The organism is Streptomyces cyaneofuscatus, from assembly GCF_000718135.1.
GTDB classification, from domain to species: Bacteria; Actinomycetota; Actinomycetes; order Streptomycetales; family Streptomycetaceae; genus Streptomyces; species Streptomyces cyaneofuscatus.
The window spans coordinates 1-55374 of the sequence record NZ_JOEM01000005.1; the positions used below are offsets into that span (position 1 = coordinate 1).

Genomic DNA, 55374 nt, shown 5'->3' on the forward strand with positions numbered 1-55374 from the left:
AGGTGCGGCGGCGCGAGGTGCGGCGGCGCGAGGTGCGGCGGCGCGAGGTGCGGCGGCGCGAGGTGCGGCGGCGCGAGGTGCGGCGGCGCGAGGGGGCGCGGGCGCCTCTGACCGAGGGGCTGACGGGCCGGAGCCGCCGACGGCTGGTCCGGGGGGGCTGTTCCCTCGGCGGTCAGCCGAGGGGCCATCGGTGCAGGACCGGTGGAAAAGCCGACGGGCGCGCGAAGGGTGTCTTCGCGCGCCCGCCGGTCCTCCCCCGGGTCTGCCGGTTCAGTGCTCCGTGGTCCGTACGGCCAGGGCGCGGCGCAGGTCGTCGAGCTGGTCGACCAGCTTGCGGTGCAGCGCCGGGGTGAGGGCCGGGTCCTTGAGGGCCCGGGTGCCGGTGGCGAGGCTCTCGGGGTCGACGGCGTACGCGGGGAAGGCGTACCGTCCGGCGGCTTCCGCGATGGCCGGGCCTCGGCGGGCGGCGAGTGCGGTGGCGTCGGGGTAGAAGCGGTCCACGTACGGGGCCAGCAACTCGTCCTGGCCGGGCTGCCAGAAGCCCTGGGCGGTGGCGGTGAACAGGTAGTTGGAGAGGGTGTCGTCGCCGAACATGGCGTGCCAGGCGGCGGCCTTGGCCTCAGCGGTGGGCAGGGCGGCCCGGCAGCGGGCGGCGCCTTCGCGGCCGGTGGCGCTGGGGTCGGCGGCGAGTTCGGCGGCGATGGCCGCCTCGTCGGTGGCGCCGAGGGCGGCGAGGCGGGTGAGGATGCGCCAGCGCAGCTCCGGGTCGAGTTCGGGTCCGCCGTGGACGGTGCCTTCGGTGAGCCAGTTCTGGAGGGTGTCGGGCTGGGTGGCGGCGTCGATGAAGTGGCGTACGGCGGTGAGGCGCAGCCCCGGGTGGGAGCCGTCCTCGGTCCGGCGGATGAGGTCGCGGCACAGGCTGGTGAGGGTGGCGAGCGCTGCGGGGCGGGCCTCGGGGGTGACGTAGCGGGCGGCGATCTGGCCGTCGGCGAAGGACAGGACGCCCTGGACGAGTGCGAGGTCGCTCTCGTACGGGAGGTGGGTGCGGGCGGCGGTGAGGTAGCGCGTCGGGTCCAGCTCGCCGTCGCGGACCATGTCGCGGGCCGCGTTCCAGATGACGGCCCGGGTCAGGGCGTCGGGGATGGCGGAGAGGTGGCCCAGGGCGGTCTCCCAGGAGGCGGCGTCGAGGCGGATCTTGGCGTAGGTGAGGTCGCCGTCGTTGAGGACGACGAGGGCGGGGCGGCGGCCGGGGCGGACGAGGGGGGCGCCGTCGCCGGGGATGTCGAGTGCGAAGCGGTCGCGGGGGGCGAGGTGGCCGGGGCCCGCCTGGGTGTTGAGGGCGTGGTCGAAGGTGGAGACGGTGATGCGGTGGGGGCGGCTGCCGTCGCGCTCCACGGCGAGCGCCCAGGACTGTCCGGCCTCGGTGGGCGCGGTGGGCTCGTGGACGTCGGCGGTGAGGGTGTCGACGCCGGTGGTGCGAAGCCACTGCTCGGCCCAGGCGTGGACGTCGCGGTCGGTGGCGGAGGCGAGGTTGTCGATGAAGTCGGCGAGGGTCGCGTTGGCGAACTTGTGCCGGGCGAAGTGGGTGTTGATCCCGGCGAGGAAGTCCTTCTCGCCGAGCCAGGCGACGAGTTGGCGGAGCGCGGAGGCGCCCTTGGCGTAGCTGATGCCGTCGAAGTTGAGGAGGGCGGAGGCGGTGTCGGGTACGGCCTCGGGGTCGGGGGCGACGGGGTGGGTGGAGGGGCGCTGGTCGGCGTCGTAGCCCCAGCCCTTGCGGGCGACGCCGAAGTCGACCCAGGTGTCGGGGAACGGGGTCTCCCCTGCTCGAACGGAGTTGAGAGCTTGGGGAATGGTGGCTTCGGTGAGGGTCTGGTAGCCCATGTACTCGGCGAAGGACTCGTTCAGCCAGATGTCGTCCCACCAGCTGAGGGTGACGAGGTCGCCGAACCACATGTGGGCCATCTCGTGGGCGATGGTCACGGCGCGGGACTGGCGTTCGGTGTCGGTGACGGCGGAGCGGAAGACGTATTCGTCGCGGAAGGTGACGAGTCCGGGGTTCTCCATGGCGCCCGCGTTGAACTCGGGGACGAAGGCCTGGTCGTAGGAGTCGAACGGGTAGGGCTCGTCGAACTTCTCGTGGTAGCGGTCGAAGCAGGCGCGGGTGATACCGAGGATCTCGTCCGCGTCGGCGTCCAGGTAGGGCGCGAGGGAGCGCCGGCAGTGGAGGCCGAAGGGCAGGCCGGCGTGCTCGGTGGTGACCGAGTGCCAGGGGCCCGCGGCGACGGCGACGAGGTAGGTGGAGATGAGCGGGGTGGGCGCGATGGTCCAGCGCCCGTCGCCGGTGCGTTCGGCGACGCCGTTGCCGAGGACGGTCCAGCCCGCGGGGGCGGTGACGTCGATGGCGAAGACGGACTTCAGGTCGGGCTGGTCGAAGGCGGCGAAGACGCGCTGGACGTCCTCCAGGAACAGCTGGGTGTAGAGGTACGTCTCGCCGTCGGCCGGGTCGGTGAAGCGGTGCATGCCCTCGCCGGTACGCGAGTAGCTCATCGCGGCGTCGACGTGGAGTTCGTGGGGGCCGGGGGTGAGGCCGGTGAGGGGGTAGCGGTTCCCGTCGAGGAGGGCGGGGTCCAGCGGCTGTCCGTCCAGGGCGATGGAGCGCAGGGTGGCGGGCTTGATCTCGACGAAGGTGTCTCCGGCCGCGTGGGCGGTGAACCGGATGGCGGCCCGGGAGTCGAAGGTCTCCTCGCCGGTGGTGAGGTCGAGGGCGATCGTGTACCGCTCCACGTCGATGATCTGGGCTCGGGTCTGCGCTTCGTCGCGCGTCAGTACGGACATGGGCCCATGCTGCCGTACGGGGTGGGGCGGGCGCAGGGGGGTTCTCGCTGGGCGTACGAGGGCCTGGGGCGAGCGGATACCCCCTGGGGGCTGTGGCCGCTTACCATCTCCTCGGCGCGGCACACCGAGTACCGAGGACGTCCTCATGACGCTCACGCCTGCGCGCGATGCCGCCGCCCACGTTCCTGACCCTGTTCCCGCCCCCTCCCCCGGTCTGTTGCGCCGTGCCGCCTGCGAGTTCGGGCTGACGGCGCTGCTGCTCCTGGCGGTCGTGAGCGGGGTGCGGTGGCTGTTCGCGCCGGACGGGTACGGAGGCGGCGGGGTGGCGTTCGCCCTGCTCGGGGCGGGGGTCGGCGTGCTGCTCGGCGCGCTCATGCTCTCCGCGCCGGGGCGGTGGTCGGGCGGGCATCTGAATCCGGCGGTCACCGTCGCCCTGTGGCGGCTCGGGGTGTTCCCGGGGCGGGACGTGGTGCCGTACGTCGTGGCGCAGCTCGGCGGTTCGGTGGCCGGGACGTGGGCGGCGGGGCTGGTGTGGGGGCCGGTGGTCGCCCGGCCGCCGGTCTCCCACGCGGTGGTGCGGCCCGGTCCGGGCTGGGGCGAGGGGGCCGTGGTGGCGGCCGAGGCGGGGGTGCTGGCCGGGTCGGCGCTGCTGCTCGCCGGGCTCCTGGCGCATCCGGTGGGCCGAAGACTCCTCCCGTACGCCGTCGGCCTGGTCACCGCCCTCGTGATCGCGGTGCTCGGCCCGCTGAGCGGCGGGTCGGCCAACCCGGCCCGGCAGTTCGGCCCGGCGCTGCTGTCGGGCGAGGCCGGGCGGCTGTGGGTGTACGCGGCCGGGCCGGTGCTGGGGGCGGTGGCCGGGGCGGGGCTGTGCAGGAGGGCCGGGGTGCTCGGGGTCCGGATCACCCCGCCGCCGGTCAGGCCTCGGCAGCCGTAGCGCTCCCGTTCCCGTTCCCGTCGGCGTTTCCGTTCCCCGCCTCCTCCGCGATGCGCTCGTGGTGGCGGATGACCTCGGCGATGATGAAGTTCAGGAGCTTCTCGGCGAACGCCGGGTCCAGGTTGGCGCTCTGCGCGAGCTGCCGCAGCCGGGTGATCTGGCGGGTCTCGCGGGCCGGGTCGGCGGGCGGCAGCTGGTGGTCGGCCTTGAGGCGGCCGACCTGCTGGGTGGCCTTGAAGCGCTCGGCGAGCATATGGACGACGGCGGCGTCGATGTTGTCGATGCTCTCGCGCAGCCGGTTCAGCTCGGCCTGGACGGACGCGTCGATTTCGCTCGTACTCATGGTCAGCGAGCTTAGACGCCCCTCCTCACGGCCCGATCATCGGCGGGTGGTCCGGGTCGGGTACCTGGTCGCTCCAGCCACCGGGAACGCTGCGGCCCTGCTGTTCGCGGAAGCGGACGGGGGCGGTGCCGACGCGGCGGGCGAAGAGGCGGGAGAAGTAGGCGGGGTCGTCGTAGCCGACGCGGCGGGCGACGGCGGCGACCGGGAGGTCGGTGGCGGCGAGGAGTTCCTTGGCCCGGCCGAGGCGGATGGTGAGCAGGTAGTCCTTGGGGCTGCATCCGGCGCCGCGCCGGACGGCGGTGCGGAGTTCGGCGGGGGTCATGCCGTGCTTCGCGGCGTGCTCGGCGACGGTGAGCGGCTGGTAGGCGTCCCGGGCGAGCGCCTGGAGGACCGGGTCGCCGTCGGGGCCGAGGTCGGCGCGGGCGCGGCGCAGGGCGACGAGGAGCTCGTGGACGGCGGCCGCGGTCTCGACCTCCAGCAGGGGGTTGCCGCGGCGGGCGGCGCGCACGATGCGGCCGACGGCGGCGCGGGGGGCGGCGGTGTCGGAGAGCGGGACGAGGGGGCGGTCGGGCTCGATGCAGCCGAGCTCGGTGTACGTGGTGGTGGCGGGGCCGGTGAAGTCGACGAAGCTCTCGTCCCAGCCGGTGCCGGGGTCGGCGCCGTAGTGGTGCGGGGTGCCGGGGGTGAGCCAGATGAGGGTGGGCCCGGTGACGGGGGTGCGGCGTCCGTCGGGGCCGGCGAACCAGCCGGTGCCGGAGTTGACGATCACGGCGACGTGGTGGTCCAGGGTGCGGGGGCCGACGGTGGGCAGCGCGCCGTGCTGGAGGCCGACGCCGAGGCAGACGAGGCCGAGGCGGTGGTGGAGCGGGCTGGGGGTGAAGAAACGCATCCAGGTGTGGTACATCGCGGCCTTCCCCTCCCAGGGTCCTGGAATCCGTTGCGTCCGTGGGGTCTGTTGCGTTCGTGGGGTCTGTTGCGTTCGTTGCGTCCGTCGGGTCCGCTGCGTCCGTCGGGTCCGTTGCGTCCAATCAGCAGCGATCTTTGTCCATGGACCCGCCGTAACGCCAGAGGTCACAGTGGTCGGACCATTGCGCGCCCGGGCCGCCGGGTGGGCCGAGCACAGGAGCGTACGAGCACGATGACGGACTTCACCGTGGGGGACGACGACTTCCGGCTCGACGGGAAGCCCGTACGGCTGCTGTCGGGTGCCCTGCACTACTTCCGGGTGCACGAGGAGCAGTGGGACCACCGGCTGGCGATGCTGGCGGCGATGGGGCTGAACTGCGTCGAGACGTACGTCCCGTGGAATCTGCACGAAGAGCGCGAGGGGGCGTACCGGGATGTGGGGGCGCTCGGCCGGTTCCTGGACGCGGTGGAGCGGGCGGGGCTGTGGGCGATCGTGCGCCCGGGGCCGTACATCTGTGCCGAGTGGGAGAACGGCGGGCTGCCGGTCTGGGTGACGGGCCGGTTCGGGCGCCGGGTGCGGACGCGGGACGACGGCTACCGGGCCGTGGTGGAGCGGTGGTTCCGGGAGCTGCTGCCGCAGGTGGTGGAGCGGGAGATCGGCCGGGGCGGTCCGGTGATCCTGGTGCAGGCGGAGAACGAGTACGGGAGTTACGGCTCGGACGCGGTGTATCTGGAGTGGCTGGCGGGGCTGTTGCGGCGGTGCGGGGTGAGCGTGCCGCTGTTCACGTCGGACGGTCCGGAGGACCACATGCTGACGGGCGGTTCCGTGCCCGGGCTGCTGGCGACGGCGAACTTCGGCTCGGGCGCGCGGGAGGGGTTCGAGGTGCTGCGCCGCCATCAGCCGAAGGGGCCGCTGATGTGCATGGAGTTCTGGTGCGGCTGGTTCGACCACTGGGGGGCCGAACCCGTCGTACGGGACGCCGGGCAGGCGGCGGAGGCGCTGCGGGAGATCCTGGAGTGCGGGGCGTCGGTGAACGTCTACATGGCGCACGGCGGGACGAACTTCGCGGGGTGGGCGGGGGCGAACCGGGGCGGTCCGGTGCAGGACGGGGAGTTCCAGCCGACGGTGACGTCGTACGACTATGACGCGCCGGTCGACGAGTACGGGCGGGCCACGGAGAAGTTCCACCTGTTCCGGAAGGTGCTGGCGGAGTACGCGCAGGGTCCGCTGCCCGCGCTGCCGCCGGAGCCGAGGGGCCTGGCCGGGCCGCCGGTGCGGGTGGAGCTGGACGGGTGGGCCGGGCTCGACGACGTACTGGAGGCGCTGGGTGATCCGGAGGGGCCGGAGTCGGGGGTGGCGCCGACGTTCGAGGAGCTGGGGGTCGGGCGGGGGCTGGTGCGCTACCGGGTGGCGGTGCCGGGGCCGCGTATGCCGTATCCGCTGACGGCCGCCGGGCTGCGGGACCGGGCGGTGGTGTACGTGGACGGGGTGCGGGCGGGGGTGCTGACCGAGGAGAGCGCCACGCTGCCGGAGCCGGTGGCGGGTGGGGCGGTGGTGGAGCTGTGGGTGGAGTCGCTGGGCCGGGTCAACTACGGGCCGCGGCTGGGTGAGCCGAAGGGGATCACGGGCGGGGTGCTGCACGAGCGGCAGTACCTGCACGGTGTACGGGCCCGGGGGCTGCGGCTGGACGCCTTCGAGGAGGCGGGCGCGGTGGCGGGGGTTCCGTTCGGTCCGGTGCCGGGGGTCCCCGGGGGGACCGGGTTGTTCCGGGGGACGTTCACCGTCGGGGGGACGGAGGGCGTCGATCACGCGGGGCTGCGGCTGCCCGGCTGGACGCGTGGCTTCGTCTGGGTGAACGGTTCCTGCCTGGGCCGGTACTGGTCGGCGGGCCCGCAGGAGACGCTGTACGTGCCGGGTCCGGTGCTCAGCGAGGGCGTCAACGAGGTGTGGGTGCTGGAGCTGGAGGGCGCGGGCGAGGCGTGGGTGGAGCTGGGTCCGGGGGTGGCTGTACGGTCGGGCACGCCGTAGCCGGGTCCGGGGGTGCCCGTGGCGTCGGGCACCCCCGGGGTGGTTCAGCCGTGATCAGTCAGCGGCGTCAGAGCGTGCGGGCCGCGGAGGCGATGGCGGAGGCGAAGGTCGAGACCTCGGCGTAGACGCCGGGGTAGCCGGGCCGGGCGCAGCCGTAACCCCAGCTGACGATGCCGACCTGGACCCACTCGTTGGCGTTGTCCTTGCGGAACATCGGGCCGCCGGAGTCACCCTGGCAGGTGTCGACGCCACCGGTGTCGGGGTATCCGGCGCAGATCTCCTCGGCCGCGACGAGCTCGTTGCCGTAGGCGGAGCGGCAGGCGGCGTCGGAGACGAACGGGACGTTGGCCTTGAGCAGGTAGCGCTGCTGGCTGCCGCCCTCGCGGTTGGCGCCCCAGCCGGCGACGGTGAACGTGCCCTGGTTGTACGCGGTGGTGGTGGCGATCTTGAGGGTGGGCTGGTTGATGGGCTGGGCCAGCTTGATCAGTGCCCAGTCCTTGCCGGTGCCGTTGTAGCCGGGGGCCTGGAGGACCTTGGTGGAGCGGACCTTGACGGCGTTGGGCGACTGGAGGTCGACGACGCCGCCGGTGGCGGTGATGGAGGTGTTGTTGCCCGATCCGTTCACGCAGTGGGCGGCGGTGAGGACGATGTCCTTGGCGTAGAGGGCGCCGCCGCAGCCCATGGAGAGCCGGACCATGAAGGGGAACTCGCCCTGGGCGGCGCGGGTTCCGCCGACGACGGGGTTGGGGGCGGCGGAGGCGGTGACGGGCTGGAGGCCGACGACCGCTATGGCGACGGTGGCGACGACGACGGAACATCTCTTCAGCGCACGCAGGAGTTGCTTCACGGACTGCCTACTTTCGTGGGGGGCTGCTGTGGGAACCACGACGGGACGACTCCATGACTTGGTCATGAACCCGTCAAGGCCATCCGATTATCGGGAGCCGTTCACCGCTGCCACAAGGCGCACTTTTCGGCCAAGTCCGTGGGTGGGCAGGTGAGGTACGGAAAACGCCGCCGCGACCGGTCGCGGTCGGGGGCGCAGGCCGTAGTCAAGCGCGGACCGCGCTCAAGCGCTCAGCGCGCGCAGCCGCGCCTCGCCGATCATGGTCAGCATGTCGGTGCGCTCGGGGCGCCAGCCCAGCTCCCGCCGGGAGTCGACGGCTCGGATGCGGCTGGACGCGGCCATGACGAGGGCGCCGAACTCGCCCCACACCCCGGCGGCTTCCCCGGGAGTGAGGCTGCGCGCCTCCACCCCGAGGTCGGCGGCGACGCGTTCCGCGATCCAGCGGTTGGGGGTCTCCCCGGCCACCGCGTGGTAGAGCCCGCCGGCCCGTCCGCCGGCCAGGGCGAGGGTGAACAGGCGGGTCACGTCGTCGATGTGGACGTGGCTGTACGTGTTCAGCCCCGGCCCGACACAGGCGGCCGCCCCGGTCGTGGCGACGGACCGGTAGACCATCGGCACGTGGCCGTGGTCGCCGGGGCCCCAGATCAGACCGGGCCGGACGACCATCGCCCGTACGCCGTCCCCGGCGGCGGCCAGAACGGTGTCCTCGGCCGCCTTGCGGAACGCGGCCAGCGGCTCGGGGGTGAAGGGGTCGCATTCGGCGAAGACGTCGGGGCTCCAGGCGCCCCCGGTGCGCTGCATCAGGACACCGCTGCCGGACAGGAGGACGAGCGTCTTTCCGGTACCGGCGAGTGCGCGGGTCAGGTCCCGGACGGTGGCGCTCTCCTGGTCCGGGGCGGCCCGGGCGGCGTAGACGACCGCGTCCGCGCGCAGGGCCGCCGCGACGGCGGCCGGGCGGCGCGCGTCCAGGTCGGCGGCGACCGGAGTGAGCCCTGGGCCCGGAGGGTGGCGGCAGCAGCCCCGGTGCGGGCCAGGCCGGTGACGGTGTGGCCCTCGGCCGCGAGGTGGCGGGCGAGGTGGCCGCCGACGAAGCCGGTGACGCCGATGACGAAGATGTCCATGGCGTGGCTCCTCACATGTGCGGGCAGGCCCTCAGGGCTCTCAGGGAGGCAGGGCGCTCAGGCGGGCAGGGTGCTGCGCTCTCCGCCGTCGGCGTACAGGACGGCGCCGTTGACGTACAAGCTGGCCGGACCGGCCAGGAGGAACGGGGCGCGGGTGTTCACCGCGATGTGCCGGTCGAAACTCGCCGCGTCGGTCGCCGCGGTCGGGGCGAACTCGTACAGGCCCGCGTTGCTCACCAGGATGTCCACGGCGCCCGCCTCGGCGGCCAGGCGCAGCGTGTCCTCGGCGTCGGTGAGGTCGGCGGCGACGAACCGGGCGCTGCCGCCCTCGGCCGCGATCTCCTCCACCAGGGCCTCGCCCCGGGTCCGGTCCCGTCCGTGCAGCACGACCTCGGCGCCCTGACGAGCGAGGTTCAGGATCCGGCTCTCGATACCGACCTGGGCTGGGCGATCCGTATGGTCTCCGCCGCGTTCCGCCGCGTCGCCACCGAATCCGTCGCCGACCTGCCCGGCGGAGCCCGCGGCTACCTCGTCCTGGTCGCCCTCGCCGGCGGCGAGCCTCCGACCCAGCTGGCCCTGGCCAGAGAGGTCAGCCTCGACCGCACCGTGATGACCTATCTGCTGGACGGCCTCGAAGCACACGAGCTGGTCACCCGCAGGCCCGATCCGCGCGACCGGCGCGCACGCCAGGTCCTGATCACCGACACCGGACGCTCCCGCCTCGACCGGGTCAGGCGGAGCCTCGCCGCCGCCGAGGCGCGCCTGCTCACCGACCTCGACGCAGAGGATTCGGCGCAGCTGCGCACCCTGCTCTCCCGCGTCGCGCAGACCGCCCAGCGCGAGGCCGTCACCCCCGACGAAGCCGACGCGGCGAACTGCTGACAGCCCCACCCGCCCGGCCGGGCACCCCCCTTGCCTCCCCCCCCGGCCTACAGTGGAGACCGGCCGTGGGCGGGGGCCCTCGGCCGGAGCGGATGGGGGTACGGACGTGAGCAACGGCAGTCCGGGCGCACCGGTCGTCCACGGCTTTCCGCATCTGGACACGGTCCGGTCCGCGATCACCGCGCTGTACCGGCGGCTCTCCCCCGACGGCGTCCACTCCTACGGCACCAGCCTGGTCCCGGCCGATGCCGCCTTCTCCGACGCGGACGACCTCCACCTCGGCGCCCAGCGGGTGGCTCGGGCCCTGGTCCAGCACCTCCACCTCCCCGACGCCCGCATGATCGTCGGCTTCCGCACGATGGAGCACGCGGCGAGCGTGGAACTGACCGCGGGACCCGAGTACTTCATCGAGCTGAACGACCGGTTCCGCACCCACCGCAGGGACATCGGCGCGGCGCTCGCCCATGAGATCACCCATGTCCTGCTGCACCGGCTGGGCCTGGAGTTCCCCGGCACCCGGGACAACGAGATCCTCACGGACACGGTGACCGCCTATCTCGGCGCGGGCTGGCTGCTGCTGGACGCCTTCCGGGAGGACGCCACCTCCCGGCAGAAGCTGGGCTATCTGACGCCGGAGGAGTTCGGATACGTCCTGGCCAAGCGGGCGCTGGCGTTCGACGAGGACCCTTCGCCGTGGTTCACCAGCCCGCAGGCGTACACGGCGTACACCAAGGGCCGGGCGCAGGCGCTGCACGATCTGCGCAGGCCCCCGCTGACAGCGGCAGGCTGGGCGGGACGGCGGCGCTACGCCAAGGACCGGCGGTACGCCCAGGACCACCCCGGTACGGACCCGGGCACCGGCGCGGACCCGGCTGTTCCGTACACCTTCGAGCCCGGCGGCGAGGGGCTGCGGGTCTCCTTCCCCTGCCCCACCTGCCACCAGCGCATCCGGCTGCCCGTCCGGGGCCGGACCGTCGCGCGGTGCGGACTGTGCCGTACGCGACTCGAGTGCGACACCTGAGCATCATTTCGGCCACCGTAGGGTCGAAGCATGACGAACGAGCCGATCAGGGATGAACCAAGCCTGTTCGATGCGCTGTACGAGGACGAGAACGCTGTCGTACGGGCCCTGCGCGCGGGTGCGCAGGCCGAGTCGAGCGACGAGGAGGGGATGACGGCGCTCTATCTGGCGGCGGTCCAGGACCTGCCGGGGACGGTACGGCTGCTGCTCGCGGCGGGCGCGGATCCCGACCGGGCGAGCGGCCCCGAGGCGGGCGACCTGCCGCTGTGCGGGGCGGCGTGCGGCGGGCACACCGAGGTGGTGGAGGCGCTGCTGGCCGCCGGGGCGCGGCCGGATCTGCGTGAGGAGTTCGGATTCACGGCGCTGCGCTGGGCGGTGGGTCTCGGCCACGCCCCGACGGTGGAGGCGCTGCTAGCCGGGGGCGCGGACCCGTTGCTGCCCGGCCCGCAGGGGGAGCCGATGCTGGTCCTGGCGGCGCAGCGCGGCTCTCTGTGGACGGTGCGGGCGCTGCTGGCGTACGGGGCGGGGGCGCCGGGGCAGGAGGCGGCGGTCGGGGTGGCGCTGGAGGAGGCGCGGCGGCTGGCCGGTCTCGACCTGGAGCAGGAGTTGCTGGGGCAGCTGGAGGAGGCGTACGGGACCGGCCTCGACGCGGTGGTCCGGCGGGAGCCGGCCGACGGCGAGGAGACGGTGGCCGTGGAGCTGCTGCGCGACGGGGAGCCGGCGGCGGGGGTGGACCGGCACACGGGGCACGCGGAGATCGCGGCGCTGCTGGAGGGGGTCACGCGCGGGGGCGTGCCTCTGGGGACTACGCCCGGCGCTTCTCCCATTGCGCCCGGGTGAGCACGTACTCCACCTCCCCGTGTTCCGAGCCCTCGATGGCGTCCGGCCAGTCCTCGGCGTAGGCGCGGAGGAAGGTCAGCCCCACCTTCTCCATCACCCGCCGGGACCCGGAGTTGACGGCCATGGTGTTGGCGGTCACGCGCTCGGCCCCGAGGTCGGTGAACCCTTTGCGCACGAGGGCCCGAGCGCCCTCGGTGGCGTAACCACGCCCCCAGGCGGCCCGGTTGAGCCGGTAGCCGAGTTCGACGACGGTGCGGTCCTGATCGTCGACGGGCCGGAGTTCGAACCAGCCGAGGAAGGTGCCGGTGGCCTTCTCCTCGGCGGCCCAGAACCCTCGGGTGCCGGTGCACGGGTGGTCGTGGAGGAGCCGTGGCAGGGTGCGCTCGCGGATGGACTCGGCGGTGGTGGGCCGGCCGCCGTTGATGTACCGCATGACCTCGGGGTCGTTGTCGAGGGCGAGCAGGTGGGGGGCGTCGGCGTCCGTGAACGGGCGCAGCGCGAGCCGGTCGGTCTCCAGGAAGACCGGGGAAGTCTCCGGCCCCTGTAGGCGGAAGGTCATACCTTCCGGGCTCGACAGCCGCGCCAGGCCTGCGGAGACGGTGACGAGTTCTCCGCCGTGCGCGCGGGCCCGGGCGGCGACAGCGTCGAGGTCGTCCACGGCGAGGGCCAGCTCCCACTGCGGCGCGGTGATGGTGGTGGCTTCGGCGAACGCGGCCCGGGCGGGCGGAGCGCCGGTCGTCATCCCGGTGTAGAAGTGCCGGGCCCGCTCGGGGTCTTCGCAGGCCAGGACCATGGAATGGGGTACGGCCACGGCCTCGTCCGGGGGCGACACCGGCCACCCCGCGAACCCCTGCGGCCGCCAGAGGGAGACGACCGCGCCGACCGGGTCGATGAGGGTGGCGATCCGCCCCTGGTCCCCGGCGTCGAAGGGCGGTACGAGGATCTGTGCGCCGGTCTCCGCCGCCACGGCCGTACGGCGGTCCACGTCGTCGACCGCCAGGTAGTAGGCGACATGGGCAGGCAGCCCCGGCGGGTAGACGGGCTGCGCGAGGTCGCTGAGGCCGCCGATGCGGTGGTCCCCGGCGGAGATGGTGACGGCCTTGCGCCAGTCCTGCTCGTCCACCGCGAAGTCCCAGCCGAGCACGGCGGAGAAGAAGGCGGCGGTGCCGGAGGGGTCGCGGGTCTTGAGGTCCATCCAGCAGAACTCGTCCAGGGGGCCGTGCCGTGTCATCGTGCGCTCCTCGGTGTCCTGTGCTGGATATCGGGAGCGCTGATCTCTCCGCAAGCGAGTTTCCGCGCCGCACGGGGTGGGCTGCATGGGCTGCGTGGGCCGCGCGTCGTACGGGACCGGCTACGACGCCCCGTACACGCGCTGCGGAACCTCCGCGTCCGCCAGCAGCCGGCGTACGGTCTTCCCCGCCTCGGCCGGGGACCTGCGGGCGCCCCGGTCGTCGGTGGGACCGGGGCGCCAGCCCTCCATGACGGTGATGCGGCCCGCCTCGGCCTCGAAGACGCGGCCGGTCACCCCGTCGCTCGCGGCGGAACCGAGCCAGACGACGAGGGGCGAGACGTTCCCGGGGGCCATCGCGTCGAACTGCCCCTCCCCCGGGGCCGCCATCGTCGCGGCGAAGGTCTGCTCGGTCATCCGGGTCCGGGCGGCGGGGGCGAGGGCGTTGACATGGACTCCGTACCGGCTCAGTTCGGCGGCCGCGACCAGGGTGAGGGCGACGATTCCGGCCTTGGCGGCCGCGTAGTTGCCCTGGCCGACGCTGCCGAAGAGCCCGGCGCCGGAGCTGGTGTTGATCACCCGGGCGACGGGCGTCCGGCCCGCCTTGGCTTCCCCGCGCCAGTGGGCGGCGGCGTGCTTCAGGGGCAGGAAATGGCCCTTGAGGTGGACGCGCATCACCGCGTCCCAGTCGTCCTCGTCCAGGTTGACGAGCATCCGGTCGCGCAGGAAGCCCGCGTTGTTGACCAGGGTGTCCAGGCGGCCGAAGGCGTCCAGGGCGGTGGTGACCAGGGAGGCTGCGCCCTCGGTGGTGGCGATGTCGCCGTCGTGGACGACCGCTTCGCCGCCCCCGGCCGCGATCTCCTCGACGACGCGGCGGGCGGGGCCGGCCGAGCCGCCGTCACCGCCGGGCCCGACGCCGAGGTCGTTGACGACGACCCGGGCGCCTTCGGCGGCGAAGGCGAGCGCGTGGGCCCGGCCGAGGCCGCGTCCGGCGCCGGTGACGGCGACGACCCGGCCCGCGCAGAGCCGTCCGGTGGGGGGTGTGGTCATCGCATCTCCCTTTCGTGTGGGCCTGGTTGGCGGGCGGGGGTGCGACTGCTACCGTCCACCTAACAAATGTTTGGTGGAAAGGTAGCTGATCCTCCGATGACTGTCTCCACCGCATATCCGGCCGATGCCGAGGGCGTCTGCGTCATCACCGTCGACCATCCCCCCGTCAACGCCCTTCCCGTGCGGGGCTGGTACGAGCTGGCCGACGCCGTACGGGCGGCCGGCCGCGACCCGGAGGTGCGCTGTGTCGTCCTGGCCGCCGCCGGGCGCGGCTTCAACGCCGGTGTCGACATCAAGGAGTTGCAGCGCGACCCGGGGAACGCGGCTCTGATCGCCGTCAACCGGGGGTGCGCGGAGGCGTTCGAGGCCGTGTACGCGTGCGAGGTCCCGGTCGTCGCGGCGGTGCGGGGATTCTGCCTCGGGGGCGGGATCGGCCTGGTCGGGAACGCCGACGCGATCGTGGCGAGCGAGGACGCCGTCTTCGGGCTGCCGGAGCTGGACCGGGGCGCACTCGGGGCCGCGACCCATCTGGCCCGGCTGGTCCCGCAACACCTGATGCGGACGCTGTACTTCACCGCGCGCACGGTGACCGCGACCGAGCTGCTGGCCCACGGCTCGGTCTGGCGGGTCGTCCCGGCGGCCGAACTGCTGGACGCGGCGGTGGAGTTGGCGGCGGAGATCGCCCGCAAGGACGGCCACCTGCTGCGGCTGGCCAAGGCCGCGCTCAACGGCATCGACCCCGTCGACGTACGGCGCAGCTACCGCTTCGAGCAGGGCTTCACCTTCGAGGCGAGCCTGGCGGGGACGGCCGGCCGGGTCCGTGACACCTTCGGCAAGGAGGCCTGAGACGTGAGTACGGTGTCCGCCGCGCGCGACAAGACGATGACGCCCGACGAGGTGGCAGGCCGGCTGCACAGCGGTATGACGATCGGCATCGGCGGCTGGGGGTCACGCCGCAAACCCATGGCCCTGGTACGGGCGTTGCTCCGCTCCCCCGTCACCGATCTGACGGTGATCTCCTACGGCGGCCCGGACGTCGGGCTGCTCGCCGCCGCCGGCCGGATCTCCCGCCTGGTCACGGCGTTCGTGACGCTCGACTCGATCCCGCTGGAGCCGCACTACCGGGCGGCCCGGCAGCGCGGGGCGTTCGCGTTGACGGAGATCGACGAGGCGATGTTCCTGTGGGGGCTGCACGCGGCCGCCAACCGGCTGCCGTTCCTGCCGGTGCGGGCGGGGCCCGGCTCCGATGTGATGCGGGTCAACCCCGAGCTGCGCACGGTGACTTCACCGTACGAGGACGGCGAGGAGTTCGTCGCGGTGCCGGCCCTGCGGATGGACGCGGCGCTGGTCCACATGAACCGGGCGGACCGGCTGGGCAACGGCCAGTACCTGGGCCCCGACCCGTACTTCGACGACCTGTTCTGCGAGGCGGCGGACACGGCGTACGTCTCGTGCGAACGCCTGTTGCAGACGGCGGAGTTGACGGGAGGGTCGGGCGCGGCCCCGCAGACGCTCCTCGTCCAGCGGCACTCCGTCACCGGGGTCGTCGAGACTCCGGGCGGTGCGCACTTCACCTCGTGCGTCCCCGACCATCCGCGCGACGAGCCGTTCCAGAAGGCGTACGCGGCAGCGGCTGCGGACCCGGTGGCCTGGGCGGAGTTCAGCGCGCGCTTCCTGCCTCCGGACGGCGACGAGAAGGGCTACCAGCAGGCGGTCCGCACCTGGCACGAGGAGCAGAGATGAACACACCGGGCACTGCTGCCGCGACCCGTGCCGAATACTGCGTGATCGCCTGCGCGGAGGCCTGGCGCGGCGACGGCGAGGTGCTGGCCAGCCCGATGGGCGCGGTCCCGTCCGTCGGCGCGCGGCTGGCGCGGCTGACCTTCGCCCCCGAACTGCTGCTCACGGACGGCGAGGCGACGATCGTCGGCCCGGGCGGTGAGGTGGAGGGCTGGCTCCCCTACCGCAAGCACCTCACCCTGGTGACCGGCGGCCGGCGGCACGTGATGATGGGCGCGAGCCAGATCGACCGGTTCGGCAACCAGAACATCTCCTGCATCGGCGACTGGGAGCAGCCGGCCCGCCAGCTCCTGGGAGTGCGCGGAGCACCGGTCAACACCCTGAACAACCCGGTGAGTTACTGGATCCCCCGGCACTCGCCCCGGGTCTTCGTGGAGCGGGTCGACATGGTCTGCGGCGTCGGTTACGACCGGGCGGAGGCGGCGGGCCCCTCGGCGACACGCTTCCACCGCATCCCCCAAGTCGTCAGCGATCTCGGGGTCTTCGACTTCGCGACCCCGGACCGCTCGATGCGGCTGGCCTCGCTCCACCCGGGCGTCACCGTGGAGATGGTCGAGGAAGCGACGGGCTTCCAACTGACCGTCCCCGCCGACGTCCCGTACACCCGCAACCCCACACCCGCCGAACTCGCCCTGATCCGCGAGGTCATCGACCCGTCGGGCACCCGGAACCGCGAGGTGCGGCCCTGATGCGCACGGCGCTCGCGGAGCTCGTGGGGGTTCGGCACCCGATCGTGCAGACGGGGATGGGGTGGGTCTCCGGCCCCCGCCTGGTCACGGCGACCGCGCGGGCCGGGGCGCTCGGCATCCTGGCCTCCGCGACGATGACGCCGGACCAACTGCGGTCCGCCGTACGGGAGGTGAGGTCGCGGACGGACGCCCCGTTCGGGGTGAACCTGCGGGCGGACGCCGGGGACGCGCGGGAGCGGGTGCGGATCATCGTCGAGGAGGGCGTACGGGTGGCGTCGTTCGCCCTCGCCCCGTCGCAGGAGCTCATCGCGGAGCTGAAGGACGCCGGTGTGGTGGTCGTCCCGTCGGTGGGGGCCCGGCGGCATGCGGAGAAGGTCGCGGCGTGGGGCGCGGACGCGGTGATCGTGCAGGGCGGCGAGGGCGGCGGGCACACGGGGGACGTGGCGACGACGGTGCTGCTGCCCCAGGTGGTCGACGCGGTGGACATCCCGGTGATCGCGGCGGGCGGCTTCCACGACGGGCGGGGGCTGGTGGCGGCGCTGGCGTACGGGGCGGCGGGCGTGGCGATGGGGACCCGGTTCCTGCTGACCTCGGACTCGACGGTGCCGGACGCGGTGAAGGCGCGGTATCTGGCGGCCGGGGTGAAGGACATCACCCTGACGAGGGCCGTGGACGGGCTCCCGCACCGGATGCTCCGTACGGAGATGGTGGCGGAGCTGGAGGGGGCGGGGCGGGTGCGTTCGCTGTACCGCGCACTGCGGCGGGCGTCCGGCTTCCGCCGGATCTCCGGGCTGACCTGGCCCGGGATGGTGCGGGACGGTCTTGCCCTGCGGCACGGCAAGGAGCTGACCTGGAGCCAGGTGCTGCTGGCGGCGAACACGCCGATGCTGCTGAGGGCGGCGATGGTGGAGGGCCGCGCGGATGTGGGCATCATGGCGTCGGGCCAGGTCGCGGCCCTGATCGAGGACCTGCCGAGCGTGGGGGTGCTGGTGGCGCGGATCATGGCGGAGGCGGAGCGGACCCTCGCGGCCCTGGGCGCCGAATCCAGCCCGGCCGCCAACTCAAGCCCGTCCGGCGATTGAGGACAACCCCGGTCCGGGGCTTTCGGGGCTCTGCCCCGGACCCCGGTCCTCAATCGCCGGACGGCTGGATGTGCGCCCGGACCGCCTGAAATGCCGCTACGCGGCGCGACGCCCCCGCGCAGGCGCACCGGAACGCACGCCGCCGGAACGACCCGCACCACCACCGGACGCCCCACCGGCACGCGCGCCGCCGGAACGACCCGCGCCACCACCGGAAGCGCCGCCGGCACCCGCACCCGCGCCGGAACCGGACCCCCGCCGTCCCCGCCCCCGGCTCCCGGAGCGCACCGTGCCCCCGCCGGAGCCGGCCGAACCAGAACCCGAACCGCCCGACCGGGTCCGCTGCTTCGGCGGAGTCGGCTGCGGGACCTCGACCACGATCGCGATCCCGGAAGGCTCACGCGCCCCCGTGATCCGGGACAGCTCCTCGTCACTGGAGGTGACCCGCGTGGTGCGCGGCGCGATGCCCGCGTCCTGCATCAGGCGGGTCATCTCCCGCTTCTCCTCGGGCAGCACCAGCGTGACGACGCTGCCGGACTCCCCGGCGCGGGCCGTACGGCCGCCCCGGTGGAGGTAGTCCTTGTGGTCGGTCGGCGGGTCCACGTTGACGACGAGGTCGAGGTCGTCGACGTGGATGCCACGGGCCGCCACGTTCGTCGCGACGAGCGCGGTGACCTGGCCGTTCTTGAACTGGTCCAGGGTCCGGTTCCGCTGCGGCTGGGAGCGCCCGCCGTGCAGGGCGGCAGCCCGTACACCGCTGGCCAGCAGCCGCTTGGCGAAGCGGTCGGCGGCACGCTTGGTGTCCACGAACATGATCACGCGGCCCTCACGGGCGGCGATCTTCGTGGCGACGGCCTTCTTGTCCGTCTCGTCCATCACGTGGAGCACGTGGTGCTCCATCGTGGTGACCGCACCGGCGGACGGGTCGACGGAGTGGACGACCGGGTCGGCGAGGAACATCTTGACGAGGCGGTCGATGTTCTTGTCCAGGGTGGCGGAGAACAGCATCCGCTGCCCGTCCGCCTCGACCTGCTTGAGCAGGGCGACAACCTGCGGCATGAAGCCCATGTCGGCCATCTGGTCGGCCTCGTCGAGGACGGTGATGGCGACCTCGTCCAGCCGGCAGTCGCCGCGCTCGATGAGGTCCTTCAGCCGGCCCGGGGTGGCGACGAGCACTTCGGCACCGCGCCGCAGGGTGGCGGACTGCTTGGTGATCGACATGCCGCCGACGACGGTGGCCATCCGCAGGTTGACGGCGGTCGCGTACGGGGTCAGCGCGTCGGTGACCTGCTGGGCCAGCTCACGGGTGGGCACGAGGACCATGGCCAGCGGGGCGCGCGGCTCGCTGCGGCGCCCGGCGGTGCGGGCGAGCAGGGCCAGGCCGAAGGCGAGGGTCTTGCCGGAGCCGGTGCGGCCCCGGCCGAGGATGTCCCGGCCGGCCAGCGAGTTCGGCAGGGTCGCGCCCTGGATCGGGAACGGCTCGGTGACGCCCTGCGCGGCGAGGGTCTTCAGCAGCGCGGCCGGCATGTCGAGGTCCGCGAAGGCCTCGACGGCGGGCAGGGCGGGGGTCACCGTCTCCGGCAGGGCGAACTCGCCCTGCGGCGGGGTGGCACGGCGGCGGGCCGGAGCCTTGGACGGAGCCTTACCGCGGGCGGCGGAGCCGCCACGGGGGTTGGAAGCCGCCTGCGCGGTCGCGCCCTGGCCGCGGCCACGGGCCGGGCGGGAGCGGGGGGTGCGGTCCTGGCGTTCGAAGCGAGTCATACGGAATTGCCCTCCTGGGGGATTCCTGGGCAACTACGGATTCGGATCACTGCCGATGTGCTTGTCCTACCGCTTGTTGTGCGCCCCCAGGATGCGCGCACAAAGCGGGTTGTTGCTCGAACAGCACAAACCGGGGCCCGCACCTTCACGGTGCGGGCCCCGGTCAGAGAGGTACGCGTCGCGGCAATTAGGCCGGGACGATGTTCTCCGCCTGCGGGCCCTTCTGGCCCTGCGTGACGTCGAAGGAGACCTTCTGGCCCTCCTGGAGCTCACGGAAGCCCTGGGTGGCGATGTTGGAGTAGTGGGCGAAGACGTCGGCGCCGCCGCCGTCCTGCTCGATGAAGCCGAAGCCCTTTTCCGAGTTGAACCACTTCACGGTTCCAGTAGCCATGTCATTCTCCTAAAAGAGGTGCAGTGCCGAGAACCCGCACTTTACGGATTCCAAGTCGCCGCATTGAGCCCCACCCGGAGAAAGCCGGAAAACAATAAAGCGCCTGAGGAAGCATTCCCGTCAGGCGCACATAAAGTTCATGGGTACCAAAACTGCAACGGGAACACCGTAGCACGTCCTCCCTGCGCGTGGTGGATCACGCCACGCCGCCCTCGAAGACGCCGGGTGCTGGTCAGAGGCGCTCGACGATGGTGACGTTGGCCTGTCCGCCGCCCTCGCACATGGTCTGGAGCCCGTAGCGGCCCCCGGTGCGTTCCAGTTCGTGCAGGAGCGTGGTCATCAGCTTGGCACCGGTCGCCCCGAGCGGGTGGCCGAGCGCGATCGCCCCGCCGTTGACGTTGACGCGCTCGGGGTCGGCGCCGGTCTCCTTCAGCCAGGCGAGGACGACCGGGGCGAAGGCCTCGTTGATCTCGACGAGGTCGATGGCGTCGATGGTGAGGCCGGTCTTCTTGAGGGCGTACGCGGTGGCGGGGATCGGCGCGGAGAGCATGCGGATCGGGTCCTCGCCCCGTACGGAGAGGTGGTGGATCCGGGCGCGCGGGGTCAGCCCGTGTTCGGCGACGGCCCGCTCGGAGGCGATGAGCAGGGCGGCGGCCCCGTCGGAGACCTGCGAGGAGCAGGCGGCGGTGATCGTGCCGCCGGGAAGGACGGGGCTGAGGGCGGCCATCTTGGCCAGGGTGGTGTCGCGGCGCGGGCCTTCGTCCTCGGTGACGTCCCCGTACGCGACGGTCTCGCGGGCGAAGCGGCCCTCGTCGATGGCGCGGACGGCGCGGCGGTGGGAGGTGAGGGCGAACTCCTCCATGTCCTCGCGGCTGATGTCCCACTTCTCGGCGATGAGCTGGGCGCCGTGGAACTGGTTGACGGGCGCGTCGCCGTACCGGGCGCGCCAGCCCTCGCTGCCCGCGTACGGGCCCTCGGTGAGGCCGAGGGGTTCGGCGGCCTGCCGGGAGGCGAAGGCGATGGGGATCTGGGTCATGTTCTGGGTGCCGCCCGCGACGACGAGGTCCTGGGTGCCGGAGAGGACGCCCTGGGCCGCGAAGTGGAGGGCCTGCTGCGAGGAGCCGCACTGCCGGTCGATGGTGACGCCCGGGACCTCTTCGGGCAGCCCGGCGGCCAGCCATGACGTACGGGCGATGTCCCCGGCCTGCGGTCCGACGGTGTCCAGGCAGCCGAAGACGACGTCCTCCACGGCCGCCGGGTCGACGCCGGAGCGGGCGATGAGCTCGCGCAGCACGTGCGCGCCGAGGTCGGCGGGGTGGACGGACCCGAGACCTCCCTTGCGCCGTCCGACGGGTGTCCGTACCGCTTCGACGATGTAGGCCTCGGCCATGGCTGCTGCTCCTCGGTCGTCAGGAGGTGGCTACAAGAGGTGGCTAGGTGCGCAGGGCGATCCCGTCCAGCACCATCGAGAGGTACTGGCGGGCGATCTCTTCGGGGCTGTGATGTCCGCCGGGCCGGTACCAGGAGGCCGCGACCCACACGGTGTCGCGGACGAAGCGGTAGGTGAGGCGGATGTCCAGGTCGTCACGGAAGGTGCCTTCGGCGACGCCGCGTTCCAGGGTGGAGAGCCAGACCTTCTCGAACTTCGCCTGCGAGTCGGCGAGGTAGGCGAAGCGCGGCTGGGTGGCGAGGTACTTCGACTCCTTCTGGTAGATCGCGACGGCGGGGCGGTGCCGGTCGATCTCCCGGAAGGACTCGGTGACCAGTGCCTCGATGGTCTCGCGGGGGCCGAGCCCGGCCGCCAGGACGGCGTCGTACCCCTGCCAGAGCTCGTCGAGGAAGGTGGAGAGGATCTCGTCGATCATCGATTCCTTGGAATCGAAGTGGTAGTAGAGGCTGCCGGCGAGCATCCCCGCCTCATCCGCGATGCGGCGGACGGTGGTGGCGTTGTATCCCTGGGCGGCGAAGACCTCGGCGGCGGTGGCGAGGAGTTCGCGGCGCCGTTCGGGGGTGGGGGTCACCTGGGGCTTCTTCTTGGTAGGCACCGGTCCATTGTCCGCCCGCCACCGTCTCGTTCACGCATGCTGGCTGCTGACGGCGACGACCTCACCGGTCATGTACGAGGAGTAGCCGCTCGCCAGGAAGACGATGACGTTGGCGACCTCCCAGGGCTCGGCGTACCGGCCGAACGCCTCCTTCTCCGTCAGCTCGGCGAGCAGCTCGGCCGACGTGACCTTGGCCAGGTGGGGGTGCATGGCGAGGCTGGGGGCGACGGCGTTGACGCGTACGCCGTAGTCGGCGGCTTCGAGCGCGGCGCAGCGGGTGAGGGCCATGACACCGGCCTTGGCGGCGGCGTAGTGGGCCTGGCCGCGCTGGGCGCGCCAGCCGACGACGGAGGCGTTGTTGACGACCACTCCCCCGGTCCCGGCGGCCTTGAGGGAGCGCAGGGCGGCGCGGGTGCAGCGGAAGGTGCCGTTCAGGGTGACGTCGAGGATCTTCGTCCACTCGCCGTCGGTCATCTCGGTGAGTTCGGCGGTACCGCCGAGTCCGGCGTTGTTGACGACGATGTCGAGGCGGCCGTGGACGCGCTCGGCGTGGGCGAAGAGGGCCCGCACCTGCTCCTCATCGGTGACGTCGCAGGTCAGGGCGGTGACGCGGTCGGCGCCGAACTCCTCGGCGAGGGCCTGCGCACTCTCCTTCAGCCGCCGCGCGTGGGCGTCGCCGATGACGACGCGGGCGCCCTCCTCCAGGAAGCGGCGGGCGGTGGCGCCGCCGATCCCGGCCCCGGCGGCGGCGGTGACGACGGCGGTGCGGCCGGTCAGCAGTCCGTGGCCCGGCAGGTAGTCCGGTGCGCCCATCGGCCCATCCCCCACTCCTCGACGGTGCGTGAGCCGTACGTTAACCTACCAAACACTTGTTAGGGAACGGCCTCGGCGACAGTGCCGACCTCACGGAAGGCAGGCCCCCCATGGATCTCGCGCAGACAGCACGGACCGAGGCACTGCGGGCCGAGGCAAGAAATTGGCTGCGCGCCCATGTGCCCGCCCGGCCGCTCCCCTCCCTGGAGACGGCGGAGGGGTTCGCCGCGCACCGGGAGTGGGAGGCGGAGCTGTACGGCGGCGGGTGGTCGGCGGTCTCCTGGCCCGAGGAGTACGGAGGCCGGGGCGCGGACCTCTTCGGGTGGCTGGCGTTCGAGGAGGAGTACTGGGCGGCGGGAGCCCCCGGCCGGGTCTCGCAAAACGGGATCAGCCTCCTCGCCCCGACCCTCTTCGACCACGGAACCGCCGAGCAGCGGGCCCGGGTGCTGCCCCCGATGGCGAGCGGCGAGGTGATCTGGGCGCAGGCCTGGTCGGAGCCGGAGGCCGGGTCGGACCTGGCGGCGCTGCGGTCGCGGGCGGTGCGGACGGAGGGCGGCTGGCTGCTGTCGGGGCAGAAGACATGGTCCTCGCGGGCGGCGTTCGCGGACCGGGCGTTCGGCATCTTCCGTACGGACCCGGGGGTGGAGAAGCCGCACCAGGGGCTCACGTACCTGATGTTCGGGCTGCGGGACCCCGGGGTCACGGTGCGCCCCATCGGGCGGCTGGACGGGAAGCCCGCGTTCGCCGAGGTCTTCCTGGACGAGGTCTTCGTACCGGACGAGGACGTCATCGGGGAGCCCGGCCGGGGCTGGCGCATCGCCATGTCGGCCACCGGCAACGAGCGCGGCCTCACCCTCCGCTCCCCCGGCCGCTTCCTGGCCGCCGCCGACCGGCTGACGGAGTTGTGGCGGGAGGTGGGCGATCCGGAGGACACAGGGGTGCGGGACCGGGTGGCGGACGCGGTGATCGGGGCGCGGGCGTACCGGCTGTTCACGGCCGCCTCGGCGTCCCGGTTCGCGGCGGGGGCGGCGCTCGGGGCGGAGTCCAGCCTGAACAAGGTGTTCTGGTCGGAGTACGACATCGCGCTGCACGAGACGGCCCTCGATCTCCTCGGCCCGGAGGCGGAGGCGGCGGACGGCGCCTGGGCGGAGGGGTACGTCTTCGCGCTGGCGGGCCCCATCTACGCGGGGACGAACGAGATCCAGCGCGACATCATCGCCGAGCGGCTGCTCGGTCTGCCGAAGGGGCGGCGCTGATGCCCTTCCTCCTCGACGACGAGCAGCGGGAGTTCGCCCGCTCGCTGGACGCGCTGCTGACGGCGGCCGACACGCTTTCGGCCGTACGGGCGTGGGCCGCCGGGGACCACGGACCGGGGCTGGCCCTGTGGCGGCGGCTGGCGGAGGCGGGGGTGTTCGCGCTGGCGGTCCCGGAGACGTACGGGGGTGTGGGGCCGCTCCCGGTGGAGACGGCCGTGGCGCTGGTGGAGCTGGGCCGCCACGGGGTGCCGGGTCCGGTGGTGGAGAGCGTGGCGGCGGGGGTACTGCTGGGCGGGGTGGGCGGGCCGGTCGCCAAGGAGTGGTTGCCGAGGATCGCGTCCGGTACGGCGGTGGTGTCGCTGGCCCTGGAGGGGTACGGGCCGTACGCGCTGGACGCGGATGCGGCGGACGCGGTGTTCACGGTGGCCGGGGACGAGCTACGGCTGGCGGCGGGGGCCGGGGAGCTGACGCGTTCGACGGATCCGGCGCGCCGGCTGTTCCGGCCCGAGGCGGGTGGCGAGGTGGTGGCCGCCGGTCCACGGGTGCGCGAGGCGGCCCGGGCGGCGGGCACCTGGGCCACCTTCGCGACGGCGGCCCAGGCGCTCGGCTGCGGGGAGGCGCTGCTGCGGGCGACGGTGGCGTACGTGAAGCAGCGCACCCAGTTCGGTGTGCCCGTCGGCTCCTTCCAGGCCGTCAAGCACCGCCTCGCGGACACCCTGCTCGGCCTGGAGTTCGCACGCCCGCTGCTGTACGGGGCGGCGGTGGAGCTGGCCGAGGGGTCACCCGGGGCCGGGGCGGCGGTCGCGGCGGCGAAGGTGGCGGCGGGCGAGGCCGGGTACGCGGCGGCCCGCACCGCGCTGCAACTGCACGGCGCGGTGGGGTACACCGAGGAGCTGGATCTGGCGTGGTGGCTGCGCCGGGCCCGGCCGCTGCGGGACGCGTGGGGGACGCCGTCGGCGTGCCGGGCGCGGGTGCTGGCGGGGTGAAAAGCTCTCAGCTCCGCAGCACCGTCACTTCCGGCGTACCGTACGCAGCGGCTGCCCCGGCCGCCAGGACTGGATGACCAGCTCATCGCCGTCCAGCCCGACGCGGACCGCCTCCGTCAGCTCGGCCCGGAAGAGGTGGAACGGCTCCGGCGGGGTGGCGTCCTCGACGAAGCGGGCGAGGTACTCCGGGTCGGTGATCTCCACGGCCCGGCCGCTGACGCGGACATCGCCGTCGTTCATCTCGGCGTCGGGGCCGGGGTTGGCGTGGAGGGCGAAGCGCGGGTCGCGGCGCAGGTCCAGGGCCTTGCGCGAGTCGGGCATCATGCCGAGCAGCAGCTCGTCGAAGCGGAAGTCGGCCTCCAGGCCACTGACACGGGGCGAGCCGTCCGCGCGGAGGGTGGCGAGGACGTGGTGCTTGTAGAGCTGGAAGCGGCGGCGGACGCTGTCGGCGAAGACGGGCTCGGCAGCGGCGAAGCCACTCCAGGAGAGGGGTGCGGAAGACGTCATGGGCGCCATCGAACACCCGATACCCGACATCTTCTGTCCGGTATCGCCGACCGTCTCCGGCCGCTCACACGTCCGAGAACGTGATGACCACCGCCTGGCCCATCGTCCGCAGCACCCCGGGCGATCCGCCCTCGGCGAGCACCGCGTCGTAGCGGTCGAGCCGGATGTCCGTCCCGTCAAGCACGGCCCCGTCGAGCACGGCCCCGTCGAGCACAGCCCCGTCGTCCAGGGAGAGGGCCAGCACCGCGCCGCCCGGCGGTGCCATCAGGCGTACGGTGCCGCAGACGACGGCGGTCTCCGCCCGCGTACGCCCCCTGCGGTACATGACATTCAGGTTGACGACGGGTCCGGACAGCAGGAAGCCGTCGGTGGGCCGGTCGCCGGGGAAGTCGTGCGGCCACAGCGGCTCGTCGACGATGTGGTGCTCGCCGCCGACGACGAGGTCCATGCCCGCGCCTTCGACCACCGTCAGCGTGCGGTCGATGCCCGGGAAGAGCGAGAACGGCCCGTCGGCGGTGACATCGGCGAGGCTCACCCGCCAGTCGAACCCGTCGCCTCCTGCGGGCGCGGTCGCCACCTCACGGGTGAGCCCGCCGCCGTTCTTCCAGGGGACGGGCGTGCGGTCGGCGGCGCGCAGGATCCGCGTACTCATCGGACGATCCCGTGGGCCTCGGCGGCGGCCAGCCAGGACGGGAACTCCGCGACCAGCCGGTCGTACAGCTGGCTGTCCGGGACCTTCCGGGGGGCGAGCCCGGCGTGGAAGTACCCGGCGTTGTCGACGACCCGCTTGGCCGGGACCGCCAGCTCGTCCAGCTTGCGCAGGAAGTCGAACTGGGTGCTGCGGGTGTCGCCGAACCCGACGAACTGCCAGAACAGCGGCAGCTTCGCGGCCTTGCAGAGGTAGCGCTCGGCGGCGGGCTTGCTGATCGGCCCGCCGTCCGTCTGGAAGACGACGAGCGCGGGCGCGGTGGAGCCGCTGTCGAGGTAGTGGTCGATGACCGCGTCCATCGCCAGGTGGTAGCTGGTCTTCCCCATGTGCCCGAGGCCGGCCACGATCGCGTCGATCCGGCCGCGGTGGTTGTCGAGGGCGATGTCGGTGACCGCGTCGATGTCCGTGGAGAAGAAGACGACGGGCACCCGGCCGTCGTCGTCGAGGTTGGCCGAGAGCCCCAGCACCCGGTCGGCCAGCGCCTGGACGCTGCCGTCCTTGTAGTAGTCCCGCATGGAGCCGGAGTAGTCGAGGACCAGGTAGACGGCGGCCCGCCGTCCGTTCAGTCCGTGCTTCTCGAGCGAGATGCCGGCGCTCTTGTACAGGCTGACGAGGCCGGGAGCCGTCTCCTGGACCTTGGTCAGGCTGATGGCCGGCCCGGCGGCGGCCGCCGTGTTCACGCCGTGCATGGCGCCCCCCTTGTGCGGTCCGTTTGCGCGGTCCGTGCTGTGCGGACCTGAAGCCTAGGCCACAGCCACGGACCCGGCTCCTGACTCTCCCTCACCCGTTCGCTATCTTGATCGCCGCCGCCCACACCGGCCCCGCAGCGCACTCCCAGTGAAGGAGCCGGTCATGGAGGCCGCCGCCACCACGTGTTACCGCCATCCGTCGTACGAGACGTATGTCCGCTGCACCCGCTGCGAGCGCACCGTCTGCCCGGACTGCATGCACGAGGCCTCGGTCGGCTACCACTGCCCGGAGTGCGTGAAGGAGGGGCAGCGGTCGGTGCGGCGGGCCCGGACCGTGTTCGGCGGTGCGGTCTCCGGGGCGACGGCGCCCGTGGTGACGTACGTCCTGATGGCGCTGAACATCCTGGCCTACCTCGGCGAGGTGGTCCGGCCCGAGATCGTGGACCGGTTCGCGGTGCTCGGCGCCGCGCTGACCGGGCCGGACGGGGAGCGGTACTACTACCGGGGCGATACGTTCGCCGGGTACGAGCTGACGGGCATCGCGGACGGCGAGTGGTACCGGCTGGTGACCGGGGCCTTCCTGCATCTGCCGCCGGACGCCTCGTTCGGGGTGATGCACCTGCTGTTCAACATGTTCGCGCTGTGGAACATCGGCCGGGTGGTGGAGGGGCAGCTCGGCCGGGCCCGCTATCTGGCGCTGTACCTGCTGTCGGCGGTGGGCGGTTCCGTGGTGGTGTATCTGCTGGCCCCGGACACCTCCACCGTGGGTGCCTCCGGTGCGGTCTTCGGGCTGGCCGCCGCGTTCTGGGTGATCAACCGGCGGCTCGGCCGGGACATGGCGGCCGTGAACCGGTTCATGGCCGGGTTCCTGCTGTGGATGGTGCTCTCGGCCCTGTTCACCTCGTGGCAGGGGCACCTGGGCGGGCTGCTGACCGGGGCGCTGGTGACGTACGGGCTCGCCTACGCGCCGGCGAAGCTGCGGACCTGGCCGGTGCAGCTCGCGGGCGGGGCGGTGCTGCTGGGGCTGTTCGCGGTGGCGGTGGCGGTGAAGACCTCGGCGCTGACGGGCGGCTGACCGGCGGCTGAGCCGACCCGGGGCGGAACCGGCCCCGGACGCGCCACGGCGCCCGCTGGTGTCCGGTCGGGGACAGGCAGGCGCCGCGTTCAGTTCCGTACGCCGTTGTACGGGACGATCGAAGGGGGCTCACCCCCGGGCCGCGTGGCCCAGGGGGAACCCGGATGGTGCTCAGACCAGCAGGGACCGGTCCGTCGGGCGGATCGGGGCCGGCAGGGCGCTGGTCCCGGTCAGGAAGCGGTCCACACCGCGGGCGGCGGAGCGGCCCTCGGCGATCGCCCAGACGATCAGCGACTGGCCGCGGCCCGCGTCACCGGCGACGTAGACGCCGTCGACGTTGGTCGCGTAGTTCTCGTCGCGGGCGATGTTGCCCCGCGCGTCGAGCTCCAGGCCGAACTGCTGGACCAGACCGTTGGACTGGTCGGTTCCGGTGAAGCCCATGGCGAGGGTGACGAGCTGCGCGGGGATGCGCCGCTCCGTGCCGGGCTTCTGCTCCAGCTTACCGTCCTTGAACTCGACCTCGACCAGGTGGAGGGCCGCGACGTTTCCGTCCTCGTCGCCCTCGAAGTGGGTGGTGGAGACGGAGTAGACCCGCTCGCCGCCCTCCTCGTGCGCGGAGGTGACCTTGTAGAGCATCGGGAAGGTCGGCCAGGGCTGGTTGGCGTTCCGGTCCTCGCCCGGCTTCGGCATGATCTCCAGCTGGGTGACGGAGGCCGCGCCCTGGCGGTGGGCGGTGCCCACGCAGTCGGCGCCGGTGTCGCCGCCGCCGATGACGACGACGTGCTTGCCGCCGGCGTGGATCGGGGCGACCGTCAGGTCACCCTCCTGCACCTTGTTGGCGAGCGGGAGGTACTCCATCGCGAAGTGGATGCCGCCCAGCTCACGGCCGGGGACCGGCAGGTCGCGGGAGACGGTGGCACCGGCCGCGATGACGACCGCGTCGTAGCGGCGGCGGAGCTTGGCGGCGTCGATGTCCTTGCCGATCTCCACCTCCGTACGGAACTTGGTGCCTTCCAGGCGCATCTGCTCGATGCGGCGGTTGATGTGCGACTTCTCCATCTTGAACTCGGGGATGCCGTAGCGCAGCAGGCCACCGATGCGGTCCGCGCGCTCGTAGACGGCGACGGTGTGGCCGGCCCGGGTCAGCTGCTGGGCGGCGGCGAGTCCCGCCGGGCCCGAGCCGATGACCGCGACGGTCTTGCCGGAGAGGCGCTCGGGCGGCTGCGGGGTGACGTCGCCGCTGTCCCACGCCTTGTCGATGATGGAGACTTCGACGTTCTTGATGGTGACGGCCGGCTGGTTGATGCCGAGCACGCACGCCGACTCGCAGGGGGCCGGGCAGAGCCGCCCGGTGAACTCCGGGAAGTTGTTCGTGGCGTGCAGCCGCTCGGAGGCGGCGGTCCAGTCCCCGCGGTAGGCGTAGTCGTTCCACTCGGGGATGAGGTTGCCCAGCGGACAGCCGTTGTGGCAGAACGGGATGCCGCAGTCCATGCAGCGGCCGGCCTGCTTGCTGATGATCGGGAGCAGCGAGCCCGGAACGTAGACCTCGTTCCAGTCCTTGACGCGCTCGGCCACGGGGCGGGTCTGGGCGACCTCGCGTCCGGTGGTCAGGAAGCCCTTGGGGTCAGCCATTGGTCGCCGCCTCCATCATCTTCTCGGTGGTCTCCTGCTCGGAGAGACCGGCGAGCTCAGCGGCGTCCTTGGCGGCGAGCACTGCCTTGTACGTGGACGGGATGATCTTGCTGAAGCGGGTCACGGCGGTGTCCCACTCGGCGAGGAGCTTCTCCGCGACGGTGGAGCCGGTCTCCTCGTGGTGGCGGCGCACGACGTCGTGCAGCCACTGCCGGTCGGTGTCGGTGAGCTCCTCGATCGCGCCGAGGTTGCCCACGTTGACGTTGTCGCGGTCGAGGTCGATGACGTACGCGACGCCGCCCGACATACCGGCGGCGAAGTTGCGGCCGGTCTCGCCGAGGACGACGGCGTGGCCGCCGGTCATGTACTCGCAGCCGTGGTCGCCGACGCCTTCGGAGACGACGGTCGCGCCGGAGTTGCGGACGCAGAAGCGTTCGCCGGTGCGGCCGCGGAGGAAGAGTTCGCCGCCGGTGGCGCCGTAGCCGATGGTGTTGCCCGCGATGGTGCTGTACTCGGCGAGGTGGTCGGCGCCCCGGTCCGGGCGGACGATCACGCGGCCGCCGGAGAGGCCCTTGCCGACGTAGTCGTTGGCGTCGCCCTCCAGGCGAAGGGTGACCCCGCTCGGGAGGAAGGCGCCGAAGGACTGGCCGGCCGAGCCGGTGAAGGTGATGTCGATGGTGTTCTCGGGCAGGCCCGCACCGCCGAACTTCTTGGTCACCTCGTGGCCGAGCATGGTGCCGACCGTGCGGTTGATGTTGCGGATGGCGACCTGGGCCCGGACCGGCTGGGCGGCCTCGGGGGTGTCGGCGCCGAGCGCGTCGGCGGCCAGCTTGATCAGCTGGTTGTCGAGCGCCTTGGTCAGACCGTGGTCCTGCTCGACGATCCGGTGGCGGACCGCGCCCTCGGGCAGCTCGGGGACGTAGAAGAGCGGGGCGAGGTCGAGGCCCTGCGCCTTCCAGTGGGAGACGGCCCGGTCGGTGTCGAGGAGCTCGGCGTGGCCGACGGCCTCCTCGATGGTGCGGAAGCCCAGCTCCGCGAGGATCTCGCGGACCTCTTCGGCGATGAACTCGAAGAAGTTGACGACGTACTCGGCCTTGCCGGAGAACCGGTCGCGGAGGACCGGGTTCTGGGTGGCGATGCCGACCGGGCAGGTGTCCAGGTGGCAGACGCGCATCATGACGCAGCCGGAGACGACGAGCGGCGCGGTCGCGAAACCGAACTCCTCGGCGCCCAGCAGCGCGGCGATGACGACGTCGCGGCCGGTCTTCAGCTGGCCGTCGGTCTGCACGACGATGCGGTCGCGCAGGCCGTTGAGCAGCAGGGTCTGCTGGGTCTCGGCGAGGCCGAGCTCCCAGGGGCCGCCCGCGTGCTTGAGGGAGGTGAGCGGGGACGCGCCCGTTCCGCCGTCGTGGCCGGAGATGAGGACGACGTCCGCGTGGGCCTTGGAGACACCGGCGGCGACCGTGCCGACGCCGACCTCGGAGACCAGCTTCACGTGGATGCGGGCCTGCGGGTTGGCGTTCTTCAGGTCGTGGATCAGCTGGGCGAGGTCTTCGATGGAGTAGATGTCGTGGTGCGGCGGCGGCGAGATGAGGCCGACGCCGGGCGTCGAGTGACGCGTCTTGGCGACCCACGGGTAGACCTTGTGGCCGGGCAGCTGGCCGCCCTCGCCGGGCTTGGCGCCCTGCGCCATCTTGATCTGGATGTCGTCCGCGTTGACCAGGTATTCGCTGGTCACACCGAAGCGGCCGGAGGCGACCTGCTTGATGGACGAGCGGCGCGCCGGGTCGTACAGGCGGTCGGGGTCCTCGCCGCCCTCGCCGGTGTTGGACTTGCCGCCGAGCTGGTTCATCGCGATGGCGAGCGTCTCGTGCGCCTCGCGGGAGATCGAGCCGTACGACATGGCGCCGGTGGAGAACCGCTTGACGATCTCGGAGGCGGGCTCGACCTCCTCGATGGAGATCGGGGCGCGGCCGGAGGTGAAGCCGAAGAGGCCGCGGAGCGTCATCAGGCGCTCGGACTGCTCGTTCACCCGGTCCGTGTACTGCTTGAAGATGTCGTAGCGCCGGTTGCGGGTGGCGTGCTGGAGGCGGAACACCGTCTCCGGGTCGAACAGGTGCGGCTCGCCCTCGCGGCGCCACTGGTACTCGCCGCCGATCTCCAGCGCGCGGTGCGAGGCCGCGATGCCGGAGGCGGGGTAGGCCTTGGTGTGCCGGGCGGCGACCTCCTTGGCGATGACCTCCAGACCGGCGCCGCCGATCTTGGTGGCGGTGCCGTTGAAGTACGTCGCGACGAACTCCTCGTCCAGGCCGACGGCCTCGAAGACCTGGGCGCCGCGGTAGGAGGCGACGGTGGAGATGCCCATCTTGGACATGACCTTGAGGACGCCCTTGCCGAGCGCGTAGATCAGGTTCCGGATGGCCTGCTCGGCCTCGATGCCCTCGATGAAGGTGCCGGCGCGGACCAGGTCCTCGACGGACTCCATCGCGAGGTACGGGTTGACCGCGGCGGCGCCGTAGCCGATGAGCAGGGCGACGTGGTGGACCTCGCGGACGTCCCCGGCCTCGACCAGCAGGCCCACCTGGGTGCGCTGCTTGGTGCGGATGAGGTGGTGGTGGACGGCGGAGGTGAGCAGCAGCGAGGGGATCGGGGCGTGCTCGGCGTCGGAGTGCCGGTCGGAGAGGACGATGAGGCGGGCGCCGTCCTCGATGGCGGTGTCGACCTCGGTGCAGATCTCCTCCAGCCGGGCGGCCAGGGCGTCGCCGCCGCCGCTCACCCGGTAGAGGCCGGCGAGGGTGGCGGCCTTCATGCCCGGCATGTCGCCGTCGGCGTTGATGTGTATCAGCTTGGCCAGCTCGTCGTTGTCGATCACCGGGAACGGCAGCGTGACGCTGCGGGCCGCGGCGGCGGTCGGCTCCAGGATGTTGCCCTGGGGGCCGAGCGAGGAGCGCAGCGAGGTGACGAGCTCCTCGCGGATGGCGTCCAGCGGCGGGTTGGTGACCTGGGCGAAGAGCTGGGTGAAGTAGTCGAAGAGGAGCCGGGGGCGCTCGGAGAGCGCGGCGATCGGCGAGTCGGTGCCCATGGAGCCGAGCGGCTCACCGGCGGTGCGGGCCATCGGCGCGAGGATGACGCGCAGCTCTTCCTCGGTGTAGCCGAAGGTCTGCTGGCGGCGGGTGACCGAGGCGTGGGTGTGCACGATGTGCTCACGCTCGGGCAGGTCGCTCAGCTCGATCTCGCCGGTCTGGAGCCACTCCTGGTACGGCTGCTCGGCGGCGAGGGACGCCTTGATCTCGTCGTCCTCGATGATGCGGTGCTCCGCGGTGTCGACGAGGAACATCCTGCCGGGCTGGAGGCGGCCCTTGCGGACGACCTTCGCCGGGTCGATGTCCAGGACGCCGACCTCGGAGGAGAGCACGACGAGGCCGTCGTCGGTGACCCAGTAGCGGCCGGGGCGCAGACCGTTGCGGTCGAGGACCGCGCCGACCTGGACGCCGTCGGTGAAGGTGACGCAGGCCGGGCCGTCCCAGGGCTCCATCATCGCGGCGTGGTACTGGTAGAAGGCGCGCCGGGCCGGGTCCATCGAGTCGTGGTTCTCCCACGCCTCGGGGACCATCATCAGCACCGAGTGCGGCAGCGAGCGCCCGCCGAGGTGGAGCAGCTCCAGGACCTCGTCGAAGGAGGCCGAGTCGGAGGCGTCCGGGGTGCAGACGGGGAAGATCCGGTCCAGCTGCTCGGAGCCGAAGAGGCTGGAGGCGAGCTGGGACTCGCGGGCCTTCATCCAGTTGCGGTTGCCCTTGACCGTGTTGATCTCGCCGTTGTGCGCGACGAAGCGGTACGGGTGGGCCAGCGGCCAGCTCGGGAAGGTGTTGGTGGAGAAGCGGGAGTGGACCAACGCGACCGTGGAGGCGAAGCGACGGTCGGAGAGGTCCGGGAAGAACGGCTCCAGCTGCCCGGTGGTGAGCATGCCCTTGTAGACGATGGTGCGGGCGGAGAGCGAGGGGAAGTACACCCCGGCCTCACGCTCGGCACGCTTGCGCAGGACGAACGCCTTGCGGTCCAGGACGATGCCGGCGGACTCGCCGTCGGCGACGAAGACCTGGCGGAACTCGGGCATGGTGGCGCGGGCGCCGTTGCCGAGGAGTGCGGGGGTGACCGGGACGTCGCGCCAGCCGAGGACCGTGAGGCCCTCCTGGGTGGCGATCTCCTCGATCGTGCGGACGGCCTCGGTGGAGCCGTCGGCGGGGAGGAAGGCGATACCGACGGCGTACGAACCCGCCTCGGGAAGCTCGAAAGGGGTCTCGGCGCGCAGGAAGGCGTCGGGGACCTGGCACAGGATGCCGGCGCCGTCGCCGGAGTCGGGCTCGGAGCCGGTGGCGCCGCGGTGTTCGAGGTTGCGCAGTACGGTCAGCGCCTGCTCGACCAGCTCATGGCTGGCCACACCGGTCAGAGTGGCCACGAACCCGACGCCACAGGCGTCGTGCTCGTTACGGGGGTCGTACATCCCCTGCTGGGCGGGGCGACCGTCCATGGGCGACCAGGCGTCGATACGCATCGGCTCTCCCGTCGTCGTCGTGGCATTTGCGGTGCCGAGGGACGACGTTGGCCCTCTGCGAAATTTCGTGCAGGTTACATGATGGGGCGCTTCTCAAGAAGCGGAAGGCTTGTTCCAACATACGGACACCGTGGTGACCGGAAGTGACTGGGTGACCAGAGGTGACCGGTTGACCAGGGGGTGGGTCGCTGTCGGAACGATCGGCGCCCGGGGGACCCGCAGAGAGCAGGCGTCGTTGCCTGCGGTGCCTACGGCTCATGCCCGGCGGCAAAGGAAACGAAACCACCGAGTAACGGCTACTTATGTGTAGCCCTGCATAGAGTCTCATTTTACGGCCGCCGGGCCGCTCCCGCCCAGAGGGCGGTGCCAAGACGTACGTCACACGGGTTGCCGCACGGTTAAGCCGTTCGGGCGGGTTCGTTACGCCGTACGCCCCGCGCCGCCCCGCCGCGGACACGGCCTCTCCCGTCAGCCGACCGCCACACCGAACAGGGTGCCGAGCCCGTACGTCAGCGCCGCCGCCCCACCACCGAGGGCGAGCTGCCGCAGGCCGCTGAACCACCAGCTGCGGGCCGTCACCCGGGCCACCACCGCACCGCACCCGAAGAGGCCGAGCAGGGCCAGGGCCACCGAGGGCCACAGGGCGCTCGCTCCGAGCAGATACGGCAGGACGGGCAGCAGGGCGCCGAGCGCGAAGGCGCCGAAGGAGGAGACGGCGGCCACCAGCGGGGAGGGCAGGTCGTTCGGGTCGATGCCCAGCTCCTCGCGGGCGTGGATCTCCAGCGCCTGCTCCGGGTCGCGCGAGAGCTGCCGGGCCACCTCGCCGGCCAGCGGGGCGTCCACGCCCCGGGCCTCGTAGAGCGCGGCGAGCTCGGCCATCTCGTCCTGGGGGTGCTTGCGCAGCTCCCGGCGCTCGACGGCCAGCTCGGCCTCGACCAGCTCACGCTGGGAGGCGACGGAGGTGTACTCACCGGCCGCCATGGAGAACGCCCCGGCGGCCAGCCCCGCGAGCCCGGTGATCACGATGGTCTGCTGGGAGACCGCACCGCCCGCGACACCGGTCATCAGGGCGAGGTTGGAGACCAGGCCGTCCATGGCACCGAAGACGGCGGGGCGCAGCCAGCCGCCGTTCACATCCCGGTGGGTGTGGTTGTCCCGGTGCGCCTCGTGCAGGACGGCGTCGGTCTCGATGATGGCCACGGTCTGCGTCTCCCTGCTCCCCCGGTGGGCTGTCGACCCCGCCGAGTGGTTGCCTGTACAACTTTCGACAAAGTCCAAGGTACGCCGGACGGGCGACCTCCGCCAGCAAGGCAGGCCTGGCTTACCACCCCTCTGACCTGCGAAGAAAGGCCAGCCTCAGCTCCGTACCGGGGTCATCCGACCGGCCCCTTTCTGCCGCTGTCCGGCCTCCGGTCACGTTCCGCGTGGCAGATATGCGCAAGAGCCCGGAATCGGACTCGGACGCGCCGGACGAGCGGAGGGCGACGCCATGGACACGGCCGTCGGCAAGGAACGGGGCAGGGGTGCGCTGCTGGGGCTCGCGGTCGGGGACGCGCTCGGCGCGCCGGCGGAGAATCTGCGGCCCTCGGAGATCCGCCGCCGCTGGGGACGGATCGAGGGGTTCGTGAGCAAGGACCCGGCGGGCACCGACGACACGGAGTACGCGATCTTCTCCGGGCTGCTGCTGGCCCGGCACGGCTCGGCGCTCACCGTCTCCCATGTGGAGCGTGCCTGGCACCACTGGATCGCCGATCTGGACGAGGGCCCGTTCCGGGGCGCCGGGTTCAGCGAGCGCGGCACCCTGGAGAACCTCCGCCGGGGCCTCGCCGCGCCGATCTCCGCCCAGCACCGGCACGCCTGGAGCGACGGCCTGGCGATGCGGGCGGCCCCCTTCGGGGTGTTCGCCGCCGGACACCCCGCCGAGGCGGCCCGGCTGGTGGCGGTGGACGGCCGGGTGAGCCACGAGGGCGAGGGGATCTACGGGGGTCAGGCGGTGGCGGCCGGGGTCGCGGCGGCCATGGTCGGCTCGGGCCTCGCCTCGGTGATCGCGGCCGCGCTCTCGGTGGTCCCGATGGACTCCTGGACGGCCCGCTCGCTGCGCCGTGCGGTGGCGGCGGCCCAGCGCCCGTACCCGGACCGGCTGACGATGGAGCGGGCGGTGCGCTCGGCGGTGGTGATCGGCGGCTACCCATGGACGGACCTGGCGCCGGAGGCGGTGGGCCTGGCGTTCGGGGCGTTCACGGCGGCGCGCGGCGATTTTCGTACCGCCGTGCTGACCGCCGTGAACATGGGGCGCGACGCGGACACGACGGCGGCGGTGGCGGGGGCCCTGGCCGGGGCGCTGCACGGGGCGGGCGCGATCCCGCCGGAGTGGGCGACGGCGATCGGGCCGGTGCGGGGCAGCTGCCTGCCCTCGATGCGGGGGTACCACGTGCTGGACATCGCGGACCTGCTGACGCCGGTGGGCGCGGAGGCGGTGGAGAGCCAGGGCCGGGGCGGTGGGCGTGAGCCTTCCGCCGTACGGGACATGGCGTCGGTGGCCGCTTCCTTCGAGCCCGTACGGGAGGAGCGGCGATGACGACACCCAGGCTGCCCGCGAGCGTCACCGCCCCCTCCCGGCGCGCCCGGATCGAGGGCCTGCTCCTCGGCCTCGCCTCCGGGGACGCCGCCGGGTGGCCCGCCGCGCGGCACCGGGCGGCCCGGATGCCCGAGTGGACCCGGCGGCTCACCCGGGAGCTGGACACCTTCGCCGAGCAGAACGCCACGACCACGCTCCCCGTGCCCATCGCCCTCAACCAGCCGCCCGAGCCCCTGCGCCTCGGCCCGTCCGACGACGCCGAGTGGGCCGCGTTCGCCGGCCGTACGGTGCTGGCGGCGGCCGACGACGCGGACGGCCTCTCCCCGGGCCGCCGGATGCGGGACGCGGTGGACCGGGCCTGGAACGCGCTGGCCGCCACCGTCGCCGCCGCGAGTGCCCGGGCCCCCGAGGTGGAGGCGGCGGTGCTCCCGCTGCGCGCCCGGATCTCGGTACGGGCCGGGCTCGGCAACCTGGCCGCCGGGCTGCGGCCGCCCGCCACCGGGCACGACAACCCGCACTACTTCGACGACGCCGCCTGCGTCCGGGCGGCCGTGCTCGCCGTCGTCCACCCGGGCGATCCGGAGGAGGCGGCGGCCCTCGCGGAGTTCGACGCCCGCTACACCCAGGACGGCGACGGGGTGCACGGCGCCCGCGCCATGGCCGCCGCGATCGCGGTGGCGCTGACCGGGGCGGACGTCGACGCGGTGGTGAACGCCGCCCTCGCCCAGCTCCCCGACGGCACCGAGATCGCCCGCAACGCCGCGCACGCGGTCCGCCTCGCCCGGGAGTTCGCCGACGAGCCCGCCGGGGCGTTCGCCCTGGTCCCGGTCCTGGAGCACCAGATCGTGGACCACGTCTACAGCTACGGGATCGCGGCGGCGGAGACCGTCCCCGTGGCCCTGGCCCTCACCACCGCAGCCCGGGGCGAGATCGCCCAGGCGCTCCCGGCCGCCGCCTGCCTCTCGCGGGTCGCGGACTCCGCGCCCGCCCTGGCCGGGGCGCTGACCGGGGCGATCGGCTCGGTCGCCGCCGTACCGGCGGGCTGGCGCGAGGCGTGCCGGACGCTGGCGGGGTGTGCGCTGCCCCGGCTCGCGGGCACGGATCTGGTCGAACTCGCCGGGCTGCTGGCAGCCACGGAACCGGCCACCCCGGGTGGACAATTCCGGCATGACGCCCACAACGGCCACGGCAGCCGAGCCCGTCCCCGTCCCCTCGACACCGCACTCCCCTCCCGGCCTCGATGACCGCATCACCCGGGCCCTCGTCGGCGCCGCCGTCGGGGACGCCCTCGGCGGCCCGGTCGAGGGCTGGACCCCCGAGCAGATCGCCGAGCGCCACGGCGGCCGGGTGACCGGGATCGTCGGCCCGTGGCACGGCGAGGACTGGCGCACCGCCCGCCTCATCGCCCCGTACCACAAGGGCGACGGGCACGTCACCGACGACACCCTGATGACCCACGCCCTGGTCCGGGTCTACGAGAAGGTCCGCGACCACCTGGACGCGTACGCCGTCGCCGACCACCTCGTCCCGGACCTCCTCTCTCCCCGCTGGATCCCGGAGCTGGAGGCCGAGGCGCTGCCGCTCCAGCGGATCTTCCTGGCGGAGAAGTGGATCGTGGCCCGGCTGCACTACGGGCACGTCGACCCGCGCGAGGCCGGTGCGGGCAACATCGTCAACTGCGGGGCCGCGATGTACATGGCCCCGGTCGGCCTGGTCAACGCCGGCCACCCGGAGGCCGCGTACGCCGAGGCCCTGGAGGTCGCCGCGCCCCACCAGTCCTCGTACGGGCGGGAGGCCGCCGGGGTCTTCGCGGCAGCCGTCGCCGCCGCCTGCCACCCGGGCGCCACGCCCGCTTCGGTGGTCGACGCCGTACTCGCCCTGGCCAAGGACGGCACCCGGTCCGCGATCGATGCGGTCTGCGACGTGGCCGCGCGCCACGACGACTTCGAGGCCGCGCTCGCCCCGCTGCGGGCGGCGGTGGAGCCGTTCGACACGGTCGGCCCCGACTACCGCTCCCCCGCACTCGGCGCCCGCCGCCCCTCCCGGTTGCACGCCATCGAGGAACTGCCCGTCGCACTGGGCATGCTGCTGGTCGGGGGCGGTGACTACCGGCGTACGGTGCTCGGTTCGGTCAACTACGGGCGGGACTGCGACTCCATCGCCACGATGAGCGGCGCGATCGCGGGCGCGCTGGGCGGTGAGGTCCCGGCCGACTGGGCACAGACGGTGGCGCAGGCGAGCCGGCTGGACCTGGAGGCCCCGGCCCGGACCCTGGCGCAGGTGGCCCGGGAGGTCTTCGCCCGGGACGTGGAGCGCCGCCGGTCCCACGAGGAGGCGTTCACCGCGCTGGCGGGTACGCGGTGAGCGTCCACCCCCTGCCCCAGGACCCGAACGTCCGCCTGCACCAGGACCGGCCCGTCCGCCTCACCTGGGTGCAGCCCGAGGATCTGGTCGGGCACGAGCTGCGGCAGGCCGCGCAGGACGGCCGGGACGCCCGGGAGATCGAGGAGCGGTGGTACGCGGCCGGGGGCTCGCCCGCCCCGGAGTGCGCGGGCGCCTCCGAGCCGCCCGCTCCGCCCCGCCTGCGCGAACTGGCCGGGCAGCTCCTCGACGAACTCGCCCTGCTGGAATCGCCGTTGTCCGCCGACGAGCCCACCGAGCTCGCGGACATCATGGCCGCCTGCCCGCAGTGGCCCGGCCCGCCCGAGGCCGCGGCCACCGTCGGCCGGGACCGGCTGCACGCGGCCTGGCTCGGCCGGGCGGCGGGCTGCCTGCTCGGGAAGCCGGTGGAGAAGCTGCCGCTGTACGGCATCCGCGCCCTGGCCCGCGCCACCGGCAACTGGCCCCCGACCACCTGGTTCACCGCACGCGGCGTGCCCGACGAGCTGCTGGCCGCCCACCCCTGGAACCGCCGCTCGGCCCCCACCTCGCTCGCCGAGAACATCGACGGGATGCCCGAGGACGACGACCTCAACTACCCGCTCCTCACCCTCCTGCTGCTCCAGCGGCACGGGCGCTCCTTCACCACGGCCGACCTGGCCCGCCTCTGGCTGGACGAACTCCCGGCGGGCCGCACCTTCACCGCCGAGCGCATCGCGTACGGCAACCTCCTCGCGGGCGTCGAACCCCCACGGACCGCTCGCCTCCGCAACCCGTTCCGCGAGTGGATCGGCGCCCAGATCCGCGCCGACGTGCACGGGTGGACCCACCCCGGCGACCCGGCCGGGGCCGCCGCCCAGGCCCACCGCGACGCGGTGCTGACCCATACCGCCAACGGGGTCTACGGCGCGATGTTCACAGCAGCAGCGCTCGCCGTGGCGGCGGGCGGGGAGAGCGATGTGCACGGCTGCCTGGCCGCCGGGCTGAGGGTGGTGCCGCCGCACTCGCGGTACGCCGGAGCGGTCCGGCTCGGCATCGAAACGGCCCGTACGGAAGGGGAGTTCGACCTGGTGGTGGACCGGTTGCACGGCGCGTATGCCGACACCCACCACTGGGTACACGTGCTGCCCAACGCCGCGCTGCTCGCCGCCGCCCTCACCCACGCCGACGGCGACTTCACCCGGTCGATCGGCTGCGCGGTCTCCGGCGGCTGGGACACCGACTCCAACGGGGCCACCGCGGGCTCCCTCGCCGGACTCCTCGCGGGCACCCCGGACGCCCTGCCCGACCACTGGACGGCCCCGCTGAAGAACCGCCTCGCCACCTCCGTACCCGGCTACGACCGCACCGGCTTCGACACCCTCGCCGCTCTGACCCACCAGGAGGCTCTGCGCCCATGACCCGAATCGCGGTGCTCGGCAGCACCAACATGGACCTCGTCGCCTACACCGCCCGCGCCCCGGAACGCGGGGAGACCGTCACCGGCCGGGAGTTCCGGACGATCCCCGGCGGCAAGGGCGCCAACCAGGCCGTCGCCGCCGCCCGCGCGGGCGGGGAGGTGACGATGATCGGCGCGGTCGGCGACGACGCGTACGGTGCACAGCTCCGCGACGGCCTCGAACACGCCGGGGTCGACACGGACCTGCTCCACACCGCCGAGGGCCCGAGCGGCACCGCGCACATCGTGGTGGACGACTCCGGGTCCAACGCGATCGTGGTGATCCCCGGCGCCAACGGGGTCGTCACCGCGCTCGGCCCCGGCGAGATCGCGGCCATCGCCGCCGCCGACCTGCTGCTGATGCAGCTCGAACTCCCGCTCTCCGCCGTCGTGGAGGGCGCCCGCGCGGCCAGGTCCCAGGGCGTACGGACCATCCTCACCCCCTCCCCCGTACAGCCCCTGCCCGATGAACTCCTGGACCACATCGACCTGTTGATCCCCAACGAGCACGAGGCCGCCGAGCTCTCCGGGCAGGCCGAGCCGCACGCCGCCGCGCAGATCCTGCTGCGGCAGGTGCCGGAGGTGATCATCACGCTCGGTGCGCGGGGCAGTCTGTACGCGGCCCGGGGCGGCGAGCCGGTGCTGTTCGAGGCCCCCGAGGTGCGGGTCGTCGACACGACCGGGGCCGGGGACACCTTCGTCGGGGCGCTGGCGGTGGCGCTCGGGGAGGGGCGGCCGGTGGCGAAGGCGCTGGCGTTCGCCTCGTCGGCCGCCGCGCTCTGCGTCCAGAAGCCGGGCGCATCCACATCCATGCCGTACCGCAGCGAGATCGAGGCCGATGCCGTATGAGTACGACAGCAGCAGGGCCCGGCACACAGGCCGGCCCTCTGACCGGGCTGCAGGTCATCGACCTCGCCACCCTCTTCGCCGGGCCGCTCGCCGCCACCATGCTCGGGGACTTCGGCGCCGATGTGATCAAGGTCGAACACCCCCGTAAGCCGGACCCCTCGCGCGGGCACGGGCCCGCCAAGGACGGTGTCGGCCTGTGGTGGAAGCTGCTCGGCCGCAACAAGCGCACCCTGACGCTGGACCTGTCCGCCCCCGGTGGCCGGGACGTGCTCCTCCAACTGGCCGCCGAGACCGACGTCATCGTCGAGAACTTCCGGCCCGGGACGCTGGAGCGCTGGGGCCTGGGTCCCGAGGAGCTGCACGCCGTCAACCCGCGTCTGGTGCTGGCCCGGGTCACCGGGTTCGGGCAGTTCGGGCCGTACGCGCACCGGCCCGGGTTCGGCACGCTGGCGGAGGCGATGAGCGGGTTCGCGGCGATCACCGGGGAGCCGGACGGGCCGCCGACGCTGCCGCCGTTCGGACTGGCGGACTCCATCGCGGCGCTGGCGACGGCGTACGCGGTGATGGCCGCGCTCGCCGGGCGGGAGAAGACGGGCGAGGGGCAGGTGGTGGACCTGGCGATCATCGAGCCGATCCTCACTGTGCTGGGCCCGCAGCCCCTCTGGTACGACCAGCTCGGTTACGTCCAGCCGCGCACCGGCAACCGTTCCCGCAACAACGCCCCGCGCAACACCTACCGCACCGCCGACGGCCACTGGGTCGCGGTCTCCACCTCCGCCCAGTCGGTGGCCGAGCGGGTGATGCGGCTGGTGGGCCGCCCGGAGCTGATCGACGAGCCCTGGTTCGGGTCGGGCACCACCCGGGCCGAGCACACCGAGGAGCTGGACGGGGCGGTCGGCCACTGGATCTCCCGCCACAGCCGCGAGGAGGTGCTGAACGGCTTCGAGAAGGCGGAGGCGGCCGTGGCGCCGATCCATGACGTACGGGAGGTGATGGAGGACCCGCAGTACCGGGCGCTGGGCACGATCGCCGAGGTCGACGACCCGGAGCTGGGGCCGCTGCGGATGCAGAACGTCCTCTTCCGGCTCTCTCAGACCCCGGGCGGCATCCGCTGGGCGGGCCGCCCGCACGGCGCGGACACCGAGGAGATCCTGGCCGGCCTCGGCCTCTCGGAGACCCGGATCGCGGCGCTGCGCGACCAGGGGGCGCTGTGACCGGCCGCCCGATCCCGGGCCCGCCGCTGCCGGAGGGCCCGCCGCCACCCCTCGGCCGACCCCCGCTGACCTGGCTGTACGTCCCCGGGGACCGGCCGGAGGTGGTGGCCAAGGCGCTCGGCTGCGGGGCGGACGTGGTGATCGTCGACCTGGAGGACGCGGTCGCCCCCGACCGCAAGGAGTACGCGCGCGCCGCCACCGCCGAACTCCTCGCCGACCCGGTGACCGCCGCCCCCGACGCCGTACCGGTTCATGTCCGGGTGCACGGCGAGGACGACATCCGCGCGCTGACGCACCTGCCGGGCCTCTCCGGATTCCGCCTGCCCAAGATCACGCACGCGGTCTCCGTGCACCATGTGGCGGCGGTGGCCCCCGGGGTACCGCTCTATCCGCTGCTGGAGTCGGCGCTCGGTGTCGAGCACGCGTACTCGATCGCCTCGGCCGACCCCGCCGTCCGGGGCATCGCCCTGGGCGAGGCGGACCTCCGTGCCGACTTGGGCGTACGGGAGGACAGCGGGCTGGACTGGTCGCGCAGCCGGCTCGTGGTGGCGGCCCGGGCGGCCGCGCTGCCGCCGCCCGCGCAGTCGGTCTTCCCGGACGTGCGGGACCTGGACGGGCTGTGGGCCTCGTGCGTACGGGGGCGGGGGCTCGGGCTGCTGGGGCGGGCGGCGATCCATCCGCGCCAGCTGGAGGTGATCGAGCGGGCGTTCCGGCCGACGGACCGGGAGATCGAGGCGGCGGAGGAGATCATCGCGGCGTCGATGGTGGAGGCAGGGGCGCTGGCGCTGCCCGACGGGCGGTTCGTGGACGCGGCGGTGGTGGCGTCGGCGCGCCGCACACTGGCGATCGCCGGGCGGTCCTGAGGTCTCTCTCAGGTCCGCCCGGCGATCGGGGGCAGTGCGCGCGGGGGGGTCAGCTCTTGTCGGCTGCCTCGGGGGCGCTGTCCTTCTTCTTCAGCGGGTCACTGTCGTCGGCGCCGGCCTCCGGCGTGTCCTTCTTCAGCGGGTCGCCGTCCTTGTCGGCGGCCTCCGCGTCGTCGTCCTTCTTCGCGGCCTCGGCGGCGTCCTTGTCCGGCTCCACGATCTCCTCGCGGCCCGGGCGGAGCTTCGCGGAGATCACGATGTAGGCGACGGCGAGGACGAAGACGAAGATCGCGGTCCACACGTTCAGGCGCAGGCCGAGGATGTGGTGGGCCTCGTCGACCCGCATGTACTCGATCCAGCCGCGCCCGGCGCAGTAGGCCGCGACGTACAGCGCGAACGCCCGTCCGTGGCCGAGCTTGAAGCGGCGGTCGGCCCAGATGACCAGCAGCGCGACGCCGATGCACCACAGCGACTCGTAGAGGAAGGTCGGGTGGTACGTCCCGGCGACCCGGTTCGGGCCCTCGCTGATCTCCAGCGCCCACGGGAGGTCGGTCGGCTTGCCGTACAGCTCCTGGTTGAACCAGTTGCCCCAGCGGCCGATGGCCTGGGCGATGGCGATACCGGGGGCCAGCGCGTCCGCCCAGGCGGGCAGCGGAATGCCCCGGCGGCGGCAGCCGATCCAGGCGCCGACGGCACCGAAGGCGATGGCGCCCCAGATACCGAGGCCGCCCTCCCAGATCTTGAAGGCGTCGACCCAGTTCTGGCCGTCGCTGAAGTAGAGCTGGTAGTCGGTGATCACGTGGTAGAGCCGGCCGCCGACGAGGCCGAAGGGCACGGCCCAGACGGCGATGTCGGCCACGGTGCCGGCTTTGCCGCCACGGGCGACCCAGCGCTTGTTGCCGATCCAGACGGCGACGAAGACACCGATGATGATGCAGAACGCGTAGCCGCGGAGCGGGATCGGGCCGAGCTCGATCACGCCGGTCGACGGGCTGGGAATGGAGGCAAGGTTCATGACGAGGTCGACGCTACCTTGCCGGGCGGTGGGTACGGCAAGCCACCCGGCAACGTCTGGGTAACGAGGGCCCTGTCACGGGCCCGTACCGCCCGCCCTCTCGGGGACCTCCCCCGGCCCCTCAGGAAGCGGGGGCTGACGGGGTGGCGGTGCCGGGCTTCTTGCCCTTGTTGGCCTCCATGACCCACTTCTTCAGGTTCTCCACGGAGATCTGCTCGTCGCCCTTCTTCGGGAAGATCGACTCGCCGTTGAGGAGGGCGGTCGGGGTCCCCTGGAAGCCGCCCTCGCGGAACGCGGTGTCCGACTTCTGGACCCAGCTGTCGTGCTCGCCGCTCTCCACACAGGTGCGGAAGGCGGGGGTGTCGAGCCCTTCGACCTCTGCGGCCAGCTCGATCAGCCGGCTGTTCTTGGCGAAGGCGTCGTCGGGCTCGGGAGGCTGGTTGCGGAAGAGCACATCGTGGTACGGGGCGAACTTGCCGACGTCCTGGGCGCAGGCGGCGGCGTTGGCGGCGCGCAGCGAGCCCTTGCCGCCTAGGTTGCCGTCGATGATCGTGGCCAGGTGGTAGTCCACCTTGAGCTGGCCCGCCTCGACCAGCTCCGTGATGGTGTCCCGGAAGGCGTTCTCGAACTGGGCGCAGACCGGGCAGCGGAAGTCCTCCCAGATCGTGAGCGTGGACGGGGCGTCGGAGGCGCCGACCGGGAGGGTCAGAGAGTCCTCGCCGGTCGCCCCCGACGGGGTGATGGCGGGGCCGGACGCGCTGTCGCCGCCGCCGTCCTTGCCCACGTTGGCCGCGATCAGGCCGACCACGGCGGCCAGCGCCAGGACGCCGACCACGGCGGAGGAGACGATCAGCGTACGGCGGCGCTTGTCGCGGCCTTTTTCCCGCTCGCGCTGCTGGGCCAGGCGCTCACGCGCACTTCGGTTTCCCTCAGGAATCTTGTCGCTCACACCCGCAGCAACGAACCGGGGAGGCACGTACGCGCCTCCCCGGTCCATATTCCACCCATTCAGGTGACTTCGACGGTCACCGCTTTCGAACGCCCTGCGCCGTCAGCGCTTGCGGACGCCCTGGGCCAGCTCGCCCGCCAGCGAGCGGACGGCGTCGAGGCCGGTGGCCTCGTCGGGGGCGTCCAGGATCGCCTTGACGAAGGCCGAGCCGACGATGACGCCGTCGGCGAATCCGGCGACCTCGGCGGCCTGTTCGGCGTTGGAGACACCGAGGCCGACGCAGACCGGCAGGTCGGTGGTGGCGCGGGTGCGGCCCACCAACTCCTGGGCCTGGGCGCCGACCGAGGCACGGGTGCCGGTGACGCCCATCAGGGAGGCGGCGTAGACGAAGCCGCTGCCCGCCGCCGTGATGGTGGCGAGGCGGGCGTCCTGGCTGCTGGGGGCGACGACGAACACGGTGGCGAGGCCGTGCTTCTCGGCGTGCTCGCGCCACAGCGCGGACTCCTGGACCGGCAGGTCGGGCAGGATGCACCCGGCGCCGCCCGCCTCGGCCAGCTCGGCGGTGAAGCGCTCGACGCCGTACCGGTCGATGGGGTTCCAGTACGTCATGACCAGGATCGGGACCCCGGTGGCCTCGTACGCCTCGCGGACCGTACGCATCACGTCGGCAATCCGGACCCCGCCGCGCAGGGCGATGTCGTCGGCGGTCTGGATGACCGGCCCGTCGAGCACCGGGTCGCTGTGCGGGAGCCCGATCTCCACCACGTCGGCGCCGCCGGCGATGACGGCCTTGACCGCCTCGATGCCGCCGTCGACGGTCGGGAAGCCGGCCGGGAGGTAGGCGATGAGCGCGGCCCGGTCCTCGGCCTTGGCGGCGGCGAGGGTGGTGCTCAACAGCTCGATGTTGCCGCTCACTTGGCATCCCCCTCGATCTCGGCGCGGTCGCTGTCCGCGTCCGCCTCGACGGCGGCGTCGGTGTCGTACAGCCCGAAGTAGCGGGCGGCGGTGTCCATGTCCTTGTCACCGCGGCCGGACAGGTTGATGAGGATCAGCCCGTCCTTGCCGAGCTCCTTGCCGAGGTCCAGCGCACCGGCGAGCGCGTGGGCGCTCTCGATGGCCGGGATGATCCCCTCGGTACGGGAGAGCAGGCGGAGGGCCTGCATGGCGGCGTCGTCGGTGACCGCTCGGTACTCGCCGCGCCCGATGTCCTTGAGGTACGAGTGCTCCGGGCCGATGCCCGGGTAGTCCAGACCGGCGGAGATGGAGTACGGCTCGGTGATCTGGCCCTCGTCGTCCTGGAGGACGTAGGAGCGCGAACCGTGCAGGATGCCGGGCTCTCCGGCCGTCAGGGTCGCCGCGTGCTCGCCGGTCTCCACGCCGTGCCCGGCGGGCTCGCAGCCCACCAGGCGGACCTCGGTGTCCGGGATGAAGGCGTGGAAGAGGCCGATGGCGTTGGAGCCGCCGCCGACACAGGCGACCGCCGCGTCGGGGAGGCGGCCGGTGCGCTCCAGGAGCTGGCGGCGGGCCTCGACGCCGATGACGCGGTGGAAGTCGCGGACCATCGCCGGGAAGGGGTGCGGACCCGCGACCGTACCGAAGAGGTAGTGCGTACGGTCCACGTTGGCGACCCAGTCGCGGAACGCCTCGTTGATGGCGTCCTTCAGGGTGCGGCTGCCGGACTTCACGGCGACGACCTCGGCGCCGAGCATCCGCATCCGGGCCACGTTCAGCGCTTGGCGCTCGGTGTCGATCTCGCCCATGTAGATGGTGCAGTCGAGGCCGAAGAGGGCGCAGGCGGTCGCGGTGGCGACGCCGTGCTGACCGGCTCCGGTCTCGGCGATGACCCGGGTCTTGCCCATGCGCTTGGTGAGGAGCGCCTGGCCGAGCACGTTGTTGATCTTGTGCGAGCCGGTGTGGTTCAGGTCCTCGCGCTTGAGGAAGACCCGGGCGCCGCCCGCGTGCTCGGCGAAGCGCGGGACCTCGGTCAGCGCGCTGGGGCGGCCGGTGTAGTTGACCATGAGCTCGTTGAGCTCGGCGGCGAAGGCCGGGTCGGACTTGGCCTTGTCGTACTCGACGGCGACCTCGTCCACGGCGGCGACGAGCGCCTCCGGGATGAACTTGCCGCCGTAGGCACCGAAGTAGCCCTCGGCACTGGGGATCAGACCCTCGGGGTCCGGGATGAAGAATTCGGACGTCATGCGACGTGCTCCTTGGCATGCAGGGCAACGGGTGGGTTCACCGTATGCGCGGAGGAGCGAGCGCCACCGGGACCGGCGTGCGGTCGGGGTGGTGCGGTCGTACGTACGGGTGGAGAGGTGGGGTACTGCGGTACGTCGGCCGGGGCTCGCCTACAGCGCGGTCCCCGGGCGCCATCGCATCCCGTTCACCTGGCCGGGCTCGTCGCCGATCACGTACCGCACCCGCCGTCCGTGCACACGCCGGGCGGGGGCGCGGCAGCCGCGCGGGCGGCAGCCGCGCGCCAGCGGGGCGTGCGGGTCCCGGGCCGGGGCCCCGGCGGGGCGCAGGCCCGGCCGGGTACGGGCGGCGGCGGGACGGTCGGTCATGGTCGCTGTCGTCCGTCCCGGTCAGCCGCGGCCGTGGCGGAGCGCCGGGTGGGCGCCCGCCGCGACGAGGTCGGCGACGGCGGCGCGCGGGTCGCGGCCGGTGACCAGGGACTCGCCGACCAGGACGGCGTCGGCGCCGGCGTTGGCGTACGCGATCAGGTCGTGCGGGCCCCGGACGCCGGACTCGGCGACCTTGACGATGTGGTCGGGGATCTCGGGGGCGACGCGCTCGAAGGTGGAGCGGTCGACCTTGAGGTCCTTGAGGTTGCGCGCGTTGACGCCGATGATCTTCGCTCCGGCGTCCACGGCGCGCTCCGCCTCCTCCTCGTCGTGCGCCTCGACGAGCGGGGTGAGCCCGATCGACTCGGCGCGCTCGATCAGGGAGACCAGGGCCTCCTGATCGAGGGCGGCGACGATCAGCAGGGCGAGGTCGGCGCCGTACGCCCGGGCCTCCCACAGCTGGTACGAGGTGACGATGAAGTCCTTGCGGAGGATCGGGGTGTCGACCTTGGCGCGGACGGCCTCCAGGTCGGCGAGCGAGCCGCCGAAGCGGCGCTCCTCGGTGAGGACCGAGATGACGGAGGCGCCACCGGCCTCGTAGTCCGCGGCGAGCGCGGCGGGGTCCGCGATGGCGGCAAGGGCCCCCTTGGACGGGGACGAGCGCTTGACCTCGCAGATGACGGTCACGCCCTCGCCGCGCAGGGCGGCGACTCCGTCCTTGGCCTGGGGCGCGCGGGCGGCGCGCTCCTTCAGCTCGTCGAGGCTGACGTGCGCCTGCCGCTCCGCGAGGTCGGCGCGAACGCCGTCGATGATCTCGTCGAGCACACTCACGCGAGCGGCCCCCTTCCGGAACGGTTGACGGTGAACAGGATCAGCCATACCGATGGTATCCGCAGGAGGCCCCCGGGCCCGCATCCGGCCACGCCGCGTCCCACTACCTGGGCATTCAGGGCGCCAGGGCCGAGCCGAACGGCAGATTCCGGACGACGGTGAAGATCAGGAGCAGCGCCCCGATGCTCCACCACCAGCCGGGGGCGAGGACGATCCGGAGCGGCTGTCCGCGCCAGGCCCGGACGAGCCAGATGACCCAGACGGCGGCGAAGAGGAAGTAGCCGGTGGTGGCGACGGCGTTGGCGGAGAAGGCGGCGCCGAGGTCGCCGTGGATGAAGGCGTGGGCACTACGGAGTCCGCCGCAGCCGGGGCAGAACGCGCCGGTGATCTTGAGCAGGGGGCAGACGGGGTAGTGGCCGGGCTCGTTGGGGTCGACGGTGCCGACGTAGGCGAAGGCGGCTGTGACGGTGGCGAGGATGCCGAGGGGGGTGGCGAGGCGGCGTACCCGGGTGGCCGGAGGGCCTGGTTGGGGCGCGCCGGGCCCTGCCTGGGCGGTCCGGGGCACCCCCCAGCCCGTCCGGCGTTTGAGGACGGAACCGTGGCCTTGGGGGCCGGGCACCTGCGAGGGTTCCTCACCCGAGGGGCCTGTGCGCTCCGGGCCCACCCCCGCGGGGGTTCCGTCCTCAAGCGCCGGACGGGCTGAAAGGGCGCGGGCTTCGTCCGCGGACGACGGATCGGCCGGAAGGGGGCGGGCCATGTCCGGGGACGGGCAGACCGTCAGGGGCATGTTCCAGGGGCCGACGCCCTCGGGCTCGGCTTCGGGGGGCGGGTTCGGGGTGGCGTCCACCCGGTGATTGTCCCCGCTCATACGGAAAGGCGCAGCCCACCCGGGGCTGCGCCTTGCTGCGTGTCGGACGCGCGGGTCAGTGGGAGACCTGGGCCTCGCCGGCGCGCGCCCGGGCCTCCACCAGCTCGGCGGACTCCTTCGGCATGCCGAAGCCCGCGAGCTTCATGGCGTAACCGACGATGCCACCGGCGAAGATGACGGCGATACCGGCCCAGAAGCCGAGCGGGTTGGCCGCGACCATGAAGACGCCTGCGACGCAGAAGCCGATGAAGGCGATGATGACACCGGTCCAGGCGGCCGGGGTGTGTCCGTGGCTCGTGCCCGCCATGAGTTGCTCCTTGTTGGTGTTGCGCGGTGGGTATCGCGTGGGTGTCGCTGCAGCTGTCGCTCGGGGGACGGCTCGCCTCCATTGTCCCGTACGGGAGCACCGGAGGTGAGCCGGGGGTCCGCCCTCGGCGGTGTCTAGCCCGTCGGGTCCTCGCCCCGGTCCAGCGCCTTCCACAGCTCCTCGGGCCGGTCCGGGTCCGGGGCGGTGCGGGGCGCCTTGCGGGGGCGCGGGGTGCCGTCGCGTTCGTAGCGGCCCGACATCGTGGGCCAGCGGCTGCCGAAGCGCAGGGCGAGCAGCCCGGCGACCAGAATCAGCAGGCCCCCGGCGGCGGTGACGTACGGCCAGGCGGTGTGGGTGAGGGCGTCGATGGTGGCCGCCGCGTCACCGGTGGTGCGGGCGGCCTCCTCGTCGAGGGCCGTGCTGTCGGTCGCGCCCACCCACGCGCTGAGCGCGGCGCCGAGGCCGCTGAGGGCGAGGAGCGCGGCGACGATACGGCGGCCCGCGCCGCGGACGGCGAAGACGGCGACGAGGGCGGCCAGGCCGACGATCGCCAGGGCGGCCGGGGCCCCGGTGACGTCCTGGCCGTCGGCGGTCAGAGGCAGGGCGCCGCCGCCGGTCGCCGCCCGGCCCTCGGCCCAGACCTGGCCGGAGGCCAGCAGGACGACGGTCGAGCCGGCCGCGCCCAGGAGCAGCGCGGCCGCGAGCGACCGGCGGCCGCCTCGGCCGCCCGAGGAGTCGGGCGCGGGGTCGGCGGTGACGGCACGGGGCTGGGGTACGGGAACAGCACTCACGCGTTCCACTATCCCCTACCGCCTCAGCGGTCGTGGAGCCGGTTGGCCGTATGGACGGCGCGCAGCACGGCGGCCGCCTTGTTGCGGCACTCGTTGTCCTCCGCGACCGGGTCCGAGTCCGCGACGACACCGGCGCCCGCCTGCACGTACGCCGTGCCGTCCCGCAGCAGCGCGGTGCGGATGGCGATGGCGGTGTCGGAGTCCCCGGCGAAGTCGAGGTAGCCGACGCAGCCCCCGTACAGTCCGCGCCGGCTCGGCTCCAGCTCCTCGATGATCTGCATGGCGCGCGGCTTGGGGGCGCCGGAGAGGGTGCCGGCGGGGAAGCAGGCGGTGAGGACGTCGAAGGCGGTGCGGTCCTCGGTGACGCGGCCGGTGACGGTGGAGACGATGTGCATCACGTGGGAGTACCGCTCGATCGACATGAAGTCGACGACCTCCACGCTGCCCGGTTCGCAGACCCGGCCCAGGTCGTTGCGGCCGAGGTCGACGAGCATCAGGTGCTCGGCGCGCTCCTTGGGGTCGGCGAGCAGCTCCTCGGCGAGCGCCTGGTCCTCCTGCGGGGTGGCGCCGCGGTGCCGGGTCCCGGCGATCGGGTGGACCATCGCCCGCCCGTCCTCGACCTTGACCAGGGCCTCGGGGCTGGAGCCGACGACGTCGAACCCGTCGAAGCGGAAGAGGTACATGTACGGGGACGGGTTGGTGGCCCGCAGCACCCGGTAGACGTCCAGGGCGCTCGCCGTGCAGGGGGTCTCGAAACGCTGGGAGGGGACGACCTGGAAGGCCTCGCCGGCGCGGATGCGCTCCTTGATGTCCTCGACGGCGTCCTGGTAGGCCTCGCCGCCCCAGAGCGCGGTGTACGGGGGCAGCTCGGACGGGGGCAGGACGGCCGGGGCGTTCTCGACCGGACGGCGCAGGTCCTGCTCCATGGCGTCCAGGCGGGCGACGGCGTCCGCGTGGGCCTCGTCGACGCCGGTGGAGAGGTCGTTGTGGTTGATCGCGTTGGCGATCAGCAGGACGGTGCCGTTCTGGTGGTCGAGGACGGCGAGGTCCGAGGTGAGGAGCATGGTCAGCTCGGGGAGCTTCAGGTCGTCGCCACCGTGCTCGCCGATCTTCTCCAGCCGGCGGACGACGTCGTAGCCGAGGTAGCCGACCATGCCGCCGGTGAAGGGCGGCAGGCCCGCGTCGCTCACCAGGTCGCGCGGGGTGTGGAGGGTCTCGACGGTGGCGCGGAGGGCCTCCAGCGGGTCGCCGTCGACCGGGACGCCGACGGGCGGGGTGCCGAGCCAGTGGGCCGCGCCGTCGCGGGCGGTGAGGGTGGCGTCGCTGCGTACGCCGATGAAGGAGTAGCGCGACCAGGTGCGGCCGTTCTCCGCGGACTCCAGCAGGAAGGTGCCGGGGCGCTCGGCGGCGAGCTTGCGGTAGAGGCCGACCGGGGTGTCGCCGTCCGCGAGGAGGCGGCGGCTGACGGGGACGACGCGCCGGTCGACGGCCAGCTTGCGGAAGGTGTCGAGATCCATGGCCGGACCTTAGCTGTCGAGGAGGGTGAGGACGTCGGCGTCGAAGCAGGTGCGGTCGCCGGTGTGGCAGGCGGCGCCCGTCTGGTCGACCTTGACCAGCACGGTGTCGGCGTCGCAGTCCAGGGCGACGGACTTCACCCGCTGGATGTGGCCGGAGGTGTCGCCCTTGACCCAGTACTCCTGGCGGCTGCGCGACCAGTAGGTGCAGCGGCCGGTGGTGAGGGTACGGTGCAGCGCCTCGTCGTCCATCCAGCCGAGCATCAGCACCTCGCCGGTGTCGTACTGCTGGGCGATGGCCGGGACCAGGCCGTCGGCGCCGCGCTTGAGGCGGGCGGCGATGGCGGGGTCGAGGCTGCTGGCGGGCGGCGTGGAGCCGGGCGTGCTGCTGGTCATGGCCCCATTGTGCCGTGGTGGCGGCGGCCTTCCGGGCGGACGTCCACTGGGCGGACCCCGGGTGACGGTCGTACGCTGGCGGGCATGTCGACCCATGCGAAGCGTGAACGTCTTCTGCTCGCCGATCTGTTGGAAGCGGCCGGTCCCGAGGCCCTGACCCTGTGCGAGGGGTGGAAGACCCGTGATCTGGCCGCCCATGTGGTGGTCCGTGAGCGCCGCGCCGACGCGGCGGGCGGGCTGGTGATCTCCGCCCTGAAGAACCGTCTTGAGCGGGTGCAGGCCGAGTTCGCGGCGAAGCCGTACGAGGAGCTGATCCAGCTGATCCGTACGGGCCCGCCCCGGTTCTCCCCGATGTCCCTCAAGCAGATCGACGAGGCGGCGAACACGGTGGAGTTCTTCGTCCACGCGGAGGACGTACGCCGGGCCCAGCCGGACTGGTCGCGGCGCGAGCTGGACCCGGTCTTCGCCGATGCGCTCTGGTCCAACGTCGAGAAGACCGCCCGGGTACTGGGGCGCAAGTCCCCGGTGGGGCTGGTGCTGCGCCGCCCGGACGGCCGGACGGCGGTGGCCCACAAGGGCGCCCCGGTGGTGACGGTGACCGGGGAGCCCTCGGAGCTGCTGCTGTTCGCGTCCGGCCGGCAGGACGCGGCGGACGTGCAGGTGGAGGGCGAGAAGGAGGCGGTGGACCGGCTGCACCGGGCGGCGCTGGGGATGTAGGCCCTACGACCCGAGGAGCCGCCGGGCCGCCAGGGCGAGGGAGACCTCGACGGCGTCCCGGGGGCGGGTCAGGCAGCGTCCCGTGAGCTGTTCGAAGCGGCGGAGCCGGTTGAGGACGGTGTTGCGGTGGCAGTAGAGCCGCGCGCCCGCCCGCTGCGCCGAGCCGTCCGCGTCCAGCCAGGCCGTCAGCGTCTCCAGGATGACGTCCCGGTCCGAGGGGTCCAGCCGGTCCAGTGGCCCGAGCACCCGGTCGGCGAGGGCGGAGCCGAGGGCCGGGGACGAGACGACGAGGGCGTCCGGGAGGTGCTCGTCCAGCAGGACCGTGCCCCCGGAGGCCGGGCAGGCCCGTAGCGCGGTCTCCGCCAGCCGCCGGGCGTCCCCGAGCGCGGCCAGGCCGTCGACGGCGGAGCCTATGCCCGCCCGGGTTCCGGCGGGGGCGTCCAGGGCGTCGGCGATGGCGTGCAGCTCGCCGGGTTCACCCGGATCGCCGGGGCCGCCGGTGAGCCGGAGGATGGCGAAGGCGGCGTCGGGGCCGGTGTGCCAGAGGGGGGCCGCGCCCGGAGCGGTGCTCAGGCCCTCGCCCGGTGACAGTGCGGCCGCGAGGTTCAGGGGTGGCCGGGCGGGGTCCTGCTGAGGTCCTCCCGGGGCGGAGGCCACCGCGAGTACGGCGTACCGCCCCTGTTCCGGCAGCCCCAGCATCGCCGCCGCCTCGCAGAGGTCCGCGATCCGGGCGGTCCCGTCGAGCAGCGCCGCCACCATCAGCCGCTGCTGGTTCTCGCGCCGCCAGGAGAGCCGCCTCTCGGCCTGCCGGTAGGCGTCCGCGACGATGCCGCAGTGCTCGTCGACGAAATTCCACACGTCGGCGGCGACATGGACGAGCAACCGTACGTCGTCGGGGTCGCGGCGGGCCGTCTCGTCCACCAGGTCCTGCCAGACCATCGCGCCGCCCATGCGGAAGGCGTGCAGGACGGCGTCGAGCGGTACGCCCTGTCCGGCGCGGATCTCGCCGATCCAGCGGGAGGTGCGGTGGGCGGCGTCGCGGAACTCCCGGGGCTGGATCAGCGAGCCGACGTTGTGGCGCAGCGAGTGGTGGACCTCCTGCCAGACCTCGGCCCGGTCCGAGTCGATCGCCGCCCGGTAGCCGGGCTCCTGCTCGTACAGGGCCTCGACGAGCCGGTCGGTGAGGACCGGGAGCGAGGCGACGAGGACCCGGGCGGCCCGGTGCAGCACCTCGACGGCTGCGCGGTCGGCCAGGGAACGGAAGCTCCGGGGCAACGGCGTCGCGGGGTGGGCGCCGTGCAGCACCGCGATCCGCGAACGTACGACCTGTGGCATGGCGGCCTCCACCGGGAATCGGCCGGCTGCGCGATCGGCCGGCTCGGAGCACCCGGCCCGGCAGGGCGCGAGCACAGCCGAATGATCCTGACGCCCGCAGAATGGCATACCGCCCGGTCGGTACCTAGGGGTCTGCGCGGAACTTGTCATCACGGTCTCGCAACCACCGGCCTTCACGGGCCCTCGGGACCCAGGAGCCGGGCCAGCTCGGTACGGGAGCGGATGCCAAGGGCGGCGAAGACGTTGCGGAGGTGGTGGTCGACCGTGCGCGGGCTGAGCGAGAGCCGGAGCGCGACCTCGCGGTTGGTGGCCCCTTCGGCGACGCAGCGGGCGATGCGCTGCTGCTGCGGGGTGAGCGCGGAGAGCGCCCCGTCCGTCGCGGGCCGCACCGACGGGCCCTGCTCCCCCGCCGCCCGTAACTCGCCGGCCGCCCGTTCCGCCCACGCGCGGGCCGAGCAGCGCTGGAAGGCGACGAGGGCGTCGCGCAGCGGGGTGCGGGCCTCGCGGGTACGCCGGCGGCGGCGGAGCCACTGCCCGTACAGGAGCTGGGTGCGGGCCCGTTCGAAGTCCCCGCCCGCCCGGTCGTGGTGGGCCAGGGCCTCCGCGTACCGGGCGTCGGCCTCCTCCGCCGGTGCCAGCAGGGCTTGGCAGCGGGCCAGTTGGGCGGGGGCCTGCGGGTCGGCGGTCCGGGCGGTCCAACCGGCGAACTCGGCCACGGCGGCGTGGAGTTCGCCGGCCTCCTC

Annotated in this window: 52 protein-coding genes and 2 pseudogenes (1 of these 54 only partly in view); 20 read left to right on the forward strand and 34 right to left on the reverse strand. The window is 73.2% G+C overall.

What is annotated here, in order from left to right; all coding sequences use genetic code 11:
• Positions 1 to 270: 270 nt before the first annotated feature.
• Positions 271 to 2835 carry an aminopeptidase N gene (pepN, locus tag IF17_RS0109040; protein ID WP_030563983.1) on the reverse strand — a complete coding sequence of 855 codons (2565 nt, stop codon included), beginning with the start codon at positions 2833 to 2835 and terminating at the stop codon, positions 271 to 273.
• Positions 2836 to 2980: 145 nt separating this feature from the next.
• On the opposite strand from pepN, the gene IF17_RS0109045 reads away from it, so the two are divergent.
• Entirely contained in the window at positions 2981 to 3769 is a 789-nt protein-coding gene (locus IF17_RS0109045; protein ID WP_030563984.1) for an MIP/aquaporin family protein, read from the forward strand.
• Here IF17_RS0109045 and IF17_RS0109050 read toward each other — a convergent pair.
• Both IF17_RS0109050 and IF17_RS0109055 read right to left on the reverse strand, forming a co-directional pair.
• Positions 3750 to 4112: a chorismate mutase gene (locus IF17_RS0109050; RefSeq protein WP_030563985.1), complete on the reverse strand. Its 363-nt coding sequence runs from the start codon at positions 4110 to 4112 to the stop codon at positions 3750 to 3752. The two genes, IF17_RS0109045 and IF17_RS0109050, sit on opposite strands and share 20 nt — an antisense overlap.
• 25 nt (positions 4113 to 4137) lie before the next feature.
• A complete protein-coding gene (locus tag IF17_RS0109055; RefSeq protein ID WP_030563986.1) occupies positions 4138 to 5016 on the reverse strand; it encodes a helix-turn-helix domain-containing protein in 879 nt (292 codons plus the stop codon).
• A gap of 234 nt (positions 5017 to 5250) precedes the next feature.
• Here IF17_RS0109055 and IF17_RS0109060 point away from each other — a divergent pair, with 234 nt between their 5' ends.
• Positions 5251 to 7047, forward strand: coding sequence for a glycoside hydrolase family 35 protein (locus IF17_RS0109060; protein WP_030563987.1), 1797 nt, complete (start codon positions 5251 to 5253; stop codon positions 7045 to 7047).
• Between the two features lie 67 nt (positions 7048 to 7114).
• Here IF17_RS0109060 and IF17_RS0109065 read toward each other — a convergent pair whose 3' ends face one another.
• From IF17_RS0109065 to IF17_RS01000000136255, 4 genes and pseudogenes are all read right to left on the reverse strand, one after another.
• Positions 7115 to 7894: a S1 family peptidase gene (locus tag IF17_RS0109065; protein ID WP_030563989.1), complete on the reverse strand. Its 780-nt coding sequence runs from the start codon at positions 7892 to 7894 to the stop codon at positions 7115 to 7117.
• A gap of 222 nt (positions 7895 to 8116) precedes the next feature.
• Entirely contained in the window at positions 8117 to 8695 is a 579-nt protein-coding gene (locus IF17_RS1000000139670; protein WP_237667029.1) for an NAD-dependent epimerase/dehydratase family protein, read from the reverse strand.
• Positions 8696 to 8754: 59 nt separating this feature from the next.
• Positions 8755 to 9015, reverse strand: coding sequence for an NAD-dependent epimerase/dehydratase family protein (locus IF17_RS1000000139675; RefSeq protein ID WP_032771828.1), 261 nt, complete (start codon positions 9013 to 9015; stop codon positions 8755 to 8757).
• A gap of 129 nt (positions 9016 to 9144) precedes the next feature.
• Positions 9145 to 9426 (reverse strand): annotated as a pseudogene (locus IF17_RS01000000136255) (SDR family NAD(P)-dependent oxidoreductase); the annotation flags it as partial.
• Between IF17_RS01000000136255 and IF17_RS0109080 the strand changes: the two are divergent.
• The 3 genes from IF17_RS0109080 to IF17_RS0109090 all read left to right on the forward strand — a co-directional run bounded on the left by IF17_RS0109080 (position 9394) and on the right by IF17_RS0109090 (position 11758).
• Positions 9394 to 9897 carry a MarR family winged helix-turn-helix transcriptional regulator gene (locus IF17_RS0109080; RefSeq protein ID WP_032771843.1) on the forward strand — a complete coding sequence of 168 codons (504 nt, stop codon included), beginning with the start codon at positions 9394 to 9396 and terminating at the stop codon, positions 9895 to 9897. The pseudogene IF17_RS01000000136255 and the gene IF17_RS0109080 sit on opposite strands and share 33 nt — an antisense overlap.
• 106 nt (positions 9898 to 10003) lie before the next feature.
• On the forward strand, positions 10004 to 10918 hold the full coding sequence (locus IF17_RS0109085; protein WP_030563993.1) for a hypothetical protein: 915 nt from the start codon (positions 10004 to 10006) through the stop codon (positions 10916 to 10918).
• 30 nt (positions 10919 to 10948) lie between these two features.
• Positions 10949 to 11758, forward strand: a complete 810-nt coding sequence (locus tag IF17_RS0109090) for an ankyrin repeat domain-containing protein (protein ID WP_030563994.1) — start codon at positions 10949 to 10951, stop codon at positions 11756 to 11758.
• Here the strand turns inward: IF17_RS0109090 and IF17_RS1000000139680 are convergent.
• The 3 genes and pseudogenes from IF17_RS1000000139680 to IF17_RS0109105 all read right to left on the reverse strand — a co-directional run bounded on the left by IF17_RS1000000139680 (position 11724) and on the right by IF17_RS0109105 (position 14036).
• Entirely contained in the window at positions 11724 to 12317 is a 594-nt protein-coding gene (locus IF17_RS1000000139680; protein WP_051883950.1) for a GNAT family N-acetyltransferase, read from the reverse strand. The two genes, IF17_RS0109090 and IF17_RS1000000139680, sit on opposite strands and share 35 nt — an antisense overlap.
• Positions 12318 to 12689: 372 nt before the next feature.
• A pseudogene (locus IF17_RS1000000140220) lies at positions 12690 to 13076 on the reverse strand (VOC family protein); the annotation flags it as partial.
• 33 nt (positions 13077 to 13109) lie between these two features.
• Entirely contained in the window at positions 13110 to 14036 is a 927-nt protein-coding gene (locus IF17_RS0109105) for an SDR family oxidoreductase (RefSeq protein WP_030563996.1), read from the reverse strand.
• 96 nt (positions 14037 to 14132) lie between these two features.
• Here IF17_RS0109105 and IF17_RS0109110 point away from each other — a divergent pair, with 96 nt between their 5' ends.
• From IF17_RS0109110 to IF17_RS0109125, 4 genes are read left to right on the forward strand one after another with little or no spacing between them, the layout of a single operon-like run.
• Entirely contained in the window at positions 14133 to 14882 is a 750-nt protein-coding gene (locus IF17_RS0109110) for an enoyl-CoA hydratase family protein (protein ID WP_030563998.1), read from the forward strand.
• A gap of 36 nt (positions 14883 to 14918) precedes the next feature.
• Positions 14919 to 15779 carry a CoA transferase subunit A gene (locus IF17_RS0109115; protein WP_106980160.1) on the forward strand — a complete coding sequence of 287 codons (861 nt, stop codon included), beginning with the start codon at positions 14919 to 14921 and terminating at the stop codon, positions 15777 to 15779.
• Positions 15776 to 16525, forward strand: coding sequence for a CoA-transferase subunit beta (locus tag IF17_RS0109120; protein WP_030564001.1), 750 nt, complete (start codon positions 15776 to 15778; stop codon positions 16523 to 16525). Before IF17_RS0109115 ends, IF17_RS0109120 begins: the two co-directional genes overlap by 4 nt.
• Positions 16525 to 17607 (forward strand): NAD(P)H-dependent flavin oxidoreductase, encoded by a 1083-nt coding sequence (locus tag IF17_RS0109125; protein ID WP_030564004.1) that lies wholly within the window; start codon positions 16525 to 16527, stop codon positions 17605 to 17607. The genes IF17_RS0109120 and IF17_RS0109125 overlap by 1 nt, the downstream gene beginning before the upstream one ends.
• A gap of 96 nt (positions 17608 to 17703) precedes the next feature.
• On the opposite strand, the gene IF17_RS0109130 is transcribed toward IF17_RS0109125, so the two are convergent.
• The 5 genes from IF17_RS0109130 to IF17_RS0109150 form a co-directional block, all read right to left on the reverse strand.
• Entirely contained in the window at positions 17704 to 19368 is a 1665-nt protein-coding gene (locus IF17_RS0109130; protein ID WP_030564005.1) for a DEAD/DEAH box helicase, read from the reverse strand.
• A gap of 187 nt (positions 19369 to 19555) precedes the next feature.
• Positions 19556 to 19759, reverse strand: coding sequence for a cold-shock protein (locus tag IF17_RS0109135; protein WP_015607926.1), 204 nt, complete (start codon positions 19757 to 19759; stop codon positions 19556 to 19558).
• A 232-nt stretch (positions 19760 to 19991) separates the two neighbouring features.
• Positions 19992 to 21149, reverse strand: coding sequence for an acetyl-CoA C-acetyltransferase (locus tag IF17_RS0109140; protein WP_030564006.1), 1158 nt, complete (start codon positions 21147 to 21149; stop codon positions 19992 to 19994).
• Between the two features lie 43 nt (positions 21150 to 21192).
• A complete protein-coding gene (locus tag IF17_RS0109145; protein WP_030564009.1) occupies positions 21193 to 21804 on the reverse strand; it encodes a TetR/AcrR family transcriptional regulator in 612 nt (203 codons plus the stop codon).
• A gap of 30 nt (positions 21805 to 21834) precedes the next feature.
• Positions 21835 to 22617 carry an SDR family oxidoreductase gene (locus tag IF17_RS0109150; RefSeq protein ID WP_030564011.1) on the reverse strand — a complete coding sequence of 261 codons (783 nt, stop codon included), beginning with the start codon at positions 22615 to 22617 and terminating at the stop codon, positions 21835 to 21837.
• A 110-nt stretch (positions 22618 to 22727) separates the two neighbouring features.
• On the opposite strand from IF17_RS0109150, the gene IF17_RS0109155 reads away from it, so the two are divergent.
• Both IF17_RS0109155 and IF17_RS0109160 read left to right on the forward strand, forming a co-directional pair.
• On the forward strand, positions 22728 to 23873 hold the full coding sequence (locus IF17_RS0109155) for an acyl-CoA dehydrogenase family protein (RefSeq protein ID WP_030564013.1): 1146 nt from the start codon (positions 22728 to 22730) through the stop codon (positions 23871 to 23873).
• Positions 23873 to 24859, forward strand: a complete 987-nt coding sequence (locus IF17_RS0109160; protein ID WP_030564015.1) for an acyl-CoA dehydrogenase family protein — start codon at positions 23873 to 23875, stop codon at positions 24857 to 24859. Before IF17_RS0109155 ends, IF17_RS0109160 begins: the two co-directional genes overlap by 1 nt.
• 24 nt (positions 24860 to 24883) lie before the next feature.
• On the opposite strand, the gene IF17_RS0109165 is transcribed toward IF17_RS0109160, so the two are convergent.
• The 3 genes from IF17_RS0109165 to IF17_RS0109175 are packed head-to-tail and all read right to left on the reverse strand — an operon-like array spanning position 24884 to position 26764.
• Positions 24884 to 25375, reverse strand: coding sequence for a pyridoxamine 5'-phosphate oxidase family protein (locus tag IF17_RS0109165; RefSeq protein ID WP_030564017.1), 492 nt, complete (start codon positions 25373 to 25375; stop codon positions 24884 to 24886).
• Positions 25376 to 25430: 55 nt separating this feature from the next.
• Positions 25431 to 26018 (reverse strand): HutD/Ves family protein, encoded by a 588-nt coding sequence (locus IF17_RS0109170; protein ID WP_030564019.1) that lies wholly within the window; start codon positions 26016 to 26018, stop codon positions 25431 to 25433.
• Entirely contained in the window at positions 26015 to 26764 is a 750-nt protein-coding gene (locus IF17_RS0109175) for a vWA domain-containing protein (protein ID WP_030564021.1), read from the reverse strand. Before IF17_RS0109175 ends, IF17_RS0109170 begins: the two co-directional genes overlap by 4 nt.
• A 163-nt stretch (positions 26765 to 26927) precedes the next feature.
• Between IF17_RS0109175 and IF17_RS0109180 the strand changes: the two genes are divergently transcribed.
• Positions 26928 to 27839: a rhomboid family intramembrane serine protease gene (locus tag IF17_RS0109180; RefSeq protein WP_030564023.1), complete on the forward strand. Its 912-nt coding sequence runs from the start codon at positions 26928 to 26930 to the stop codon at positions 27837 to 27839.
• Between the two features lie 171 nt (positions 27840 to 28010).
• Here the strand turns inward: IF17_RS0109180 and IF17_RS0109185 are convergent, their stop codons facing one another.
• The 3 genes from IF17_RS0109185 to IF17_RS0109195 all read right to left on the reverse strand — a co-directional run bounded on the left by IF17_RS0109185 (position 28011) and on the right by IF17_RS0109195 (position 35223).
• The gene (locus tag IF17_RS0109185; RefSeq protein WP_030564025.1) at positions 28011 to 29471 is read right to left on the reverse strand and encodes a glutamate synthase subunit beta; all 1461 of its coding nucleotides are present in this window, start codon (positions 29469 to 29471) and stop codon (positions 28011 to 28013) included.
• The gene (gene gltB, locus IF17_RS0109190) at positions 29464 to 34023 is read right to left on the reverse strand and encodes a glutamate synthase large subunit (RefSeq protein ID WP_030564027.1); all 4560 of its coding nucleotides are present in this window, start codon (positions 34021 to 34023) and stop codon (positions 29464 to 29466) included. Before gltB ends, IF17_RS0109185 begins: the two co-directional genes overlap by 8 nt.
• Positions 34024 to 34491: 468 nt before the next feature.
• Positions 34492 to 35223: a VIT1/CCC1 transporter family protein gene (locus IF17_RS0109195; protein WP_030564029.1), complete on the reverse strand. Its 732-nt coding sequence runs from the start codon at positions 35221 to 35223 to the stop codon at positions 34492 to 34494.
• Positions 35224 to 35512: 289 nt separating this feature from the next.
• Here IF17_RS0109195 and IF17_RS0109200 point away from each other — a divergent pair, with 289 nt between their 5' ends.
• From IF17_RS0109200 to IF17_RS0109230, 7 genes are read left to right on the forward strand one after another with little or no spacing between them, the layout of a single operon-like run.
• Positions 35513 to 36601, forward strand: coding sequence for an ADP-ribosylglycohydrolase family protein (locus IF17_RS0109200; RefSeq protein WP_030564031.1), 1089 nt, complete (start codon positions 35513 to 35515; stop codon positions 36599 to 36601).
• A complete protein-coding gene (locus IF17_RS0109205; RefSeq protein ID WP_030564033.1) occupies positions 36598 to 37845 on the forward strand; it encodes an ADP-ribosylglycohydrolase family protein in 1248 nt (415 codons plus the stop codon). Before IF17_RS0109200 ends, IF17_RS0109205 begins: the two co-directional genes overlap by 4 nt.
• The gene (locus IF17_RS0109210; RefSeq protein ID WP_030564034.1) at positions 37769 to 38965 is read left to right on the forward strand and encodes an ADP-ribosylglycohydrolase family protein; all 1197 of its coding nucleotides are present in this window, start codon (positions 37769 to 37771) and stop codon (positions 38963 to 38965) included. The genes IF17_RS0109205 and IF17_RS0109210 overlap by 77 nt, the downstream gene beginning before the upstream one ends.
• Positions 38962 to 40380 carry an ADP-ribosylglycohydrolase family protein gene (locus IF17_RS0109215; RefSeq protein ID WP_244890447.1) on the forward strand — a complete coding sequence of 473 codons (1419 nt, stop codon included), beginning with the start codon at positions 38962 to 38964 and terminating at the stop codon, positions 40378 to 40380. Before IF17_RS0109210 ends, IF17_RS0109215 begins: the two co-directional genes overlap by 4 nt.
• Positions 40377 to 41267 carry a ribokinase gene (gene rbsK, locus IF17_RS0109220; protein ID WP_030564038.1) on the forward strand — a complete coding sequence of 297 codons (891 nt, stop codon included), beginning with the start codon at positions 40377 to 40379 and terminating at the stop codon, positions 41265 to 41267. The genes IF17_RS0109215 and rbsK overlap by 4 nt, the downstream gene beginning before the upstream one ends.
• Entirely contained in the window at positions 41264 to 42481 is a 1218-nt protein-coding gene (locus IF17_RS0109225; protein ID WP_030564040.1) for a CaiB/BaiF CoA transferase family protein, read from the forward strand. Before rbsK ends, IF17_RS0109225 begins: the two co-directional genes overlap by 4 nt.
• Positions 42478 to 43344 (forward strand): HpcH/HpaI aldolase/citrate lyase family protein, encoded by an 867-nt coding sequence (locus IF17_RS0109230; RefSeq protein WP_030564042.1) that lies wholly within the window; start codon positions 42478 to 42480, stop codon positions 43342 to 43344. Before IF17_RS0109225 ends, IF17_RS0109230 begins: the two co-directional genes overlap by 4 nt.
• Before the next feature lie 49 nt (positions 43345 to 43393).
• Here the strand turns inward: IF17_RS0109230 and lgt are convergent, their stop codons facing one another.
• The 11 genes from lgt to hisI form a co-directional block, all read right to left on the reverse strand.
• Complete coding sequence (gene lgt / locus IF17_RS0109235) at positions 43394 to 44359, reverse strand: prolipoprotein diacylglyceryl transferase (RefSeq protein ID WP_030564044.1); 966 nt, start codon at positions 44357 to 44359, stop codon at positions 43394 to 43396.
• Between the two features lie 121 nt (positions 44360 to 44480).
• Positions 44481 to 45308, reverse strand: a complete 828-nt coding sequence (locus IF17_RS0109240) for a DsbA family protein (protein ID WP_030564046.1) — start codon at positions 45306 to 45308, stop codon at positions 44481 to 44483.
• 102 nt (positions 45309 to 45410) lie between these two features.
• Complete coding sequence (gene trpA / locus IF17_RS0109245; protein WP_030564048.1) at positions 45411 to 46223, reverse strand: tryptophan synthase subunit alpha; 813 nt, start codon at positions 46221 to 46223, stop codon at positions 45411 to 45413.
• Positions 46220 to 47506: a tryptophan synthase subunit beta gene (gene trpB / locus IF17_RS0109250; RefSeq protein WP_030564050.1), complete on the reverse strand. Its 1287-nt coding sequence runs from the start codon at positions 47504 to 47506 to the stop codon at positions 46220 to 46222. Before trpB ends, trpA begins: the two co-directional genes overlap by 4 nt.
• Positions 47507 to 47656: 150 nt before the next feature.
• Positions 47657 to 47872 (reverse strand): tryptophan biosynthesis modulator TrpM, encoded by a 216-nt coding sequence (gene trpM, locus IF17_RS0109255; RefSeq protein WP_030564052.1) that lies wholly within the window; start codon positions 47870 to 47872, stop codon positions 47657 to 47659.
• Positions 47873 to 47893: 21 nt separating this feature from the next.
• Positions 47894 to 48703: an indole-3-glycerol phosphate synthase TrpC gene (gene trpC / locus IF17_RS0109260; RefSeq protein ID WP_030564054.1), complete on the reverse strand. Its 810-nt coding sequence runs from the start codon at positions 48701 to 48703 to the stop codon at positions 47894 to 47896.
• 115 nt (positions 48704 to 48818) lie between these two features.
• The gene (locus IF17_RS0109265) at positions 48819 to 49322 is read right to left on the reverse strand and encodes a DUF2752 domain-containing protein (RefSeq protein WP_106980157.1); all 504 of its coding nucleotides are present in this window, start codon (positions 49320 to 49322) and stop codon (positions 48819 to 48821) included.
• Positions 49323 to 49626: 304 nt separating this feature from the next.
• Positions 49627 to 49878, reverse strand: a complete 252-nt coding sequence (locus IF17_RS0109275; protein WP_030564058.1) for an HGxxPAAW family protein — start codon at positions 49876 to 49878, stop codon at positions 49627 to 49629.
• A 134-nt stretch (positions 49879 to 50012) separates the two neighbouring features.
• A complete protein-coding gene (locus IF17_RS0109280) occupies positions 50013 to 50678 on the reverse strand; it encodes a TIGR02234 family membrane protein (protein ID WP_030564061.1) in 666 nt (221 codons plus the stop codon).
• 14 nt (positions 50679 to 50692) lie between these two features.
• Positions 50693 to 52186 (reverse strand): anthranilate synthase component I, encoded by a 1494-nt coding sequence (locus tag IF17_RS0109285; protein ID WP_030564063.1) that lies wholly within the window; start codon positions 52184 to 52186, stop codon positions 50693 to 50695.
• Between the two features lie 9 nt (positions 52187 to 52195).
• A complete protein-coding gene (gene hisI, locus IF17_RS0109290; RefSeq protein WP_030564065.1) occupies positions 52196 to 52579 on the reverse strand; it encodes a phosphoribosyl-AMP cyclohydrolase in 384 nt (127 codons plus the stop codon).
• 84 nt (positions 52580 to 52663) lie between these two features.
• Here hisI and IF17_RS0109295 point away from each other — a divergent pair, with 84 nt between their 5' ends.
• Positions 52664 to 53296, forward strand: coding sequence for a TIGR03085 family metal-binding protein (locus IF17_RS0109295; protein WP_030564067.1), 633 nt, complete (start codon positions 52664 to 52666; stop codon positions 53294 to 53296).
• Between the two features lie 3 nt (positions 53297 to 53299).
• On the opposite strand, the gene IF17_RS0109300 is transcribed toward IF17_RS0109295, so the two are convergent.
• Together IF17_RS0109300 and IF17_RS0109305 are read right to left on the reverse strand one after the other, a co-directional pair.
• A complete protein-coding gene (locus IF17_RS0109300) occupies positions 53300 to 54631 on the reverse strand; it encodes a PucR family transcriptional regulator (RefSeq protein ID WP_030564069.1) in 1332 nt (443 codons plus the stop codon).
• A 173-nt stretch (positions 54632 to 54804) separates the two neighbouring features.
• On the reverse strand, positions 54805 to 55374 hold the final stretch of the coding sequence (locus IF17_RS0109305; RefSeq protein ID WP_209437752.1) for a LuxR family transcriptional regulator. It continues 2337 nt past the right edge of the window; only the last 570 of its 2907 coding nucleotides appear in the window; the start codon falls outside the window, past its right edge — the gene reads right to left on this strand; it ends in the stop codon at positions 54805 to 54807.

Excerpts from the sequence above, each read along its gene's own strand:
- pepN (WP_030563983.1), bottom strand. The coding sequence starts at position 2,835 with ATGTCCGTACTGACGCGCGACGAAGCGCAGACCCGAGCCCAGATCATC.
- IF17_RS0109045 (WP_030563984.1), top strand. The coding sequence starts at position 2,981 with ATGACGCTCACGCCTGCGCGCGATGCCGCCGCCCACGTTCCTGACCCT.
- IF17_RS0109050 (WP_030563985.1), bottom strand. The coding sequence starts at position 4,112 with ATGAGTACGAGCGAAATCGACGCGTCCGTCCAGGCCGAGCTGAACCGG.
- IF17_RS0109055 (WP_030563986.1), bottom strand. The coding sequence starts at position 5,016 with ATGTACCACACCTGGATGCGTTTCTTCACCCCCAGCCCGCTCCACCAC.
- IF17_RS0109060 (WP_030563987.1), top strand. The coding sequence starts at position 5,251 with ATGACGGACTTCACCGTGGGGGACGACGACTTCCGGCTCGACGGGAAG.
- IF17_RS1000000139670 (WP_237667029.1), bottom strand. The coding sequence starts at position 8,695 with ATGCAGCGCACCGGGGGCGCCTGGAGCCCCGACGTCTTCGCCGAATGC.
- IF17_RS1000000139675 (WP_032771828.1), bottom strand. The coding sequence starts at position 9,015 with ATGGACATCTTCGTCATCGGCGTCACCGGCTTCGTCGGCGGCCACCTC.
- IF17_RS0109090 (WP_030563994.1), top strand. The coding sequence starts at position 10,949 with ATGACGAACGAGCCGATCAGGGATGAACCAAGCCTGTTCGATGCGCTG.
- IF17_RS1000000139680 (WP_051883950.1), bottom strand. The coding sequence starts at position 12,317 with ATGACCTTCCGCCTACAGGGGCCGGAGACTTCCCCGGTCTTCCTGGAG.
- IF17_RS0109105 (WP_030563996.1), bottom strand. The coding sequence starts at position 14,036 with ATGACCACACCCCCCACCGGACGGCTCTGCGCGGGCCGGGTCGTCGCC.
- IF17_RS0109110 (WP_030563998.1), top strand. The coding sequence starts at position 14,133 with ATGACTGTCTCCACCGCATATCCGGCCGATGCCGAGGGCGTCTGCGTC.
- IF17_RS0109115 (WP_106980160.1), top strand. The coding sequence starts at position 14,919 with ATGACGCCCGACGAGGTGGCAGGCCGGCTGCACAGCGGTATGACGATC.
- IF17_RS0109120 (WP_030564001.1), top strand. The coding sequence starts at position 15,776 with ATGAACACACCGGGCACTGCTGCCGCGACCCGTGCCGAATACTGCGTG.
- IF17_RS0109125 (WP_030564004.1), top strand. The coding sequence starts at position 16,525 with ATGCGCACGGCGCTCGCGGAGCTCGTGGGGGTTCGGCACCCGATCGTG.
- IF17_RS0109130 (WP_030564005.1), bottom strand. The coding sequence starts at position 19,368 with ATGACTCGCTTCGAACGCCAGGACCGCACCCCCCGCTCCCGCCCGGCC.
- IF17_RS0109135 (WP_015607926.1), bottom strand. The coding sequence starts at position 19,759 with ATGGCTACTGGAACCGTGAAGTGGTTCAACTCGGAAAAGGGCTTCGGC.
- IF17_RS0109140 (WP_030564006.1), bottom strand. The coding sequence starts at position 21,149 with ATGGCCGAGGCCTACATCGTCGAAGCGGTACGGACACCCGTCGGACGG.
- IF17_RS0109150 (WP_030564011.1), bottom strand. The coding sequence starts at position 22,617 with ATGGGCGCACCGGACTACCTGCCGGGCCACGGACTGCTGACCGGCCGC.
- IF17_RS0109155 (WP_030564013.1), top strand. The coding sequence starts at position 22,728 with ATGGATCTCGCGCAGACAGCACGGACCGAGGCACTGCGGGCCGAGGCA.
- IF17_RS0109160 (WP_030564015.1), top strand. The coding sequence starts at position 23,873 with ATGCCCTTCCTCCTCGACGACGAGCAGCGGGAGTTCGCCCGCTCGCTG.
- IF17_RS0109165 (WP_030564017.1), bottom strand. The coding sequence starts at position 25,375 with ATGGCGCCCATGACGTCTTCCGCACCCCTCTCCTGGAGTGGCTTCGCC.
- IF17_RS0109170 (WP_030564019.1), bottom strand. The coding sequence starts at position 26,018 with ATGAGTACGCGGATCCTGCGCGCCGCCGACCGCACGCCCGTCCCCTGG.
- IF17_RS0109175 (WP_030564021.1), bottom strand. The coding sequence starts at position 26,764 with ATGCACGGCGTGAACACGGCGGCCGCCGCCGGGCCGGCCATCAGCCTG.
- IF17_RS0109180 (WP_030564023.1), top strand. The coding sequence starts at position 26,928 with ATGGAGGCCGCCGCCACCACGTGTTACCGCCATCCGTCGTACGAGACG.
- IF17_RS0109185 (WP_030564025.1), bottom strand. The coding sequence starts at position 29,471 with ATGGCTGACCCCAAGGGCTTCCTGACCACCGGACGCGAGGTCGCCCAG.
- gltB (WP_030564027.1), bottom strand. The coding sequence starts at position 34,023 with ATGCGTATCGACGCCTGGTCGCCCATGGACGGTCGCCCCGCCCAGCAG.
- IF17_RS0109200 (WP_030564031.1), top strand. The coding sequence starts at position 35,513 with ATGGACACGGCCGTCGGCAAGGAACGGGGCAGGGGTGCGCTGCTGGGG.
- IF17_RS0109205 (WP_030564033.1), top strand. The coding sequence starts at position 36,598 with ATGACGACACCCAGGCTGCCCGCGAGCGTCACCGCCCCCTCCCGGCGC.
- IF17_RS0109210 (WP_030564034.1), top strand. The coding sequence starts at position 37,769 with ATGACGCCCACAACGGCCACGGCAGCCGAGCCCGTCCCCGTCCCCTCG.
- rbsK (WP_030564038.1), top strand. The coding sequence starts at position 40,377 with ATGACCCGAATCGCGGTGCTCGGCAGCACCAACATGGACCTCGTCGCC.
- IF17_RS0109225 (WP_030564040.1), top strand. The coding sequence starts at position 41,264 with ATGAGTACGACAGCAGCAGGGCCCGGCACACAGGCCGGCCCTCTGACC.
- lgt (WP_030564044.1), bottom strand. The coding sequence starts at position 44,359 with ATGAACCTTGCCTCCATTCCCAGCCCGTCGACCGGCGTGATCGAGCTC.
- trpB (WP_030564050.1), bottom strand. The coding sequence starts at position 47,506 with ATGACGTCCGAATTCTTCATCCCGGACCCCGAGGGTCTGATCCCCAGT.
- trpM (WP_030564052.1), bottom strand. The coding sequence starts at position 47,872 with ATGACCGACCGTCCCGCCGCCGCCCGTACCCGGCCGGGCCTGCGCCCC.
- IF17_RS0109275 (WP_030564058.1), bottom strand. The coding sequence starts at position 49,878 with ATGGCGGGCACGAGCCACGGACACACCCCGGCCGCCTGGACCGGTGTC.
- IF17_RS0109285 (WP_030564063.1), bottom strand. The coding sequence starts at position 52,186 with ATGGATCTCGACACCTTCCGCAAGCTGGCCGTCGACCGGCGCGTCGTC.
- hisI (WP_030564065.1), bottom strand. The coding sequence starts at position 52,579 with ATGACCAGCAGCACGCCCGGCTCCACGCCGCCCGCCAGCAGCCTCGAC.
- IF17_RS0109295 (WP_030564067.1), top strand. The coding sequence starts at position 52,664 with ATGTCGACCCATGCGAAGCGTGAACGTCTTCTGCTCGCCGATCTGTTG.
- IF17_RS0109300 (WP_030564069.1), bottom strand. The coding sequence starts at position 54,631 with ATGCCACAGGTCGTACGTTCGCGGATCGCGGTGCTGCACGGCGCCCAC.